The following is a 57179-nucleotide window of genomic DNA, read 5'->3' on the forward strand; positions in this document are numbered from 1 at the left end:
ACTCAATCGGCATCCAAAAAGGCCAAATCTAACCCCAGCGACACGCCGAGCCAGACACACATTTTGACCCTTAACCCCATGGTCGACCGACTTTTTCGGCTTATCGACGCCCCCTCAAAAACCACCGAAGGCTAGGCCCACACCGGGGCCCAGCCTCCTTTTGAGCTGGAGACGAGACTTGAACTCGCAACCTACGCATTACAAGTGCGTTGCGCTACCAATTGCGCCACTCCAGCACCACGGGAGAAATCCCGCTCGTTGCATAGTACCCGAGCACCAGCGCCGAAGGGAAAGCCGGTCCCCCATCTATGCATTGGCAGGGTGCAGGGGCTAAAGTTCAGGGAGAATCTTTCCCACATTTCCAGCGCTTTTTCGAGGGTTATTTCCGTGTCATTTTTGTCCGCTATGCGGGAGCGCCTGCGCGCTTCTTCGGGCCAGGTAGCCATCATCGACGCGGCTAAAGCCGCACCACCTCCATCACCACTCGCCCCGGTCGATCTCACTGACGCCGCCCAGGTCACCGGCGTTATGGAGATCGCCGCTCGCATTGGTGAAATCCTCATCGGAGCCGGCACCGCCAACTCGGATGCGCGCGCCCAGGTGCACCTGGCAGCGTCTTCGTATGGTTTGCACTACTGCCACGTGGACATCTTGATGAATACCATCACCATCCACACCGCCATCGGCACCGGTGAGCAGCGCAAAAACCTGCACGTCTTCCGCGTGGTGCCGAGCATTGGCGTGGATTTTTCCAAGCTCGCGGCCGTCGATAAGCTCATTCGCTCTATCCACTCCGGCCAGATGCCGCCGGCCATGGCGGAACAGCGCCTAGACGAGATCGACCGCATGCCAGCGCCCTATAAGCCGTCCACGGTCATGCTCGGCTGGGGCGCGATGGGTGGCCTGATTTCCATGATGCTTGGCGGCGACCTGCTCGTCGGCGTGGTGGCGTTTGTGGTCTCCGCGTTCATCATGGGCTTGAACGCCTGGTTGGCTAATTACCGCCTGCCGCCCTTTTACCAGAATGTGGTCGGCGGCTTTTTCGCCGTCTTCCCGGCCGCCATTTTGTACAATGTCGCGGCCTCTTTCGGCATTAATTTCTCGCCCGCGCAGATCATTGCCTCCGGGATCATCGTGCTGGTGGCGGGGCTGACGTTGGTGCAGTCGCTTGTCGACGGCATCACGCGCGCCCCCGTCACCTCCTCCGCCCGTTTCTTTGAGGCGCTGCTATCTACCGGAGCCATCATCGCCGGCGTCGGTGTGGGCATCCAGCTGGCCGATTCCCTGGGCTTTAATCTGCCGCCGCTAGCCACGCTGGCCCCGCCGGTCTACCACGAAATTCCACTGCTAGTGCTGCTTGGGGGCACGGGTTCTGCTGCCTTTGCACTGGCCTGCGGCGCGGCCTGGATTGAGGTCACCATGTCTGGCCTTACGGCCGCGGCCGGCATGATTTTCTATTACTTCGTGGTGGTGCCCTTCGGCGTCGGCCCTGTGATTGCCTCTGGTCTTTCCGCGGTGGTCGTTGGCCTGGCCGGCGGTTTGATGTCGCGCCGCTGGGGAATTCCGCCGCTTATCACCATGATCGTGGGCTATACGCCGATGCTGCCCGGCCTCATGCTCTACCGCGGCATGTACGCCTCGCTCAATGAGCAGATGATTACCGGCTTTACCAATATGGCCATGGCGCTGGCCATCTCCGGCGCCCTGGCCGCCGGCGTAGTACTGGGCGAGCGCGTGGCTCGCCGCCTGCGCCGCCCGCAGTACTTCCGCCCGTACACCGCCTTCAAGCGCATCGGCCGCTTCTCCTTCCATAAGGCCACGCACTTGGCCCGCAAGGCCCCGCGCATCCCGCGCGTGCCGATGTCCCCGTTTGCCCCGCGCGTCAATCGCCCGGAGTTACCACCCAAGCTCGGGCCGAAGCCGCCGCAGCAGCACCCGCGCCACGAGGCCCAAAACCATGCGCCGCATACCCGCTCGGCCGCGGACCTGTGGCCGGAGGATTCCCAGTGGCCGGCGCAGCCGCAGCAGCGCGAGAAGACCACCTATACCGTGCCGGGCACCGAAACGTTTCGTGCCCAGAAACCGGAGCAGTCGGGCACCGAATCCGGACCCGAGCGGCCCTAAACGCCGCCGGTAGCGTACAATATTTGCTCTGATAGCTTTTCTTGCAAGCGCTTAAGTAGTTTCCACAACGTTCAGGAGGACACGTCGTGCCACCCAAGGTCCAAGACACCCACCCACAGGCTGACCAGAATCACGCCCTTGAGGAGGAGACCTCCCGCGCAGCCCGCCGCATCGTGGCCACCTATGCGCAGGACTTCCTCGACGGAGTGACCCTGATGTCCATGCTGGGCGTGGAGCCAAAGGGCCTGGTGCACAAGAAGGTGCTGGCGGAGCAGGCCGATGCCGCTCCGAAGAAGTCGACCAAGAAATCCAGCAAAAAGTCCACGAAGAAGTCGACTAAGAAGTCCACCAAGAAATCGACGAAGAAGTCGACCAAGAAGGCTACAAAGAAGGCCACCAAAAAGGCAACGAAGAAGGCCTCCAAGAAGGCAACGAAAAAGTCCACTAAGAAGTCTTAAGTTATTCTTGCACCATGAGTGAGCGTGGCAATGACTTCGTGGTGGTGGCCAACCGCCTGCCGGTAGATCTGGAGACTCGGCCTGATGGCAGCCATACCTGGACGCCCTCGCCGGGCGGTCTGGTCACCGCATTGTCTCCAGTCCTCGAATCACAACAGGGTTGCTGGGTGGGCTGGCCCGGTGTAGCCGATGCCGCACCAGAGCCCTTCCGCACCGATGCCGGCGTGCTGCTGCACCCGGTCAGACTCACCGAGTCCGATTTCGAGGGCTTTTATGAGGGTTTTTCTAATGCCACCCTGTGGCCGCTCTACCACGATCTCATCGTCACCCCCACCTATGACCGCGATTGGTGGCACGCCTATCGCGAGGTCAACCTGCGCTTTGCAGATGAAGTAGCCGCGGTCGCCGCCGAGGGCGCCACCGTGTGGGTACAGGACTACCAGCTGCAGCTTTTACCCGGCATCCTGCGCCAGAAGCGCCCCGATCTCACCATCGGATTCTTCCTGCACATCCCCTTCCCTTCTGCCGATCTCTTCCGCCAGCTGCCCTGGCGCGAGGAGCTCGTGCGCGGGCTACTTGGCGCGGACCTCATTGGCTTCCACTTGGAGGCCAATGCCCGCAACTTCTTGGAGCTTGCCCGCTGCCAGGGCCTCAACGTGGAAGGCGAGGCCAGCACCCGCGAGGTCACCGCGCATATTCGCCTGCCGCAGGGGCGCACCATCGACGTAGGCGCCTTCCCCATTTCTATCGCTGCAAAGGACTTTGCCGCGTTCACCGCGGAGGATGAAAGGGACGTCGCCAAGCTGCGCGAAGAACTGGGCTCACCCAAGCGAATCATCTTGGGCGTGGATCGCCTCGATTACACCAAAGGCATCCTGCAGCGGCTGACCGCCTTTGAGGAGTTACTGGATACCGGCGTGCTCGACCCGGAAGAGGTAGCGCTGGTGCAGCTAGCCACGCCGTCGCGCGAGCGCCTCGACCATTACAAGGCCACCCGCTCCGAGGTGGAAGAAGCCGTTGGCCGCATCAACGGGCGCTTTGCCCGTGTGGGCCACCCGGTGGTCCACTACCAGCACCGGGGCGTGGCCAAGAGCCTCCTGCGCTGCTACTACCGCATGGCCGATGTCATGCTGGTGACCCCCTTCAAGGACGGTATGAACCTGGTGGCCAAGGAATACGTGGCCTGCCACGACGATGGCTCGGGCGCGCTGGTGCTCTCCGAGTTCGCCGGCGCGGCCGATGAGCTCAGCCAGGCCTACCTGTGCAATCCCTTCGATATCGAGTCCGTCAAGGCCGCCTTGCTCAATGCGCTCAAGGCGCTTGACGACGCCCCCTCCGCCATGACCCAGCGCATGCTCACCATGCACCAGCAAGTCACCGAACACGACGTGCAGCTATGGTCCCAGTCCTTCCTGGGCTGCCTGCGCCAAGCTGAAGAACAGGGGGAGGGCGCATGATGTCTCGCTTTCCCCGCCTAGCCGCAGCGCCCATTGCCGCAACCTGTGCCGCCGCACTACTGGCCGGCTGTGGCTCCAGCGACGAGGAACCGAAAGCCCCTGGCGATGAGCAGATCCTGGACAAACAGTGGCAGGTAGTCTCCATCAGCACCACCCCGGATGCCGCCTCCACCATCCCGGAGTCCATTCCGCAGGCCCCCACGTTGAGTTTTGGTGAATCCACGATGGTGGGCACCACCGGGTGCGCCCAAATGGTGGGCAAGGTGATCTATTCCGCCGATGATGAACGCCAAAACATCCGGGAGGGCAACCGCCTCCACTTTGATGAGGTGGAGTTTGACGAGACCGCCGAAGATTGCCACGGCGCGTCCGTGTGGGCCGATAACCTGCTGCGCAACCTGATTTCCGCGGACCACGATTTCCACTACACCGTCAATTCCAATAACCAACTGGTCTTGGAACTGGTCACCGATGAGGTGGACTCGCCCTCTATCAAGCTGGTTTCCCTCGGCGGTTAGTTGCGTAGGCTGGAAGCCATGACGCTTTCAACCACCATCAAGGCCCTTGCCGCCGCCGAGCACCTCGCGGTGGTCTCGGACTTCGACGGCACGCTCTCCCCCTTCGCCACGGCTATCTATGAGGTCGAAATGAACCAGGAATCACTGAGCGCCCTGGATAAACTGGCCCACCTGCCGAATACCACCGCGGCCGTTCTCTCCGGCCGCCACCTCGAAGGTCTCCAGCGCGTGTGCCCGCTGCGCGAGCCCGTTGTCTTCGGCGGCTCCCACGGCGCCGAATCCTCGTGGGAGGAGACAGATCTGACCCCCGCGATGCGCGAGCACCTCGCCACCAAGGAAGCCGAGATTCGCGAGATCATGGAGCTCTTCCCCGGCGCGGATATCGAGGTCAAGCCCTTCCAGCGCGTGTTGCACCTGCGCGCGCTCGAGGATTCCGATCCAGAGGCTGCCGCCCAGGCTTATGAGGCCGGCCTCGCGCTCGATCCGGGCGGCTTCCCGCGCACGGCCGGCAAGTCCGTGGTGGAGTTCTCCGCCACCCAGGCCACCAAGGGCACGTGGATTGAGAACTTGCGCGAGCGCACCGGAGCCACCACCGTGGTCTTCTTGGGCGATGACGTCACCGATGAGGACGGTTTCCGCGCCCTGCACCAGCCGCCAGACGTCGGCGTCAAGGTCGGCGAGGGCGAGACCGCGGCCGTAGTGCAGCTTGCCGACGTCGACGCCGTCGCCCACTTCCTCACCGAACTCGCCGCCGCCCGCGCGGCCCATGTCAGCCGCCCCAACAACGGCGGCGCTGCCTAGCGCGGCGGCGCCACCGTCCGCCCGGCCGCGAAGCTGGTCTGCAGCACGCGCCGTAGCACCGCAGTTTCGCCTGCGCCCGATTCCTCTGTGCCCGCGATGAGCTTGGCGAGCATGTGGCCGGCGGCCGCGCCCTTGGCCTTATTGGGTTGGACGATCGTCGTCAAGCCAAGGCGCTGCGCCGCATCAATGCCGTCGAAGCCGGTAACGGATAACTCACCGGGGACGTCGATGCCCCGCTCGCGCGCATAGGTCATCACGCCCAACGCCATCGAGTCGGTGGTGCACAGGACGGCGGTGAGGTCGGGGTGGGCGTCGAGAAGCAACTGCGCAGCCGCTCGCGTGGTGTGCGCATCGTTGATGTGTTGAGTAACCACGGGCACGGTCTCGGGCGCGATGCCCGCCTGCGCAAAGACGTCCATGGCACCCATGACCCGGGCGCGCTGCACGTGCATATCGGCGCCCTGCAGCTCACCCCACGAAATGGGGCCATCGTGGCGCTCGCGTTTGAGACGAATCGCCAGCACTCCAATCTTGCGGTGGCCGGCCTCCACCAGCGCGCGGGCGGCCGGGGCAATCGCCGCGCGGTCATCGATGCCCACGAACGGCAGGCCCGAATCCGTCGGCTGATCGCAGACCACCACCGGCAGCCCGCGGCCGCGCGCCGCCTCGAGGTAGGCATCCCCGGCCGCCACGGAGTAGACCACAAAGCCATCCACCGCGGCCGCGCCCACCAAGCTGGCGGCCTCCGCCTCGCCCTCCGGGCCGGCCGGGATGAGGGTGAGCGTAGTCTGCGCGCCGGCCGAGGCTTCTGCCATGCCGGCCAGGAAATCCACCGAGGCCATGTCCTCGAAGGCATAGGACAGGTGCTCGGTCAGCAGCACGCCCACCGAGCCCGCGCGGCGAGTGCGCAGGCTGCGGGCCGTAGGGTCCGGCCCGGGATACCCCCGCGCCTTCGCCGCCGCCAGGATGCGCTCGCGCGTTGCGGCCGAAAGCTGGTCCGGCCGACTATAAGCATTGGATACCGTCGTGCGCGAAACACCCAGTTCGGCGGCCAGCGAGGCCAGCGTCTTGCGGGTGGGGCTGCGTTTCACCATGGCCGCAAGCATACCCCGCGGCCGTGTTTTCAATACATATTCAATTGACAATGGTTCCCATCAAACGCACACTGGAAACTATGCATACCTCACTTCGCGCATCCGCAGCCCTCCTCGCGGCCGGTGGCCTCCTGCTGACCGCCACCGCCTGCTCCTCCGACACCGAGGACTCGGCCGCCGAGCCGGGCGCCCAGAAGAAGATTTCCATCGTCGCGTCCACCTCCATCTGGGCCGACGTCGCCCAAGCCGTGGCCGATACCGCCTCCGGCGTGGACATCGAGGTCAAGCCCATCGTCGAGGGCAACGGCGTTGACCCGCACCACTTCGAGCCTTCCGCGGCCGATATCGCCAAGGCCGAGGACGCGGACCTGCTCGTGGTCAACGGCGGCGGCTACGATTCCTGGATTTACCAAGCCGTCTCCGACCAGGACAACATCATCTCCGCCCTGCCGCTCACCGATCACGGCAAACTGGCCGATGAACCCAATGTCATGACCATCGACGCCGCCAAGGCCACCGCCAAGAAGGATCCGAAGAAGGTCACCAATATCGAGGGCAACGAGCACATCTGGTACGACCCGGCCGCGCTTGACGAGGTCGCAGGAAATATCGCTGACCAGATCAACGAGCTCAATACCGATGCCAACGCCAGCACCGAACGCGTGGATTCCCACGTTGACCGCTTGCGCGACAAGCTCAAGGAACTGCCGGGCGATCTCTCCTACGCGCAGACCGAGCCGATTGCGGACTACATCATGAAGTACACCTCCGGCAAGGATGTCACCCCAGAGGGCTACCGCAAGGCCACCATTTCTGAGGGCGAGCCCACCGCGGCCGACCTCGCTGCCTTCACCAAGGCGATCAAGGAGGACAAGGTAGACCTGCTCATCTTTAACCCACAGACCGAAACCGATACCGCCGGCCGCATCAAGTCCGCCGCGGAGGATGCGGACGTCTCTATCGTCGAAATCGGCGAGACCCCACCGGATGGCAAAGAATTCTGGACCTACTATGACGAGGTCACCGATTCCCTGGGGCAGCTCTAGTGCTCATCCAGTTTCATGACGCAGCGGTTGCCCCGCTGTGGTCCAGCCTTAACCTCGCCGTTGACCGCGGCGAGTTTATCGCCGTTTTGGGCCCCAATGGCGTGGGCAAATCCACCCTGCTCGGCACCATCTTGGGAACCCGCAAGCTCACGGCCGGCACCGTCGACGTTAACTGCCGCGTCGGCTTCATCCCGCAGCAACGCATGTTCCCGGCCGACCTGCCGCTGCGCGCCCGCGATTTAGTCTCGCTCTCGCTCGCCCACGGCGCTTTCCGACGCCGCCGCCCACCCCGCCATCGCGTCGACGAGCTCCTCGCCGAGGTCGGTGCCACCGGCCTGCGCGACCGCCGCGTCGGCCAGCTTTCCGGCGGCCAGCAGCAGCTCATCCGCCAAGCCCAAGCGCTGGCCAACGACCCCGAGCTCATCCTCGCCGACGAGCCGCTGCTCTCGCTCGACCCGGCACGCCAGCAAGCCACCGTGGACAAGCTGGATGCGCTGCGCCGCGAGCGCGGTACCTCCATCATGTTCGTCACCCACGGAATCAACCCGGTGCTCGGCGTGACCGATAAGGTGCTCTACCTCGCCCCCGGCGGCCATACCTTCGGCACCGTAGATGAGGTCATGCGCTCCGATGTCCTTTCCGAGCTCTACGGTTCCAAGGTCAACGTCTTAAACGTCGATGGGAGGCTTATCGTTGTCTAGCTTTGTAGAAGACACCCAGTACCTGCTCAGCGTGGACTTTGTGCAGTCCTCGCTCATCGCCTCCGCACTGCTGGGCATTCTCTCCGGCGTGATGACCTCGCTCATCGTGCTGCGCCAAATGTCCTTTTCCGTCCACGCCACCTCCGAGCTTGCGCTCATGGGTGCCTCGGCTGCGCTGCTTTTCGGCCTCAACCTGGGATTCGGCGCGGTGGCCGGCGCCATCGTCGCCGCCATCATCCTCGCCGTGCTGGGCTTCAAAGGCCAGCAAGATAGCGCCATTGGCGTGGTCATGAGCTTTGGCCTCGGCCTCTCGGTGCTGTTTTTACACCTCTACCCCGGCAATGCAAATACCGCGATGACGTTGCTGACCGGCCAGATCGTCGGTGTGTCTTCGGCCTCGGTATGGCTCTTGGCCGCGACCACCGTGGTCATCCTCGCCGCCGTAGCCATCCTGTGGCGGCCCATGCTCTTCGCCTCTGCCGACCCGGTCATGGCCCAGGCAGCCGGCGTACCCACCCGCTTCATTTCCGTCGCCTTCGCCGTACTCGTAGGCTTGGCGGCCGCGCAGTCGGTACAAATCGTCGGCTCGCTGCTCGTCATGGCGCTGCTCATCACCCCGGGTGCTGCGGCCGTGCAGATTACCTCCTCGCCCCTGCGCGCGGTCATGTGGGCCACCATTTTCGCCGAGGTCTCAGCCGTGGGCGGCTTTGTCTTGTCGCTCGCGCCCGGCCTTCCAGTCTCGGTTTTTGTTACCACCATTTCTTTTGTCATTTACTTGATATGCCGCCTCATTGGCTGGCAGCGCAATAAAAAGGCGGTGCGTGACGAGGTCGCCGCTAGGCGCTTCCACGCCGACTGCCACAGCACCGCCGAAGAGCATCACGCCGACTAGACTGGGCGGCTATGCACGTACACCGCCGCACCGCGGATGTGGATGGCCGCACCCGCCGCTTCCTCGTCATCGCGCCGGATAACCCCGGCCCGCGCCCGGACCTCTTGCTCTTCTTCCACGGCTCGCTGCAGTCCGGCAGCGTGATGCGCCGCTTTACCAACGGCACCTTCGACGAGCTTGCCGACGCCACCAACACCGTCCTCGTCTACCCCGACGGCATCGACCGCCATTTCAACGATTGCCGCAGCATCCTGCCGGTTACCGCCCGCGCGGAGAACGTGGACGACGTTGCCTTTACTGCCTTCCTCGTCGAAGAGATGCGGCGCGAATTCGGCACCGACCGCACCTTTGCCTGCGGCTACTCCAACGGCGGGCAGATGGTGCTCCGCCTGCTTTTCGACGCCCCCTTTAGCCTCACCCGCGCCTGCATTTTCGCCTCCACCCTGGGCGAGGGCGACAACCACGCGCCCAGCAACCCGGCCGGTTACAGGCCCACGCCACTGCTGTTTTTCCACGGCACCGCCGACCCGTACGCGCCTTATGAGGGCGGGGTCGCCGGGCTGGATGCCGAGCGCACCCGCGGCCGTGTGCTTTCCGCGCCGGCCACCGCCGAGTACTTCGCGCTGGCCAATGGCTGCCAGCCGCCCCGCGACTACCACCCCACCACGGATGTCACCGCCACCGCATACGACGGCGATTTCCCCGTCGAGCTGTGGACCATGGAGGGCCTCGGCCACGTGATTCCCTCTAGCATGAAAACCGACCCACGCATAGGCCCAAATACGGATTCCTTCCGCGCTGTGGATAAGGTCCGCGAGTTCTTCGGCCTCGACGACGCCCAGGCTTAGTTATCCACAGCTGCGCGCCACGCACCGCGCGCCTGCGTGCACCCGCACTTAACGTGTGGAGCCGTGAACGCGCTACAAACATTCTTGACAGGCCTGGCCGCCGGCATGGACATCATCGCCGACTGCCATGGCCTTACTAAGCGCGCGCTTATCGACGCCGGCTGCCCCGACACCACCGCCGCCCGCCTCCTTGCCCTCGCCGATACCTACTTCGGCCCCACCGCCTTTAGCCGCCTCCAGCGCGAAACCGCCGCCGCAGCCCGCGCCAACGAGCACAGCCTCACCGCGCTGCTGGCCATCGAGCGCCACGCCACCAAGCTGAAAAATAAGCGCCAGGCCTGGGCGCTGCGGCGGGAGCTATGTGGGATAAAGGGGGATGCGTCGGACGTCGATAAGCAGGGGCGCAAGCGCGTGCGTGAGATTAAAGGCCCGCCGCAGCGCACACCCGGTGTCAAGCTCTATCGTCGCACCAATGGCCCCTGGACCATGACAATTACCGGCAAGTCTGCGGACATCGCGGATATGCACGCCGCGCTTGATAAGGACGCCCCGCTCGATTCGGTGCGCAAGATTTTCCAAGGCACCGCCGCAACTTCCCCGGCGGTCGTGACCACCAATGTGGTGCTGCGCCTAGACGAACTCGACCGTGTCGTCGACACCGCGGGCGATGACATCACCCTGCAGCTCACCAATGGTGCCCGAATGACCGGCGCGGACTTGGTGCACCGCGCATTTACCGCGCACGGCTACGTCACCTTGATCCACCCCGTGAAGGGCCCGGTAAACCTGTACCGCAGCGAGCGGCTCGCCTCGCCGAAGCAGCGCACGATGGCCGCCGCGGAAAACCCCACCTGCCCGTGGCCGCAGTGCAATTACCCCGCCGATGAGTGCCAGGTCCACCACCTCACCGCGTGGCGCCACGGCGGCGAAACGAACCCCGAAAATCTCACCATCGCCTGCCCGTATCACAATGGCGTCAACGACGATGACCCCAACGCCCCACCGCTACGCGGCCGCCTCGCCCGGGTAAATGGCACCATTAAGTGGCTGCCGCCCTGGGCGGAAAACGGCTAGAGATTACTGGGCCGCGCGGCGCTGGCGTGCGAATTCGGAGAGCACGGAGCCGGCCGCGACGGAAGCATTGAGGGACTCGACCCAGTCCGTCATCGGGATGGACATGATGACGTCACAATTCTCGCGCACGAGGCGGGAGATGCCCTTGCCTTCGGAACCAATGACGATCACCACGGGATCCGTCGCGCCGTTATAAGTATCCAGCGTGTGCTCGCCGCCGGCATCCAGGCCGACGACCTGGTAGCCGCTCTTTTGGAATTGCTGCACGGTGCGGGTGATATTCGTCGCGCGGGCAACCGGCAGGCGCGCCGCCGTGCCGGCCGAGGTACGCCACGCCACGGCGGTTACGGAGGCGGAACGGCGCTCAGGAATGATGACGCCATCGCCACCGAAGGCCGCCACGGAGCGGATGACCGCGCCGAGGTTGCGCGGGTCGGTGATGTTATCCAAGATGACGAACATGCCTGGGCGTGCGTTCTCGGCCGCACGGGCGATGAGCTCATCGACGTCGGCGTACTTATACGGCGGGATCTGCAACCCGATGCCTTGGTGCATGCCGTTACCGGTCATGCGGTCCATCTCGTGGCGCTGCACCTCGATGATGGGGATATTGCGGGTATTGCACATGGCCACGGCCTCGGACAGCCGCTTGTCGTTGCGGGTACCGGCCACGATGTAGAGCGTGGTAGCCGGCACCTTTGCGTGCAGACACTCGATGACCGGGTTGCGGCCCACGACCATCTCGGCGGTCTCCTTCTGGTGGCGGCCGGAATTGCGGCGCTCGCGTTCCAACTTGGCCTTGTGCTTGGCGTGGTAGATGCGGTCCTCTGCCTTGGGCGTCGGGCCCTTACCGGCCAAGCCCTTGCGGCGCTGGCCGCCGGAGCCCTTGGTTGCGCCCTTCTTATTGGTCTTGCGGATTCCCGCGCCACCGCGGCCGTGGGTACGTGCCATAATTTATGTCCTTTCGGAGTGCTTAACGCTGCACCAGCGACCAGGTCGGGCCGTCTGGGGTATCGGTGATGGTGATGCCGGCGGCCGCGAGGCGGTCACGGACGGCGTCGGCAGTAGCGAAGTCCTTGTCCGCGCGCGCCTGGGTGCGCCGCTCCAGCTCAGCTTGTACCAGCGCATCCAGCGCGGCATCCGCCCCGCTAGCTTGCGCTCCATCTTCCCACTCCAGCGGGTCAAAGCCAAGTACGTGCGCCATCGCGCGGACCTGGCCAGCCAGCGTGCGCGCCTCGGCCTCATCGCCGGCCGCGAGCGCCTTATTGCCAGCGCGGACGGTGGTGTGGATTTCCGCCAGAGCCTTGGGCACCGCGATGTCATCATTCATCGCGTCTGCAAAGCCCTGCGTCCACTCGCCCAGCTCCAGATCATCAAAGTGGCCGAGGAAGTCCTCGATGCGGCGGTAGCCAGCGGCAGCCTCGGTCAGCGCGGCCTCGGAATACTCCAGCACGGAGCGGTAATGTGCCGAGCCCAGGTAGTAGCGCAGCTCCACCGGGCGCACCAGCTCCAACATATTCGGAATCGAGAGCACGTTGCCCAACGACTTCGACATCTTCTCGCCTGACATCGTCACCCAGTGGTTGTGCATCCAGTAGTTGGCGAACTTATCGCCGGCCGCATGCGACTGCGCGATTTCGTTCTCGTGGTGTGGGAACTGCAGGTCTAGGCCGCCGCAGTGGATATCGAAATTAGAGCCCAGGTAATAGGTGGACATGGCCGAGCACTCTAGGTGCCAGCCAGGGCGGCCGTCGCCCCACGGGGTAGGCCAGCTGGGCTCGCCTGGCTTCGCGGCCTTCCACAGGGCAAAGTCCTGTGCGCCGCGCTTGGCGGAATCCTCGCCTTCGCCCTGCTCCATTTCCTCTACCTTGTTGCCGGACAGCGAACCGTAATCAGATCCTTCGGCCTTGGTCCAGGCGGCGACATCGAAGTAGACGGAGCCGTCGGCGGGGTAGGCAAAGCCGGCGTCGATAAGCCGCTGCATATAGTCGACCATTTGGGTGACAAAGCCGGTCGCACGCGGCTCAACCGAAGGCGGGATGACGCCCAGGGTGTTATAGGCCTTAGTGAACTCGCGCTCATAGGTGGACACCCACTCCCACCAGGGGCGATTATTCTCGGCCGCCTTGGTGAGGATCTTGTCATCGATATCAGTGACGTTGCGCACCAGGGCTACGTCATAGCCTTGGGCGAGCAGCCAGCGGCGCAGGATGTCGAAGGCGACGCCGGAGCGCAAGTGCCCGATGTGCGGCTGGGCCTGCGGGGTGGCGCCGCACAGATAGATGGAGGCGTGGCCGGGGCGAATCGGCTCGAAATCGCGTTGGCTGCGGGTGGCTGTGTCATAAATGCGCAAAGTACTCACGCCACCCAGTCTAATTGACGCGTGCGCGGGGTTAGTGTGGTGGGCTAGGCGCGCCAGACGACGGCCGTGGCAACCGCCGCACGCCCTTCCTTACGGCCGGTGAACCCCATATGGTCCGTCGTCGTGGCAGAGACGGACACGGGGGCACCGAGGATTTCGCCCAACACAGCCTCGGCCTCTGCGCGGCGCGGGCCCATTTTGGGGGTTTGGCCGATAAGCTGCGCGGCGGCATTGCCGATGATGAACCCTTCGGATTCGAGCAGTTCGCGGCATTCGCGCAGCAGTTTCGCTCCGGATACGCCGTCGTATTCGGGGCGGCCAACGCCCACGAAAGAGCCGAGGTCGCCGAGGTGGGAGGCGGATAAGAGGGCGTCGACAAGCGCGTGCGCTACCACGTCCCCATCGGAGTGGCCCTCGCAGCCATCCACATCCTCGAAGAGTAGGCCGGCGATCCAGCAGTCCTTGCCGGCCTCGATCTGGTGGGCGTCGGTGGCGATGCCAACGCGCGGGATAATCGGGTTAGTCATGGGTCTCCTCGGTCAAAGCGTGGGCCAGGGTGAGATCGATGGGAGTGGTGATTTTGAACGCCAGGGTATCGCCCGGCACGGTTGCCACGCGCTCGCCGTGCCATTCCATCAGGCTGGCGTCGTCCGTGGCGGTAAATTCGGGCTGCTGGGCCCAGTAATCCAGGTTGGCTTGGCGCAGCGCGGACAGGAGGAAGGCCTGCGGGGTTTGCACGGCGCGCAGGCGGGAGCGGTCGGGCGTGCTCAGCACGGCGTCGGCCGCGACTTCCTTGATGGTATCGGCCACGGGAACCACGGGCACGGCCGCGGGGGCGCCTTCGAGCACGCGCTTGGCGACGTCCCGCACCATCGCCGGCGGGGTCAGCGCCCGGGCCGCATCGTGGATGAGTACCACGGCGTCGTCGTCGGGGATTGCCTGGAGTCCGGCCCACACGGAATCGGCGCGCTCGCTGCCGCCGTGCACGAGGCGGATGGGCGCGGCGTTTGTAGCGCTTTTAGCGCCTGCGGCGTCGATGCGGCCGATAATGCGGGCGGCCTCGGGCTCCATATCTGGGCTGACCAGCACAATGACCTCATCGACCACGCCGGAGGCCAGCAGCGTGCGCACGGAGCGCTCCAGGAGGGTGCGCCCACGCAGCTCGACATAAGCCTTGGGCACCTCAGCACCGAGGCGGGTGCCCTGGCCGGCGGCCGCGATGAGCGCGATGACGCGTGGTTTAGTCTTCGTCGTCGAAGGAGAGGTCATCGAGATCGATGTCGTTGTCGATATCGGTGGTGATGGACTTATCGTCTACCAATCCGGCCGCGCGGTGGCGCTCGATGGTGGCATCGATCTCTTCCATCATGGTGTCGGCCTTCTTCTCATCAACCGGCTTGGCCAGCGCGAGCTCGCCCACCAGGATGGTGCGGGCCTTGCCCAGCATGCGCTTCTCGCCGGCCGAGAGGCCACGGTCCTGGTCGCGACGCCACAGGTCGCGAACGACCTCGGCGACCTTATTGATATCGCCGGAGGCCAAGCGCTCCTGGTTAGCCTTATAACGGCGGGACCAGTTGCCAGCCTCTTCAACGTCCTCGTCACGCAGCACAGAAAAGACCTTTTCCAGGCCCTCCTTGCCCACGACGTCGCGCACGCCGACGTTATCGGCGTTCTTGATGGGCACGCGGACGACTAGGTCGGACTGGTTGATGTGCAGCACCAGGTATTCCAGCGTCTCGCCACCCATCTCGCGGGTCTCGATATCCTCGATGACGGCCGCACCGTGGTGCGGGTAGACGACGACCTCGCCGACCTTATACTCCATTGCCACTCCTTGTTTCCCGTTTTATCCCGGTTGACTAAGGCCGTCATTTTATCACGAGCGGCCGCCCCGCCTGCGGATACCCCCGTATACCCCCACGGTCTACCCGCCCGGTTTGGGACAAACTGTGTACTTTAATGCGAAAGGGACTAGGCTAAAGCGTTGATAAGCCCTGTGATCGCAATTGATGGAGGATGCTCAACGTGCAGTCCCTGAAGTCCGCCGCCCGCCGCGGTGCCATTATTTCCGTTACCGCCGTTTCCGCTCTGGCGCTGGCTTCTTGCTCGGCGGGTCAGGTCACCCAGACCGCCGATAAGGTGGCGGCGGTCGATGGCGCTTCTGCAAGCACGGATGATAACAAGGTTGCAGTTCGCGATGTCACCATCTTGGTGGAGCCGGATGGCAGCGCAGCGTTGAAGTTTAGCGCGGTCAACCAGGGCTACGACACCGATGTCATCTCCCTGGAGTCCGTAAAGGTCGACGGCCAGCGCGTAGAGATGGACAAGGCTCAGCCGCTGCACCGCGACCAGTCCATCATCGCGGATTCCCAGAAGAACCTGGACGCCACCACCCAGCAGGATTCCGAGAGCGTCCAGTACATCGCCACCAAGCTGAAAAACGATGACTTTGGCTACGCCGGCGACCGCCCAGTTACCTTCGAGTTCTCCAATGGTTCCGTCGACGTGGACGCCACCATTGCCGCCACCCAGATGCAGTCCGGCGAATTCGACCGCGACGTCGAGTCCGCTGAGGGCTACTCCTCCGAGGCCCCGAAGAACTAAGCCGCAGCGCTTCCGCCCCCAGCCTCCCTTTCCGGGCTGGGGGCGTTTATGTGTTTTAGGCTAGAAGCTATGGCCAAGAAATCTCGCCCCATCCATGCCTGCTCCGAATGCGGCTACGTCTCGCCGAAGTGGCTGGGTCGCTGCCCCGACTGCGGGTCCTGGGGCACATTGGAGGAAAGGGCGCCGGTGGTGGCGGGGCCGGGGGCTGCGGGGGCGTCGGCAAGCAAGGGCGTAGCGCCGTCGAGCCCGGCGCAGCCGATTACCAAGATTGGGGCGCAGGCGACAAAGACGGTGCGCACCGGCATCGGCGAGCTCGACCGCGTGCTAGGAACCGGCATCGTGCCCGGCTCAGTGGTGCTCATGGCCGGCGAGCCGGGCGTGGGCAAATCCACGTTGCTGCTGGAAGTAGCCTCGCGGTGGGCCCAGCTCGGCCGTACCGTGCTCTATGCGACGGCCGAGGAATCCGCCGGCCAGGTCCGCTCCCGCGCCGAACGCACCGGTGCCCTCCAAGAATCGCTGTACTTGGCGGCCGAGTCCAATTTGGATGCGGTCTTTGGGCACGTGGATAAGCTCAAGCCGAGCCTGATCATCGTCGATTCGGTGCAGACCATGCACGCCGTGGGCGTAGAGGGCGTATCCGGTGGCGTGGCGCAGTCGCGCGCGGTGACGGCCGCGCTGACCTCGCTGGCAAAGTCCACCGGCATTCCGGTGCTGCTGGTAGGTCACGTGACCAAGGATGGCAACGTGGCCGGCCCGCGCGTGCTAGAGCATCTTGTCGACGTCGTCTTAAACTTCGAGGGTGACCGCCAATCCAGCCTGCGTATGCTGCGCGGTATTAAGAATCGCTTTGGCGCCACCGACGAGGTGGGTTGCTTCGAGCAGACGGCCGGCGGCATTCGGGAAGTCGCGGACCCTTCCGGGCTGTTTCTCTCGCATCGCGGAACGACGCCGGATGGCTCGGCCGTGACGGTCGCGATGGACGGCGTGCGGCCGATCCTGGCGGAGGTGCAGGCGCTGACGGTGGACCCAGTGGCGAAGAACCCGCGGCGCGTGGTGACCGGGCTAGATTCCAACCGCGTGCCGATGGTGCTCGCGGTGTTGCAGGCGCGCGCGGGCCAACGCACCAACGATAAGGATGCTTATGTCGCCACGGTGGGTGGCATGCGGATTACGGAAACCGCCACGGATCTGGCGGTGGCGCTGGCAACGTGGTCCTCACTGCACGAGCAGCCGCTGCCGGCCAAGACGGTGGTCATCGGCGAGGTGGGCCTGGCCGGAGAGTTGCGGCCGGTGCCCAATGTGGAGCGGCGCTTGATGGAGGCCGCGCGGCTGGGCTATAAGAACGCGATTGTCCCACGCGGGGATATCGAACCGGTAGAGGGCATGCATGTACACCAGGTCGGGACGCTGGGGCAGGCCATCGCCGCGGTGTCGGGATAGCGCCTAGCGCAGCGTGAAGTCCTGCGGCGGCGAAGAGTTATCGCCGATGACGGTGTGGGCGAAGTAGGCCCCAGGTTCGGCCACGGGGCGGTCGGTGCACTCGCCCGGCTTGGAAGCCTGGCGGGACCACTCGGCCTCGAATTTCACGTCCTTGCCGGCCGGGAAGGTCTGCGAGCCGGTCTGCACAGAGGCATAGCAATCCGTATCGGACCACACGCGCTGGTTATCGGCCATCTTGTAGACCTCGAAGCGCAGCAGGTTCTTGTCCAGATCGATCTTGCAGTCCGCGGCCGTGGGGTTGGTGACGGTCATGAAGAACTTCGGCAGCTCGCCTTCCGGCACGGAGTAGTTCAGCATGGAGGTGCGCACCTGGAGGTCCGCGAGATCGCAGGTCTTCTTGGCTGCTTCGGAGCTTGCAGGCGCAGCGCTCGACGGCTCACTTTCGGCCGCCTTGCTTTCCGATGCCCCCTCGGACGCGGCCTCTGCAGCTGTCTCCGAGGCAGCCTCGGAGGTCTCCGGGGCGGCAGAAGACGAGGTCTGCTCCGGCGTGGGCGCAGGGGCGGCGGTATCGGCCGACTCATCGCTGCTACCCCCGAAGGCGGCCACGGCCGCCCAGATCAGCACCACGGCCAGCACGAGCACGATGATGAGCGCCGCCACGCGGCGGCGCTTGTAGATCTCTTCAGGTAGGGGCTTTTTCTGCGTCACGCTGTCAATTTTAAGCGGTGGGTGCGGGCCGGTGCGCTAAGCCGGCGCCGCGTGTCAGGCTGGGTTATTCCACCCCGAAGGTCTGCAGGGTTTCCACGCTGGAGTCCTCCAGCAGGTAGCGCGCGCCGACAACGCCCAAGGCGCCCTCGTCCAATAGGCGGCGCACGTTGGGCACGCTGGCCACCAGCTGGGCGACGGTCTGGCGGGTGTGCTCCCGCTCGACGTCGTCAGTCGTGGCCTTAGGACCTGCCACCAGCGCGGAGGCAGCGACCTTCTCGATAATGGGTCGCTGCAGGCCGGTGGGTAGATCGCCGCCGGCCACGAAACCGGTAGCCGCACCCACCGCGCCACAAGATTGATGGCCGAGGACCACCAGCAGGTTGGGTTTGAGGGCGGCGAGGGCGTAGTCGAGGGAGGCCAGGACGGCGTCGTCAAGAATGTGGCCCGCGGTGCGGATGACAAAGGCATCGCCGAAGCCGATATTGAAAACGTGCTCGATAGGGGCGCGGGAATCGGAACAGGAAATGACCACCACGCGGGGATCCTGACCATGGGTTAGACCCTCGCGGTTATAAATCTCGCGCACGTCGACGGTCTCGCCGTCCAGCACGCGCTGATTTCCCGCCTTAAGGGCCTCCCATACGGCCTGCGGTTCGTGGGCAACATTACGTAAAGGCATAGGCCACATTCTAATGCCCTAGACTATCTCCCACGATGGATTCGCAAGCTCTTCTTTCCTGGTTCGATGCCAATGAACGCGACCTGCCGTGGCGCCGGCCTGGCACAAGCGCGTGGGGTGTGCTGCTCAGCGAGGTCATGAGCCAGCAAACCCCGGTCGCGCGCGTGGCTCCGGTGTGGGAGGAATGGATGCGGCGCTGGCCCACCCCGGCGGACTTTGCCCAGGCCACCCGGGCGGAGGTACTGCGTGCCTGGGGCAAGCTGGGCTATCCGCGGCGTGCGCTGCGCCTGTGGGAGTGCGCGGCGGCCATTGGCGAGGGTGAAGTGCCGGCGGACGTCGATAAGCTGCTGCGCCTGCCGGGCATCGGTGACTACACCGCGCGCGCCGTGGCGTGCTTCCACTTTGGGATAAACGTGCCGGTGGTCGATACCAATGTGCGCCGGGTGTATGCGCGCGCGGAGGACGGTAGGTTCTTGGCGCCGCAACCGTCGAAGCGGGAATTAGCGGCCGTGGCGGAGCTGTTGCCGGCCGAGAATGGGCCGCGTTTTTCGGCCGCGCTCATGGAATTGGGAGCGCTGGTGTGCACGGCGAAGAATCCTTCCTGCGAGCAGTGCCCGCTGCGCGCAAGCTGTGCGTGGCAGCTCGCTGGCCGGCCGCAGCCCAGTGCAGAGGAGCAGGCACGGGCGAAAAAGCGCGTGCAAAAATTCGTCGGCACGGACCGGCAGGTGCGCGGCAAGATTCTGGACGTGCTGCGCGCGGCGGAGCGGCCGGTACCCCAGTCCGAGATTGACGTGGTCTGGCCCGATGCGGCACAGCGCTCCCGGGCGTTGGCTTCGCTGCTTGCCGACGGCCTCGCCGAACAAAACGACGCCGGCCTGTTCCACCTACCCATTTAGAGGGTTAATAATGGCCGGCTATAATCGCAGGTCGCAATCCAGAGCGTGTGATCTGATTAACGCCAGCGGCCGCGGAAATTGAATCCGCCCGGCAGGTTCACCCACATGCCGCCGCGGGAATTAAAGGTGACCGGCCCCACCTTGGTAGACATCGACGCACCGGATCCGGAGACGTTGATCCAGCTATTTTTGCCGGTCTTTTTTCTCGAACGATACTGAAGTCCCATAAGCATTTATTTTAGCAATTCCACTTCCACCGTTCCTACTGCGCAGTAGGTTTTGGGCATGGAAAAGATTTGTATGAGACTCCTCACAATTTGTTCACTAATCCTCGGCTCCCTCCTGCTGCCGCCGGCCGCAAATGCGGAGGTAACCTCCGCCCGGCCCGCGCCGCACCTGGAGGAATCGGTCGCCCGCGCACAAGTATTTACCTACGACACCACCACGGATGCCGGAAAACCGGTTCAGGCCTCGGCTACCTTGTACGAGCCTACCGCGCCGTGGCGCGGCAAGGGCACGCGGCCCACTATCGTCTTTGGGCCGAGCACCCGTGGCCAAGGCGATCAGTGTGCGCCCTCGCGCGCGGGCATGCAGGTCGGTTCCGTCGGCCTGAGCAAGGTCGGCTCTCCCACTATTAACGTGAGCTACGAATACTCCTTTTACATGATGGCGCTGCGGCGCGGGGCACGCGTTATCGTCGCCGATCTTATTGGGTTGGGTATGCCTGGACACCACACGTATGTAAACCACATTGAAGAAGCGCACGCGCTTCTCGACGCCGCTCGCTCCGGCCTTTCCCTCGCCCATGCGCCCGCAGATGCACCGCTCGGCTTTGCAGGTTATTCGCAGGGTGGCGGCGCCTCGCTCTCGGCAGCGGAATATGCCGAAAGCTACGCACCTGAGTTAAACGTGGTGGGTACTTATGCTGGCGCTCCACCTACTGACCTTCCGGAGACCATGCGCAGCATTGATGGATCGGCCATTTCTCATGTGCTGGGCTATGCCATTAATGGCTTTGCTGAGCGCAGCCCCGAATTCCGTGATGCGGTACTAGAGGAGTTCAACCCGCGGGGAATCGACTTCCTGCGTTCGGCTGCCACGAGCTGCGTGGGTGACTCGGTACTGACATGGGGCTTTACCGATACTCGGCGCCTTACCCGAACGGGTGAGTCCTTGTCCGAAATTGTCGAGCGCAAGCCCGTCATCAAGGAAACCCTAATGCGACAGAATTTGGGCAAACAGGTACCAAATGCACCGGTAATGATGGCCAGCTCACCGGACGATGACTTGATCTCCCATGACCAAGTGCGCCGGACAGCCGGAGCGTACTGCTCCATGGGAGGGACCATCGACTTCATCGCCGCACCCGGTACGTCTACGATTCCGCGCACCGGCGTAGACCACGCCGTGCCCCTGTATCTGGAGATGCCGGTCGGGCTACGATATCTCTTGGACCGCTTCAACGGCAAGCCTGCACCCAGTAACTGCGCTGCCTAAGCACCGAGCCTGTTGATGCCAAGGGCTCCTGAAATAGGACAGCCGCCCAAGCTCTCGCCAGATAGCGAGTACTTGGGCGGCTTTAACCGTTGGACCGAATTACATCGGCTGGCCGGCGCCTGCTGGCGGCGGGTTGTGGCCGTCATCATCGGAGTCGGAACCGGAGCCGGACTCTAGGTCGGTTCCGGCGGCGGTGGAGTCGCCATCGCCCGGAACATCCGGTGTCATGGTGTCGGGCTCGCCGGCATCGGTGGAGTCGGCGTCGTTTTCGCGCACCTCGGCGTCGTCAAGCTGCGGCTCCTCGGTGTCCTCCGGCAGAGGCTTCGGGCGCGGGCTGAAGGTGAACTTCGCGCCCGTGTTGTCCTTGGACTCGCCGTCCCAGCCCTCGACGTCGACGGTGATGATCTCGCCGGCGCCGATTTCGCCGAAGAGGATCTTCTCGGAGAGCTGATCCTCAATCTCGCGCTGGATGGTGCGGCGCAGCGGACGAGCACCCAATACTGGGTCAAAGCCGCGCTTAGCCAGCAGGTCTTTGGCCTTCTGCGTGAGCTCGATGCCCATATCGCGCTCATCCAGCTGCTTGGCCACGCGGCCGATGAGCAGCTCGACCATCTCCACAATCTGCTCCTGGGTGAGCTGGTGGAAGACGACGATGTCATCGATACGGTTCAAGAACTCTGGGCGGAAGTGCTTCTTCAGCTCGTCGTTGACCTTCTGCTTCATCCGGTCGTACTGGGCATCCGCATCGTTTTCGGAGGAACCAGTAAAGCCCAAGCCCACCGGCTTCGAGATGTCCTGCGTGCCCAGGTTCGAGGTGAAGATAAGTACGGTGTTCTTGAAGTCGACGACACGCCCCTGGCCGTCGGTAAGCCGGCCATCTTCCAGCACCTGCAGGAGGGTGTTGTAAATCTCCTTGTGGGCCTTCTCGATCTCATCGAAAAGCACGACGGAGAACGGCTTGCGGCGAACCTTCTCGGTCAGCTGGCCACCCTCTTCGTAGCCAACGTATCCCGGAGGGGCACCGAAGAGGCGGGACGCGGTGAAGCGATCGTGGAACTCACCCATGTCGATCTGGATGAGGTCATCATCCGAACCGAAGAGGAAGTTAGCCAGGGACTTCGACAGCTCGGTCTTACCCACACCGGACGGGCCGGCGAAGATGAAGGAACCGGATGGACGGCGCGGATCCTTGAGGCCTGCACGGGTGCGGCGGATGGCGCGGGAGACGGACTTGACCGCCTCGTCCTGGCCAATGATGCGCTTGTGCAGCTCCTCTTCCATGTTGAGCAGACGGTTGGATTCCTTCTCCGTCAGCTTCAGCACCGGGATGCCGGTCCAGTGCGCCAGAACCTCGGCGATCTGGTCCTCGCCCACCTCGGCAATTTCCTCAAGGTCGCCGGAGCGCCATTGCTTTTCCTTTTCCGCGCGCTCCTCGCCCAGCTTGCGCTCCTTATCGCGCAGGCCGGCTGCCTTCTCAAAGTCCTGGGCATCGATGGCCGCTTCCTTTTCCTTGCGGACCTCAGCGATGCGGTCATCGACCTCACGCAGGCCCTTCGGCGCGGTCATGCGCTTGATGCGCATACGAGCGCCAGCCTCATCAAGGAGGTCAACGGCCTTATCCGGCAAGAAACGGTCATTGATGTAGCGATCCGAGAGGGAAGCTGCAGCATGCAGCGCCTCATCGGTGTAGGACACGCGGTGGTGCGCCTCGTACTTATCGCGCAGGCCCTTCAGGATCAAGAAGGTGTCATCCAGGGAAGGCTCTTCCACCTTGACTGGCTGGAAGCGGCGCTCCAGGGCGGCATCCTTTTCGATGTGCTTGCGGTATTCCTCAAGGGTCGTAGCACCGATGGTCTGCAGCTCGCCACGAGCCAGCTTCGGCTTGAGCAGCGAGGCGGCATCGATGGCGCCTTCGGCAGCACCAGCACCAACCAGGGTGTGGATCTCATCGATGAACAAGATGATGTCGCCGCGCTGGTTAATCTCCTTGAGCACCTTCTTCAGGCGTTCTTCAAAGTCACCGCGGTAACGGGAGCCAGCAACCAGGGAGCCCAAGTCGAGCGAGTAAAGCTGCTTGTCCTTAAGGGTCTCCGGAACCTTGCCATTGACGATGTCGAGCGCCAAGCCCTCGACGACGGCGGTCTTACCAACGCCCGGCTCACCGATGAGGACCGGGTTATTCTTCGTACGGCGAGACAGCACCTGCATGATGCGCTCTACCTCGGACTCACGGCCGACGACCGGATCGAGCTTGCCGTCCTTAGCAGCCTGGGTGAGGTTGCGGCCGAACTGGTCGAGCACCAGGGAATTGGAACGCTCGCCGGAACCGCCGGAGCCACCACGGCCGCCCGCGCCGGCACCAGCACCCGCGCCGACCGGACCGGCTCCCTGGCCGTTGGAGGAACCACCCTCCCGCTGGCCGCCCTCATAACCGGACAGCAGCTGGATAACCTGCTGGCGCACGCGCGGCAGATCGGCGCCGAGCTTGGTCAGCACCTGGGCGGCAACGCCGTCGCCCTCGCGAATGAGACCCAATAGCAAGAACTCAGTACCGATGTACTTGTGTCCCATCTGCAAGCCTTCGCGCAGGGAAAGCTCCAAGACCTTCTTGGCGCGTGGGGTAAAGGGGATGTGACCGGTGTGTGGCTGGCTGCCCTGGCCGATGATTTCCTCGACCTCGCGGCGGACATCCTCCAGGGAGATACCCATGGATTCCAGCGCCTTGGCGGCTACGCCTTCGCCCTCATGGATAAGGCCGAGCAGGATGTGCTCGGTGCCGATGTAATTGTGGTTAAGCATGCGTGCTTCTTCCTGCGCCAAAACGATGACGCGGCGAGCACGATCGGTAAACCTCTCGAACATGATTCCCCTATACTTTCGCTTCTAATGTGATACCCACTCTAACGCGGCAGTCCGCCGATAATTTCCGGTTTTGTTCCCAGATGCCCGCAATACCGCCAGAATCCACCATATGCGCAGCTCACACGGGTGTACGCCGGTAGCGAACAGGGGCATGGGCATGTAATCTAGAATCGTTTTATCGTTCCCTGCCCCTCCCCACTATTAAAGGACGTCGCGACCGTGCCCCAGCTTCCTGAGTTCTTTGCCACCCAGCACAACCTGCACGAATTGGCCGTGTTGGATGAGGCTCCATCGTCTATCCTCTTTGCGGTCGAAGATGGAACCACGCACCAGCAGCTAAGCGTGGAAATCTTCGCGCCGGAAATTACCGGTGTGGTGGACAAGTCCACGGCACTGCATGGGTTGCGCCACCCAGCCATCGCGCCGCTGGTGGGCACGGGCACCACCGCGGACGGGCAGGAATTCATCGTGCGCGAAGGGGCTTCCGGAACCCAGCTTTCTGAGCTGCCCAGTAATCTCAGCCGCGAGGAGGCTGCCGACGTCTTTGGTCCGCTGGCGAGTGCGGTGGACTTCTTAGTGTCGCGTAATCGGGCTGATTTTGCGGTGCATGGGCTAAGGGAGGCCCGGGTGGGCGTCGATAAGCAACGCCAGGTTTCGGTGCTGGCTGCGGCCGGTCCGTCCGGCGAAGAGCACGGCGATGCAGTGGTGGCGTTTGAAGAGCTCATTGCCCGCAAATGCCCAGAATACAAGCCTACTGGCACGGCGGAGAGCGCCAAGGATGTGATGGCTCAACTGCGCCCGCAGCGCGAATTCGATACCGCGCAGATTCCGCGCGTGCAGGAGCCAGAGCCGCGCCCTCAACAGCAGTTCGCCCCGCCGCAACAACCGCAGCCGCAACCGATGGCCCAACCCATGGCACCCGCCCCGAAGAAGAAGGGCAAGGGCGGGCTTATTGCGCTCATCACGGTGCTGGCGGTGGCCGCGATTGCTGCTGCGGCCGCGCTGTGGTTCTTCCTGTCCCACCCCAGCTGGAATGATAAGGAGCAAAACCTCGCGGATGCGTATCCGGACTTGGTGGGCTCCCGCAGCGGCCAGGACGGCTTCGATGGGGCTAAGTGCTCCTCGCGCGAGCCGGAGCCTGGCCAGGAGGCCAAAATTTCCTGCGTGGGCGATGGGTTCAACTACATCGTGACCTACTACCCCAGCGTGGAGGAGCGCGATGCCATGCTTCCCGACGCCGAACCGGTCGAGCTTTCCAATGATCAGTGCACTATCCAAAGCTTTGAGACCACCGCGGATGTTCCGACCTACGTGATGGCCGTGGAAGGCACCCAGTCCGCATTCCTGGTGTGGGGCGATAAGGCTGAAGAGGAGCGGCTGAACCTGCCGCTGTGCGCCTCTTAACTCGCGCCCGAAAGTTAAAGGCCCGCTGGTGCGGGCCTTTATTTTGTCCTTGTGCCTATTCCGCGGAGGGCACGCGCTTGAGGAACGGAGCGAGCACAACGACCACCAGCGAAAGCACGCCGGCAAAAAGGAAGGCCCAGTGCGCCCCGTGAGCCGTCGCGGCTGCCTCGTTCATACCTTGGGCCGCACCGGACTTGGTGCCACGGGTCAGGAACGTCATCAGGAAGGCAGTGCCGGCCGCGCCCGCCAGCTGCTGCAGGGTATTGAGGATGGCGGAGCCGTGCGAGTAGAGCTCGTCTGGCAGGGAGGCCAGGGACGTCGTCATCAGCGGCGTCATCATAAGCGCGATGCCCAGCGCAAAGAGGATGTGCATGCCAATGACCATCCATACCGCACTGTCCTCGTTGAGCAAGGTCATCAGCCACGTGCCCGCGGCGAGGAGGAGGGCGCCTGGGATCATGAGCGGGCGGGGCCCGTGGACGTCATAGAGGCGGCCAACCATCGGCGAGATGCCGCCTTGGAGCAAGCCGCCAGGCATGACGACGAGCCCGGTTACCAGCGAGCTTACCGCCAGGGAGGTCTGCAGGTAGATGGGCAAGATATTGACCACGCCGAGCAATAGCCCAAACATGAGCAGCATGCCCAGTACCGCTACGGTGAAGTTGGGAACCGTAAACGGGCGCATGTCCAAAAGAGCGCGATTGTCTTTTGCCAGGCGCAGCTGGCGGCGGGTGAAAAGCGCCAAAGCCACGAGACCAACGATGAGAACGACGATGTCTACCAGGCCTTCGCCCTCCAGCATGTTTTCCAGGGACGATACGGCGTAGACCAACCCGCCAAAGGCGATGACGGACAGGACGACGGACGGGAAATCCAGCGGGGTATCGCGCTTATCTCCCACGTTGACTAGGCGGAAATAGCCGGCGGCGCAGATGAGGCCGAGCAGCGGCACCATGGTCCAGAAGATGACGTGCCAGCTAGACATGCTCAACACGAAGCCACCTACAGTGGGCCCGAGCGCCGGAGCCACGGAGATCACCACGGAGATAATGCCCATCACGCTGCCGCGGCGCTGCGGAGGGACGAGGGTCATCGCCACCGTCATCAGTGTAGGGATCATCAAGGCGGTGCCAGCCGCCTGGAATACGCGCCCCACCAACAGCACGCCGAAGGCCGGGGCAAGCCCCGCCAGCACCGTACCGGCAAGAAATACGCCCGACGATGCCAAGAAGATCTGCCGGGTGGTGAACTTATCCATGAGAAAGCCGGTGGTCGGGATGACCACGCCCATGGTGAGGAGGAAACCGGTAAGCAGCCACTGGGCAGAGGTCGCGGGGATGCCGAAGTCCGCCATGATGGTGGGCAGCGCCACCGACAGGGCGGTCTCGTTCAGGATCATCACCATCGCGCCGAGGACGAGGATGGTGAGGTTGATTTTTACCTCTGCGGAAATGTGGGGATCTGGTTTCTGAGACACCCAGACAGGATACTGAGGCCGCGGGTGCGGGGAAAGTCGAGGAGTATAGTTTTAGTGTCTTCATCCGCGCGGTGAGACCGCGCCACCCGAGCCTAAAGCGAGGTACACCCCAGTGCGTTTTCTCAACGATTCCCACCCGCCGTACGAATTGACCTACTCCGACGTATTTATGGTCCCGAGCCACTCCGAGGTGGGCTCGCGCCAGTCGGTAGACCTCACCACTGAGGACGGCACCGGGAATACCATTCCGCTCATCGTGGCCAATATGACCGCCGTGGCCGGGCGCCGCATGGCCGAGACCATCGCCCGGCGCGGCGGGCTGACCATCCTGCCACAGGACCTCTCCTTAGAAGCGGCCGCAGAAACCATCGCCTCTGTGAAGGCGGCGGACTTGGTCTATGACACCCCAATTACCGTCAAGCCGCACCACACCGTGGGCTATACCAGCAACCTTTTGCACAAGCGCGCCCATGGTGCCGCCATCGTGGTCGAGGGAGACATGCCCATCGGCATCATCACCCCGAAGGACCTGCGTGGGCAGGATAACTTCACCGCTGTCGGTCAATTGATGACCACCGACTTGGTCACGCTGCCGGTGGGCATTGACCCACAGGAGGCTTTTACCAAGCTGCGCAAAACCTCCCGCAAGCTGGCGCCAGTGGTCAACCCGGATGGCACCTTGGCCGGAATCCTCACGAGGAAGGGCGCGGTGAGGGCGAAGATGTACAGGCCGGGCGTCGACAAGCAAGGCCGCTTACACATCGGTGCTGCGGTGGGCATCAACGGTGATGTGGAAGGCCGCGCCCGCGCCCTGGCGGAGGCCGGTGCTGACGTCCTCGTCATCGATACCGCCCACGGCCACCAGGAAAGCATGCTTACCGCGCTGCGCAAGGTCAACGCGCTGGAACTGGGGCTTCCCATCGCTGCCGGCAATATCGTCACGGCCGAGGGCGTGCGCGAGCTGGCCGCGGCCGGCGCGGACATTATCAAGGTCGGTGTGGGCCCGGGCGCGATGTGCACCACCCGCATGCAGACAGGCGTGGGCCGCCCGCAGTTCTCGGCCGTCCTAGAGTGTGCTGCGGCCGCCCGCGAGGTAGGCGCCCACGTTTGGGCCGACGGCGGCGTGCGCGACCCGCGCGATGTCGCCCTCGCACTTGCCGCAGGTGCCTCCAATGTCATGATCGGCTCCTGGTTCGCCGGCACCTTTGAATCCCCAGGTGACCTGCACAAGGATGCCGACGGCGCCTTTTATAAAGAATCCTTCGGTATGGCGTCGCGCCGGGCGGTGCGCGGCCGCAATTCCGATACCGAGGCCTTTGAGCGCGCCCGCCGCGAGATGTTCGAAGAGGGCATTTCTACCTCTCGCATCTATCTCGACCCCGAGCACGGCGGCGTGGAGCACCTGGTGGACCGGATTGTCTCTGGCGTGCGTTCCTCGTGTACCTACGCCGGTGCCGATTCCCTAGCCGCCTTCCGCGAGCGCGCCACCGTGGGCGTGCAGTCCGCCGCCGGCTTTGCCGAGGGGCAGCCACGGGCCACGAACCGCTAAAACAATAACCCCAGTGATGTGCAGATGGCCTGCAGGGATCGCTCTGGGGCTTTCAAATGCGACACTACCATGGGAGCCATGACGCCTCAATCAGCTACCCAACGCCAGCTAATTGAATGGTTTTCAGCTCCCAGAATGAAAAGGTTTCTCGATCATCCTGACCCGGCGGCTCTTTATCTATGGAACACCCGCGTCTCGAAGGCATTCCTAGAAGATATTCAGCACGCTGAGGTACTTCTGAGGAACCACATAGACACAGCACTCTCGGCCAAGTACGGCCCCGAGTGGTTTGACTCCCCAAAAATTCCTTTCACTTCCCAATCCAAGAATGCAATAACAAAAGCCCAGAGACGCACCAATTTCAATAAGAATCGGAACACAGGAAAGGTAATCGCAGAATTAAATTTTGATTTCTGGCGATACCTGTTGACCACGACTTATCAGACGACGATATGGCCATGCCTTCACTCCACCTTTTCCTCACGGGTTTCCCGAAAGGATTTCGAGGCTCAAGTACAAATCATTTACACCTTTCGAAACAGGGCAGCCCACCATGAACCCATCATTAGGGACTGCCGCGGCATGGAAGAGAAGGAATTGGACAACATATCAACAGCACTTCACAAAGTTTGTTCCTGGATCTCCCCGGAAGCGGCCTCCTGGATACTCGAACAGTCAAGAGTTCGAGTGCTAAGAAGCCAGCGTCCCTAGAAGTCCTCCGCTCAGCACGTGCTACGTTGACAGATATGTTGACTCGCTATGACCAAGCGGCCTCCCGCGCGGCCGCGCAGGTTATGGGGCAGTACTCCACCAGCTTTTCCCTGGCCACGCGGCTTCTGCGCGGACGGGTGCGCGCCGATATCCGCCACCTGTATGCGGTGGTGCGCATTGCAGACGAGCTTGTCGACGGCGCCGCAGCACAAGCCCACACCGACCCCGCCGCCGCGCTGGACGCCTACGAACAGACCATCTTGGCCGCACCGCAACGGCGACTGCACACCGACCCGATAGTGCACGCTTATGCCATCACTGCTCGCCGCTGCGGCTTCCACCGCGAGTACCTTGCTGCCTTCTTTAACTCCATGCGTGCGGATCTGACCCAGCGCGAGTACTCCCCATCGGAACTGCAGGACTATATCTACGGCTCAGCGGAAGTCATTGGGTTATTGTGCCTGCAAATTTTCTTGGCCGAAGAGGACGTCTCCCCGGCCGACCGCGCCGCGATGGAGCGCGGCGCCCGCGCGCTGGGATCGGCTTTCCAAAAGATTAATTTCCTGCGTGACCTGGGTGAGGATAGCTCCACTTTGGGCCGAACCTATTTTCAGCAGGCCCCATCGGGACGGATTGATGAGGCCACCAAGTCCGCACTCATCGCAGAGATCCGCCAGGAGCTCGCCACCGCCGCGCTCACCATCGACGTGCTCCCGGCTTCTGCGCGGGTCGGTGTGAGCGCGGCGGCGGATATCTTTGCTGAGCTCACCAATCGCCTCGCCGCCACTCCGGCTACAGCACTTGCCACCACGCGAGTATCCGTGCCGAACCACACCAAGGCCTGGATCGCGGCCCGCGCGGTGCGCCGTCGCGGCCACAGCAACCTGACCCCGCCCCTAGCCGGAGATTAAGGAGAACAACATGCACGCCGTTGTTATTGGAGCCGGCATCGCCGGCCTCGCCACCGCCGCTTTGCTCGGCCGCGAGGGCTACGAGGTCACCGTCGTGGACTCGCTGGATGAGGTAGGCGGGCGCGCCGGCAGCTTTGCGGAGGCCGGCTTTCGCTGGGATACCGGCCCGTCGTGGTACCTCATGCCCGAGGCTTTCGATCACTTCTTTGCGCTGTGCGGCACCTCCACCGAGGCGGAGCTCGATCTAGTGGATCTCTCCCCCGCCTACCGCGTCTTTCATGGCGATGCGCCGGTGGACGTGCACTCCGGGATCGAGGAAGTCACCGCGCTTTTCGAGTCACTGGAGCCCGGCGCGGGGGAGAAAGTCCGCGCGTACTTGGCGCAGGCCAGCGATACCTATGAGATGGCGCTTAAGCACTTCCTTTACACCACCTTCTCCGCGCCGCTGAACCTGGTGCACCGCGATATCCGCACCCGGATTTCGCGCCTCATGGCTCTGCTGACGGTAAACCTAAAGCAGTACGTGGGCCGAACGTTTTCTGATGCCCGCCTGCGCCAAATCTTAAGTTACCCGGCGGTCTTTTTGTCCTCCGAGCCGGCCGCCGCACCGGCACTGTATTCCTTAATGAGCCACACCGACCTGGTGGAGGGCGTGCGCTACCCGCAGGGTGGCTTCGCGGCCGTGGTCCAGGCCATCTACCGGCAGGCACGGAAGTTTGGCGCCACCTTCCGCTTGGGCGAGGGGGTTACTTCCATCAAGATCGCCAACCGGCAGGTCACGGGTGTGCGCACGAATAAGGGCGCTATCCACGCCGATATTGTGGTGTCGGCGGCGGACTTGCACCACACCGAGACCCAGCTTTTGCCGCCCCAGCTGCGCACCTACCCAGAGCGCTACTGGGGTCGGCGCAATCCGGGCCTGGGCACCGTGCTCGTTTTGGCCGGGGTGAAGGGCGAGCTGCCAGAACTAGCACACCATACGCTGCTTTTTAGCCAGGATTGGGATCCGGATTTCCGCGCCGTCTATTCCGGTCCGGAGCCTTCCCGGCCGTTGGGTGCCTCGGAGTCCATCTACGTGTCCAAGACCTCAGCCACCGACCCGAACGTAGCGCCCGCGGGCCACGAAAACCTCTTCATTCTGGTGCCGGTGCCGGCCGCGGAGGCGCCTGGGTTCGGCAATGCCTACCACGCAGAGGAATCCGAGCGCGTTGCCGCGATTGCCGACGCCGCCCTTAACCACATTGCAGCCACGACTGGAGTGCCGGATTTGGTAGACAGGGTCGTCGTCAAGCGCACGCTCGGCCCTGCCGATTTTGCTGAGCGCTACCATGCTTGGTCGGCCGGTTCTATTGGGCCCGCGCACACGCTGCGGCAATCGGCGTTTTTGCGCGGGCGCAATGCCTCGCGCAAGGTCGATGGACTCTTCTACGCCGGTGCGACCACCGTGCCGGGCGTGGGCGTGCCGATGTGTCTGATTTCGGCCGAGAACATTATTAAGCGCCTTCGTGGCGATACTTCCGCCGGGCCGCTTTCGCACTAGCCCAGGCACGGCAAAAGCCGCCAGCCACGTGAGCTGACGGCTAAAGATGGGCCGCTACGCGCTACTTCTGTTCCGGCTTAACCAGCGGGAAAAGCACGGTTTCGCGGATGCCCAAGCCGGTCAGGGCCATCAACAGGCGGTCCATGCCCATGCCGGTGCCAGCTGTAGGAGGCATGCCCTGCTCCATTGCGGCAAGGAAGTCTTCATCCAGCACCATGGCCTCGTCATCGCCACCGGCGGCTAGGCGGGCCTGATCCTCAAAACGCTCGCGCTGGATAACCGGGTCCACCAGCTCGGAGTAGCCGGTTGCCAGCTCGAAGCCGCGGACGTAGAGATCCCACTTCTCGGTCACGCCCGGCTTGGAACGGTGCTGACGGGTCAGCGGGGAGGTCTCAACCGGGAAGTTCTTGACAAAGATGGGACCTTCCAGCTGGTCCTCACACAGGACCTCCCAGATTTCCTCCACCAACTTGCCGTGGCCCCAGCCGCCGTCCTTGGGGACGTCAAGGCCGATGACGTCGGCAATGCCCTTGAGCGTTTCGACGTCGGTATCGATGGTGACCTCCGGCTGGCCTGGGAACTTGCGCTGTAGGGCCTCATTGAGGGAGGGGTACATCTCGATTTCGGGCCACTCTTCGCCGCCGAAATCGAACTCGGTGCCATCTGCCAAGGTGACGGTGGTCGATCCAAAGACGTCGCGCGCTACGGCCTGGATGGACTCGCGCGTCATGCGGGCACAATCGTCGTAGTCGCCCCATGCAGCGTAGGTCTCGAGCATGGCGAACTCCGGCGAGTGGGAGCGGTCCACGCCCTCATTGCGGAAGTTACGGTTGATTTCGAAGACGCGGTCAATGCCGCCGACGACGGCACGCTTCAAGTACAGCTCCGGCGCAATGCGCAGGTAGAGGTCAATATCCAGCGCATTGGAGTGGGTGATAAACGGGCGAGCGGCCGCGCCACCGTGCAGGGTCTGCAGCATCGGGGTCTCGATTTCAACGAAGTCCTGGCTTTCCAGGTAGTTTCGCAGCGCGCGCATGACCTTCACGCGGATCATGGCGTTCTTGCGGGCCTCTTCGCGGATAATGAGGTCGTTATAGCGCTGGCGCACACGGGTATCTTCTGCCATATCGGCAAAGGACACCGGCAGCGGGCGCAGGGACTTAGCGGCCATGGTCCACTCTGAGACCATGATGGACAGCTCGCCGCGGCGGGAGGAAATTACGCGGCCGCGCACGGAGATGAAATCGCCCAAGTCAACATCGGACTTCCAAGCGTCGAGGCGCTCCTTGCCCACCTCCGCTAGGGAAAGCATGGCCTGCACCTGGGTGCCATCGCCATCCTGCAGGGTGGCAAAGCACAGCTTGCCGGTATTGCGCATAAAGATAAGGCGGCCGGCAATGGCGTGGGTTACCTCGGTTTCGTCGCCTGGGGCCAGATAGGTCACGCCTTCTTCCGTGCCCGGCTCTTCGCCCTCGGCCACTACGCGGAAATCGTGGCGCAAATCCTTCAAAGAGATGGTGCGCTCAACGGTGACCGGGTAGGCCTCTACGCCGGATTCCAGCAGGCGATCGCGCTTCTCGCGGCGGATGCGCAGCTGCTCAGGGACATCGTTTACTTCATTATTCTTCTGCTCGCTCACGTTAGCCTAGGGTAGTCGATCCCCACCGCAGCACGCGATTTAGCCCACGCCACCCTCACCCCGGAAAAGATTTACGCATAATTCACTTCACCGTCACCTTAGCGCCAACGCACAGTTACTGAGATCCCCTTATATAAATGGCTGTCCCCGTGTCTAAACAATATTTTCAACCCTTTTTGGAGCAGTAATAATGGCGCTTAAAGGCCGCAACCTTCTCTCTAGTCTCTTTGCCTCCTCTCGTTCCAGCCTGACCTGCACCTACAAGTGCGGTAATGCTTGCTTTGGCGAGTGCGAGAACAAGTCCGATAACCCGTACTTTGCTGACCAGTTCTCCCGCCGTACCGCGCTGCGTGCGGGCAGCCTGTCCGTCGTCACCGTTGGTGGCGGCGCTGCTTTGGCGGCCTGCTCCAACCCGGATGATGCATCCAACGAGGCTTCTTCCTCCGAGGGCAAGGGCGGCAAGACCTCTGAGGCGAACGTTGAGCTCACCTCCGCAGAGGGCATGAAGTTCGACCCAGTACAGCCAAACGAGAAGGACGAAGTGGTCATCCCGGATGGCTACGAGCAGTCCGTCCTCATTGCCTGGGGCGACCCGCTGTTTGAGGACGCGCCGGAATTCGATGACAAGAACCAGACCGCCGAGGCAGCTGAGAAGCAGTTCGGCTTCAACAATGACTTTGCGGGCCTTATTGAGCACCCGGACGATGACAACCGCCTTATCTACGTCTGCTCCCACGAGTACACCACCGAGCCGCAGATGTTCCCCAACTACGATGCGGATAACCCCACCGAGGAGCAGGCCAAGATCGGCTGGGCTGGCCACGGCCACTCCATCGTGGAGGTATCTAAGGTTGGCAAGACCGGCGAGCTCAAGCGCGAGTTCGGCCCGCTAAACCGCCGCATCACCGCCACCACCGAATTCACCCTGGTGGGCCCTGCTGCCGGCTCCGATTACGTCAAGACCTCCGCCGATAAGACCGGCAAGAAGGTCAAGGGCACCCTGAATAACTGCTCCGGCGGCATCACTCCGTGGAATACCATGCTTTCTGGCGAAGAGAACTTTGACCAGTACTTCGCCCACGCCAAGCTGGATGACAAGAAGGCGCAGGAGTCCCTGGAGCGCTTCGGCATGGAAGACGGCGAGTCCCAGCGCAAGTGGGAGCGCTTTGATAAGCGCTTCGACGTCTCCAAGGAGCCGAACGAGCCGAACCGCTTTGGCTGGATCGTAGAAATCAACCCGCTGGACCCGAAGTCCACCCCGGTCAAGCACACCGCGCTGGGTCGCTTCAAGCACGAGGCCGGCAACATCCACATCGCCTCCGATGGCACCGTCGTGTGCTACTGCGGCGATGACTCCCGCTTCGAGTACATCTACAAGTTCATCTCCACCAAGAAATACAAAGAGGGCGACATCGAGCACAACCTCACCATCTTGGACCACGGCACCCTGTACGTGGCCAAGGTAGAGGGCAACTCCCCAGAGGACGAGATTGACGGCTCCGGCGTGCTGCCAGAGGATGGCGCCTTTGATGGTAAGGGAGAATGGATCAAGCTGCTGACCTCCGATACGGAGAACAACAAGTTTGAGTCCCACGTTGATGGCATGTCTGCCGAAGAGGTTGCCGTCTACACTCGTGAGGCCGCCGATAAGGTGGGCGCCACCAAGATGGACCGCCCTGAGGATATGGAGGTCCACCCGGACTCCGAGAAGGTCTACGTGGCCCTGACCAACAATAAGTACCGCGGCGCTACCGGCGAGAATGCCAAGAAGAACAAGGAAGAGCCGATGGAGTGGGCTCCCATCAAGGAGAACAAGAACGGCCTGGTCATGGAAATTGAAGATGACCACGCTGGTGAGAAGTTCACTTGGAACCTCTTCCTGGTCTGTGGCGATCCGAAGGAGGCCAATACCTACTTCGGCGGCTTTGACAAGGAGAAGGTATCCCCAATTTCCTGCCCGGATAACCTGGCCTTTGATAGCCACGGCAATATGTGGATCTCCACCGACGGCAACGCGCTCGAGTCCAACGATGGCCTATACGCCGTAACCACCGAGGGCGATACCCGCGGTGAGCTCAAGTGCTTCCTGACGGTCCCGGCAGGCGCCGAGACCTGCGGCCCCATCGTCACCGATGAGCGCGTGATGGTCAACGTTCAGCACCCAGGCGAGACCGATGACGCCACCTTTGAAAAGCAGACCTCCCACTGGCCAGAGGGTGGCAAGTCCACCCCTCGCCCGGCAGTGGTTGTGGTGTGGAAGAAGGACGGCAACATCGGCGTCGATAAGAAGTAAGCACCACCTGGTTTAAGCACCCACCGCGCGGCCCTCGTTCCTCCACTGGAACTGGGGCCGCGCTGTTGTTTTCCCTGCCGGCTGCATGGAGCACTGCGCCCCAAACGCCTTTCAAATATAAATCCACCCGCCGATCTCCCCCACGGGCTAATACCTATGTGAGTTGTGGCATACTATCCGCACGTGTGAGACACGCCACCTAACCGCCCATGAGGAGACGCACACCATGAACTCTCTTGTCCTCGCCATCATCGGCATCGCGATGATGGGCGCCGGCTATCTGCTCTATTCCAAGTTTCTAGGAAAGAGCATTTTCCGGCTATCCCCGAACTACTCCACCCCGGCCCACACCATGGAAGACGGCGTGGACTTTGTGCCCACCAATAAATACGTTCTGTGGGGCCACCACTTCACTTCCGTGGCGGGCGCCGCGCCCATCATCGGTCCGGCCGTAGCCGTCATCTGGGGCTGGGGTCCGGCGTTTCTCTGGGTCACCCTCGGCACCGTCTTCTTTGCCGGCATGCACGATTTAGGTGCGCTGTGGGCGTCGCAGCGCCACAAGGGCCAGTCCATCGGCACGTTGTCTGGACGCTACATTGGCAAGCGCGGGCGCAACCTCTTCCTCATCGTCATCTTCCTGCTGCTGTTGATGGTGAATGCGGCCTTCGCCGTGGTCATTTCGAACCTGCTGGTCTCCACCCCTACGGCCGTAATCCCCACGTGGGGCGCCATCGTCGTCGCGCTGCTTATCGGCCAGGCCATCTACCGCCTGAATTGGAACCTGCCGCTGGTCTCCATCGTGGGCGTTGTCGCGCTCTACGCGTTGATGATCATCGGTGACCGCGTGCCTGTGGTCCTACCAGATACAGTCCTGGGAATCCCCGCCAACGGCGTATGGATCATCTTGTTATTCATCTACGCCTTCATCGCTTCGATGCTGCCGGTATGGGTGTTGCTGCAGCCGCGCGACTACATCAACGGCCTCCAGCTCTTTGTGGGCCTAGCCATCTTATACGGCTCCTTTCTCATTACCCGCCCTTCGCTGGCCGCACCGGCGCTGCGCGACAACGTGCCAGACGGCACACCGGGCATCTTCCCACTGCTCTTTGTCACCATCGCCTGCGGCGCTATTTCCGGCTTCCACGGCGTGGTGGCCTCCGGCACCTCGTCCAAGCAGGTGGATAAGGAAACCGACGTTCGCTTTGTGGGGTACTTCGGCGCCGTGGGCGAGGGCCTACTCGCGCTAGGCACCATCATCGCCACCACCGCAGGCTTTAAGTCCCTGCAGCAGTGGGAAGAGATCTACTCCGAGTGGAATGCCGGCGGCGTGGAGGCCTTCGTGCAAGGCGGCGGCGCACTCATGAATGAGGGCATGGGGATTCCCACCTCCCTCTCCGGCACCATCTTGGCCACCATGGCCGTCCTCTTCGCCGCCACCACCATGGACTCGGGCGTGCGCCTGCAGCGCCTAGTGGTGCAAGAAATTGGCGAGATCATGGGTGTGCGCATCAAAGCCTTGGCCGCCACCGTCATCGCGGTAGGCTTGGCCTTCGGCCTGACCTTCTCCGCCGGCGCGGATGGATCCGGCGGTATGACCATCTGGCCGCTATTCGGCACCACCAACCAGCTCATGGCGGGCCTTTCCTTGGCCATCGTGGTGGTCATCCTGACCCATCTGCGCCGGCCGACGTGGCCGGTGGTTTTCCCGCTCATCTTCGTTACCGCCATGTCACTGTGGGCCGCACTGCTCCAGCTGAAGTCCCTCTTTACCAGCCAGAACTGGCTGCTATTCTGCATGGACGTCATCATCGTGGTCGCCGCCATCTGGGTCATCGTGGAAGCCGTCGGCGCCATTTCCCGTGCCCGCAAGGAGACCCCGCTGGAGTGGTCCGATGATGACCTTGACGCCCCGCTGCCCGAGCATGCTCGACAAGCTTAAGGCACTTGCGGCGGGGCTCAATGAGTACTACCAGGCCCCGTATCGCGCCAGCTTTGCCAAGGCCCAGCAGCAAGAAGATGATCTCTTCATGATGCTGGTCGCCTCGGAGGCGCTCGGCATCCCCAACCCGGCCAGCTACTACACCCTGGAGCTTTTGCCGTTGATCTATGAGGATTTCCACGCCTGGCATACGCGCATGGGAATGGATAGATCCCCGCTGGAGAATATTCAATGTTGTTAGAGACCGCACCCATCATGTTCTTTGGCGGCAAGGGCGGGGTGGGCAAAACCACCCTGGCCACCGCTACCGCGCTACGCTTGTCCCGCAATCACCGCGTCTGCCTGGTGTCCACGGACCCGGCGCATAACCTGGGGCATATTTTTGGTGCCTCGCTTGGCGACGCCCCCGTAGACCTCACCCCTACCCTGTCCGCCATCGAGATCAACCCTGCGCGCGCGACCGAGCAGCACCTGGCGCACGTAGAGAACTCGATGCGCCGCTTTATGCCCGAACACCTCCATGGTGAAGTTAAGAAGCACCTCGACCTAGCCCGGCAATCGCCCGGCACACAGGAGGCGGCGCTATTGGAGCGCATAGCGGCGCTGGTAGTGGAGGAGTCGAATTTCGACTACCTCATCTTCGATACCGCCCCCTCTGGGCACACTTCGCGGCTAATGGCCTTGCCGGAGATCATGGCCGCCTATACCGATGGGCTGCTCTCCCGACGCGAGAAATCCGATAAATTCGGCTCGCTGGTGCGCGGGATGTCTAGCGGCAGCGGCGCAGATAATGACCCGGTGGACCGGCGCAATCAGGAAATTCGCGCCACGCTTTTCCAGCGCCGCGAGCGCTTTGCCCAGCTGCGCACCGCGCTTACCTCCCCGCGCACCGTGTTTCACATCGTGCTCACCGCCGAGCGCCTGCCCGTGCTGGAGTCAGCCGAGTTCCATGTAGACCTCACGAGCAACGGTGTGCGGGTGGGATCCATGCTGGTTAACCGGCGCACCCCGACCGACCAAGGCGAGTTCTTGGCCGCCCGGCGCGCCGCCGAGGATGAGGCGCTCGCACTGCTGCGTGCCCAGCTGCCTGATACCCCGGTGCGCGAGGTTCCGTGGTTGCCGGAGGAAGTGGGGACTCCGGGGGCCGTCGACAAGCTGGCGGCCTACCTCTAGCTCCACCCGCCCGCGCCGCTGTGGGCTTGGGTCTGCTAAAACCGAAACTATGACTTTGCTCACCAACGAATACCTATCTCACTTGCGCGAGGAGGCCGCGGCCGATTCCCGGCTGCGCATCGCGCGCAACGCCATCACCAACGTCGGGGCGGCCAAGGCGGCCCTAGACCGCGACCGCATTACCTCCCTCTACCCCACCACCGAGGTCAAGCTGGATAGCTTGGGCGTATCGGACCAAAAGCGCTCGGGCCGTTGCTGGATGTTTGCGGCGCTGAACGTCTTCCGTCACCGCGCGGCCAAGGAGCTCAATGTAGATGACTTCGAGTTCTCCTTCACCTACCTGCAGTACTTTGACAAGCTGGAGCGCGCCAACCTGGTGCTCAACCAGCTGCTGGATAAGAAGGACGCCGGCTGGGACGAGCGCACCGTCGCCGCGGTGCTCGACCACGCGGGGGCCGATGGCGGCTGGTGGTGCTTCTTTAGCAACCTCGTAGCCAAGTACGGCGCCGTTCCTGCCGAGGTCATGCCGGAGGTACGCTCGTCTGGAAATACCGCGGAGATGAATCGCGATCTTGCCACCGTGGTACGCCGCGCCGCCGCACAGGACGGACCGCGCGAGGACATCATCGCCCAGGCACGCACCGATTTCCACCGTATCCTGGCCATCCACCTGGGCACCCCGCCGGAGGAATTTACCTGGGCGTATCGCACCAAGGACGAGCAATTCGTGCGCCTGCACTCCACCCCGCGCGAGTTTGCCGATAAGTACCTGCCGAACTTGGACGAGTACGTGGTGCTGGCCGATGACCCCCGCTCCACCAACCCCAAGCATCGCGTGTTCAGCAGCGCCGAGGAGACCAATGTGTTGGGCGGCGCACCGCAGGAGTACCTCAACGTCAGCGCGGCCGAGCTGAAGGACACTGCCAAGCGCAGCCTGGCGGCCGGCGAGCCGGTGTGGTTTAGCTGCGATGTCAACCGCCAGTTCTCATTCCTCAACGGCGTATGGGACGAGGGATTGGTAGATACCGATGGCCTCTACGGCATCGATTCCTCCATGAGCAAGGAGGAGCGTTTTACCTCCGGCGAGACCGCGCCCACCCACGCGATGGTGCTCACCGGCGTCGATGGTGACCGCGCCTGGCGCGTGGAAAATTCCTGGGGTTCTAAGCCGCCGCGCAAGGACGACGGCGAGGATGTGCCCGGCAAGGGCTTTGCCACGATGGCCGATGCCTGGTTTGACCAGAACGTCTTCCACATCGCCGTCCGCAAGGAGCACCTGAGCGACGAGCTGGCCCAGGCTCTTGCCACCGAACCGATTGAGCTTCCCCTCTGGGACCGGATGAACTAAGGAGAATCGAGAAATGACAGAGATTAAGCCGAACGAGGTTCATGCCGTCAATGCCGAGCTCACCAGCGATGCCACGCTGCGCCTGGTGCGCAATGGGGTGGCCCAGGAGGGCGTGGACAAGCTCAGCCTCGACCACGAACAACTGCGCCATCTCACACCGGTAACCAGCCATAAGCTAGATTCTTGGGGCGTGGCCGACCAGAAGGCATCGGGCCGCTGCTGGATTTTTGCCGGCCTCAATTCCCTGCGCGGCGGCCTGATGGACAAGGCCAACCTCAAGGACTTTGAACTTTCCCAGACCTATATTTACTTCTTTGACAAGCTGGAAAAAGCCAATTGGTTCCTTACCGCCATGGCTGAGCTCAAGGACCGCGAGATTACGGACCGCACGGTGACCAAACTCATGGACGATCCCATCGATGACGGCGGCCAGTGGTCCATGTTCGTCGCCCTGGTGGAAAAGTACGGCGTGGTGCCGCAGTACGCCATGCCGGAGACCGCCTCTTCTGAGGCCACGGCGATGCTTAACCGCAATCTGCAGACCGTGCTGCGTCGCGCCGCCCACCGCATCCGCAGCGGCGAAGAGGGCGCGCATAAGCAGGCGCTTGCCGACGTCTACCGTATCCTCACCGCCAACCTTGGCCTACCACCCGAGGACTTTGTGTGGCAGTATCGCGATAAGGACAATGAATTCCACCGCGCTGGCACCTATACCCCACAGGAGTTTGCCCGGGAATACCTGCCGGCGGACCTAGGCGAGTACGTGTGCGTGGTCAACGACCCACGCAACGCCTATGGCGAGCTCTTCACCGTCGAGTATCTGGGCAACGTGGCGGGAAAGCGCGTGACCTATTTGAACGCGCCTGCGGAGGTGCTGCGCGATGCCGCGCGTGCCTCCATCGAAGACGGCCAGCCGGTCTGGTTCGGCTGCGATACCGACCAGCAATCTGATGATGAGCACGGCGTGTGGGCCAAGCACCTGCACGATTATGAGGCCTTCTACGGCGTGGAGATGGATCTGGACAAGGCGCAGCGTTTGCGCCTGCACGAGTCCCTCATGACCCATGCGATGGTCTTTACCGGCGCCGATATCGCAGACGACGGCACCGTCAATCGCTGGCGCGTGGAAAATTCCTGGGGCCCGAAGAAGGCCGATAAGGGCTTTTGGACCATGGCCGATGACTGGTTCGACGAGTTCGTCTTCGAAATCGCCGTGCACCCCTCCCGCCTGCCGGAACAATACCAAGCGGCGCTGCAGTCCGAGTCTGTCACTACCCTGCCGGCCTGGGATCCGATGGGAGCGTTGGCGCGTTAAGCCTGCGGCGTGCCAAGGCGGCGCACATAGAGCATGCACACTAAGTCGCGGTCCTCGTTGACCGCGATGGTGCGCTCGCCTTCCTGAGTGAAACCGCGGCTGTCATAGAACTGATAAGTGCAGCCGTCATCGGTAAACAAGTAGACATTCTTTCCCTCGTGACGGGCTTCGAAGGCCTCGAGCAGCGCCGTGCCCACGCCGCTCACGCCGGAATTGGGATCCGCGACGAGGAAGCCGATTTCGCCATCAATGGGGTGCTTACCCAAGTACTTGAGCAGCATGTCCTGATTGGCGGCATCGTAATCATCGCGGTGGCCGCCCGGGCGCAGGTTATTAAAGATTTCCACCGCGTGAACAAATGCCTTGCGCCACCACGGATATGGCAGCGCGGGCTTGCCCTTCATGGAGGCTAAAAGCACGCCGAGGAAGCGGTCGCCATCGTAGGCGGCCAAGATATCGGTGGCTTTGGCGCGCTCTAAATCCCAAAAGTAGCGGCCGTAGGCGCGCTCAAAGCGCGGGTTCTTCACAAACCAGTGCAGGTGCATGCCCTCGATGGCAAAAGAAATGGCTTTGGGCTCATCGCGCGGGTCAAGGTCGCGGATCTGGATATCGGTCATTAGTCCTCCGATGGCTGCTGGGAAGCGGTACCCTGCGCGCGCTGTTGCTCGCGCTCGAGCTCGGCCTTGGCTTCGTGTTCTTCAATATTATTAAAGCCGATGCCCAGCGGCAGGCCCACATTATCGATGAGGCGGACGCCGCCGATGGTCGCAGCGACGAGCAAGCGGGCATCGCCCTCCTCGGGAGGCATGCCGAGGTCGCGGCCGCGCACCTCAAGGTAGTCCGGCTCAACGCCTGCTGCGCGTAGGACTTCCGCGGCAACCTCGCGGACCTTCTCCGCACCGGCTTCGGCGGCATGCGCGCCGGCGGTCAGCGCGGCGGATAGGGCCGCGGCTTGGTCACGGGATCCGGCCGAGACGTTGGTATTGCGCAGGCTCATCACCACACCATCGGGCATGCGTACAGCGGGCACACCCTGCACGCGGACACCCAGGTGGAAGTCTTGAACCGCGTGGTGGATGGCGAGGAGGAGCTCGTAGTCCTTTTCGCCGAGGAGGACGTCGGTAGGCGAAAGCGTCAGGATGAGCGCAAGGTACAGCGAGAGATCCTCGCTGAGGTCCGGTTCAAGGGCGGTCGCGGCGTCGGCCGGAGCTACGGCGATGCGGCGGCCATGCGGCCATAAGGTCTCTGGCGAGTAATCCCACACGATGTCCACGCCCTCGGCGCGCAGGAGCTCAAGATCCTCCTCGTGCGGGGACTGCAGGGCCACGACGGTAACCGCGCCGCGAATGTGCTTGGCCGCGCGCACCAGCGCGATATGGCCGGCGTGCACGCCGTTGGTCAGCGGCACGAAGGCCACCGGACGGCCAGTCTTATGAAAGGCGCTGCCAACCATGCGGATGCGCTCAATCTCACTGATGACGGTGGCATTTCCCAGCTCTAGGCTCATCGGCTCTCCTCTTGTAGGGCCCACATTTCCAGCTCCTCGCGGCCGTCTACCTCGCCTAGGCGGCGGGCAACCTCCACGTAGCTGCGGCGCAGGCCGGGGTCGGTGGCGCCGCGATAGGCGGCGATGATTTCTTCGGTGTCCATGTCCTCACCCACCATGGGCTTTTCCTCTGCAGAGGGGAAGAAACGAGCATCGACCGCCGCAGAGATGTGCAAGCGCCGCAGCATCTCGGCGTAGTAGGCGCGGGCGGCAAAGGAAGGACGTTCGGCATCGGAAAGCGCGACGGCTTCGCCGCGGAACTCGGTGATATTGAGCTCCACTACAGTCTCGCCCAGCTCGTCCAGGGTGGTCACGGCCCAGCGCATGAGTGCAAATGGGGCGAGTGCCGCAACGACACACCCGCGCGTTTCTAGCGGATCTAGCACTTGGACACCGCGCGAGAGGCAAGTGTGGAACACGATAAGCCCGTGGTGGACGTGGGGTTCAAGAAGTTCCACGGTGGCTTCTAAGCGGGCATCGCCCACGGCGATGATGAGGGCCTCAAAAGAGGCAAGTTCGGCCGGGTCCGAGAGCATCTGCACCTCATGGCCGGCGCGTTCCATGGCATTGGCCAAGGTAAAGCCGGCCAGGCTCCGGCCGAAGAGGGCTACCCGCATGCGTGGCGGGCGCATTTATTTATCCTTCTTCTTCGCCTGGGCCAGCAGCTCGGCCACGGAGACCGCGCCCTCGCGCTTATCGTCGCTGCGGCGGCGGCCGCGTGTCTGCTCCTCTGGCTGAGGTTCAGCCGCACGGTGATGCGGGCGGGCTGCCTTCTGGCGTACTGGTTCGGCCGATTCCGGAGCCACATGTTGACCCGACCCCGGGTACTCCGCGCGCTCATCGCGCTGCGGCGTCGGCTGCTGCGGAATGTCCTGGGTCTCATCATTGGCCTTGGTGGCAGCCTCTGGCTTGCGGTGGCTGCCATGGTGCTCGCTGGAGGCGGAAGCGTGGGTGGTCTTCAGGGAATCATCGCCGCCGGTATCCCAGCGCACGGCCTGGAAGCCACCAGTATTGAAGGTGGAGGCACCAGAAGTCTTACCGGAGGTGCGCTGCGCACGGGTCTTTTCGCTGATGATGTCATTGAGCGGGTTGGCCTCGGTGTGCGCCGCGGACGGCTGATTGCCCAATCGGCCGGCGATGGCATCGGCGGACGGGGCGCCGGAGGAGGACTGGGTGAAGTCCACATTGCCTTCCTCAGAGCCAGGGCGAGCAGCGGCCGCGGTCTGGGCCTCGAGCTGCATGATGCGGCGCGCCTCGGCGTGCAGGGCGGCCGGTTCATAGGTGAAGTCCTGGCCGGAAAGATCCTCAATCTGCTTGCGGATGGCAGCCAGCTCGGTGCGGATCTCATCCAGCAGCTCCTGGTCTGGCAGCGGCTGGCCATCGGCTGCGCGGACCTGCTTAAGCTCGGCGCGGTGAGCGCGCTCCTGCAGCTCCAGCTTGGTCACGGATTCCTCGGCCTGGCGGCGGTAGCGCATGACCAGGAAGAAGCCAAGCACGGCGGCCCACAGTGCTGCAATGAGGGCGATCTTGAGCGCGGCGGCAGAGCCGGAAATCAGCATGACGATGCTGGCCACCACGGCCAGCACCACGAGGACGATAAGGCCGATCTGGCCCAAGTCCGGCTTGGTCGTCTTGGCGGAAGTATTGCTAGAAGAAGAGCGCGGCTCAGTCATGCTCACTAATGTACCGTTTGAACCCCATCTGGTGGGGGCGGGGTCTCGCAGTGTCGCTCTAGCCGCAGGCCAGCGGCGGCCATCGCGAGGCCACCAAGCGCGGAGGCGATGACGCCCACGAGGTCATCTGAGGCCGCTGTGAGCGTACCGGCGTTGGGGATGACGTAGACGGCAATGCCGGCATAAATGCCACCCACGATGGAACCCGTCCATGCCGAGGCCTTTCCTACCAGCATGAACTGCGTGATGGTCATGGGGTTGAGCTGCGAATTATCCAGGCCAATGCCATGCTCGTCCTCGGTGGCTTGGTCCACCTTCCAGGTCAGCGCCACACAGACAACGGCCATAAGCCACAGCGTGGCCGAGACCGTTACTGGGATTTGCAGCATGGAGCCATAAAAGCGCGTGGTGAGGATGGCCGCCGCGGCGGCGAAAAAGACCCCGGTGCCGATGAGGGCACCCAGCGAGGTCCGTGTCATAGCTCCTCCATCATGCCCAGCCGGCGAATCTCGGCGCGCTCTTTCGGGTCGAGTGCTGCTACCCGCTTGGCGACGCCCTCCCCACTCAACCTAGCACCAGCATCGGCCGCCAACCACGGAATCAGCACGAAGGCACGCTCGTGGGCATAAGGATGCGGGACGATAAGCTCTGGGTCATCGGAAGTAAAACCTTCAATATCGACGATATCCACGTCCAGCGTGCGCGGTCCCCAGTGGCGCACGCGGACGCGCTCGGCGGCCTCTTCAAGCTTCTGCCCGCGGCGCAGGAGTTCCTTCGGAGTCTCCTCGACGTCCACGATGAGCACCGCGTTGAGGAATTCGTCTTGATCCGTTACTCCCCACGGCGGGGTGGCATAGACGGGCGAAGCGGCAACGATCTCGCTGGCAAACTCGTCGAATACCGTGCGCAAAAGCTCCACGCGGTCATCCATATTGGAGCCGATGGACAATACCGCGCGCATTAGAGGGTCCTCGCGTGCTTGCGGGAGCGGCGGGCGACCACGGCGACGTCGGCAAAAGTGCGCGGAATCGGCGCCTGCGGCTTGTGCAGGGTGACCTCCACGGCATGCAGGCCTTCGAAGGTCTCCATGATGGTATCGGCCACCTCGCTGGCGACGGTCTCGATGAGGTCGCGGGCGGGGCCTTCGATGATTGTGGCGGCGACGTCGGCAAGCTCGGCGTAATTGATGGTCTTGGTCAGATCATCGGTGGCGGCGGCCCCTGCGAACTCAGACCAGCAGGTGATATCCACGATGAAGGGTTGGCCGGTGCGCTTTTCTTCTTCGAAAACGCCGTGGTAGCCAAAGCATTCTAGGCCGGTGAGCTCGATGCGGTCTGCCATGTTTTACTCCTCAGGGTTGCGCGGTAGGGCGGTGGATTTCATGGTGCCATTGCCATCGGCGCCATTGCTATAGCTGCCGGTCGCCCTGGCGCCGCCCGCGTAGCCGTTGCCGGCGTTCCACGCGGCCGCAACATCGACGGCATCGCGCGAGACGGCGACCTCGTGCACGCGCACGCCCCACGCGCCCATCTGGGCGGAAATGGCGGTTACGGCCGCAGTTGCGGGATCGGCCAGCAGCGGGCTGGATTCCACGCCACGGTCCTCCCGGATGGCGGCAAGGAAGCGCTTGCGCGAGGCTCCCACCAGCACCGGGAATTCAGCGTCGAGGAACTCCGGCAGGGCCTTGAGCAGCGCCCAATTATCCTGCGGAGTTTTGGCAAAGCCCAAGCCCGGATCGAACACGATATTATCGCGTCGCACGCCAGCCGTCAGCGCATTATTCGCCAGGCGCTCGAGGGTCTCATGCACATCGCGCACCACATCGCCGCCGTGGTCGGCGCTACCGGCTGCGGATCCAAAGGCGCCTTCCTGCAGCGTGCGCCAGTGCATCAAACAGACGGGCACGCCGGCCTCGGCCATCGCGCGATACATCTCCGGATCAGCCAGGCCACCGGAGACGTCATTAATCATGTCCACACCGGCCGCTGCCGCCGCGCGGGCCACCGAGGCCCGCATCGTATCCACGGAAGTGCGGATGCCCAGCTCGCTCAGCGCCTTAATGACGGGAACCACGCGGCGCTTTTCGACGTCCGCTTCTACCCGCACCGCACCCGGCCGGGTGGACTCACCACCGACGTCAATCATGTCCGCGCCCTGCGCCACGAGTTCGCGGGCGTGGTTAATGGCGGCATCGACGTCCAACCACTTACCGCCATCGGAGAAGGAATCCTCCGTGACGTTGACGATGCCCATCACCAGCGTGCGTTGGGCAATGGTCAGATCCGATACCGAAGTTGCCTGCTGCATGGCGTGCTCCTTCTCGCTTTCGTGGTAACCGGGGGACTTAGCTGCGAATCAGGCTGAGCACCTCGGCGCGGGAGGCGGCATTATTTTTGAAGCCGCCTCGCACCGCGGAGGTGGTCGTCGTCGCCCCCGGCTTGCGGATGCCGCGCATGGCCATGCACAAGTGCTCGCACTCAATGACCACGATGACGGACTGCGCGCCGAGCACCTCCACCAAGGCGTCCGCTACCTGCTGGGTGAGGCGCTCTTGGACTTGGGGGCGCTTAGCGTACATATCCGCCAGGCGGGCGAGCTTGCTCAAACCGGTGACGTGGCCGTCTTTGCCTGGGATGTAGCCGATATGCGCCACGCCGTAGAACGGCACCAAGTGGTGCTCGCAGGTGGAATAGATGGGGATATCGCGCACCAGAACTAATTCTTGGTGGTCCTCGGCGAAGGTTTTGTGCAGGACCTCGGTGGGATCCTCGTGCAGGCCGGCGAAGACCTCGCGGTAGGCGCGGGCCACGCGGGCCGGGGTTTCGCGCAAGCCCTCGCGGTCAGGGTCCTCCCCTACCGCAAGGAGCAGCTCACGCACCGCTGCCTCCGCTCGGTCTTGGTCGAAGGCGGCGCGAGCGGGAATGTGATTATCAGGCATTAGTTATCTTCTTGCTTGTCGTCCTCGCGCGCATAGGGGTTCTTGCGGCGATCCTTTTCGTCCCAGCCAGGGGTAAACCACTGGCTGGTATCAGCGTCCTGCTCTGCACCGGCATCCGGCTTGTGGTGCTTTCCACCACCGGTAGTGGGGCGTGCAGCCGGACGGGCGGTTGACTCGGAAGCCGGAGCAGACTGAGCATCGCGAGCCTGCTGGGCAGGCTGGCCCGGCGTGGAGTCCTCAGAATCCTTTGCGGGGCCGCTGCCCAACTCGCGGGCGGTGTCCGGGTCGACGTAATCGCCGGCGTGCTGGCCAAAGTTGAAGCCCACCTCACCCTTCGGCTCTTCGCCGGCGAGGCGGCGCTCGCGGGCGGCCCGGGAGGCATCGAGAAGCGTCATGCGCTTAGGCAGCTCCTCGCCGCGCTCTTTCGCCAGCTCGACCGGGGTCTTCACTGGGGCGTAGCCAATCTGACGCGGGAAGCGGTCATCCTCACCTGGGAAGACATCGAAGGCCTCGCGCGGCTCGATGCCATCGAAAATGCGCTCCAGGTCAGGGCGGCGCAGGGTTTCCTTCTCCAGCAGGGCCGCGGCCAGCTTGTCCAGGTAGTGACGGTTATTGCGCAAGATGTCATAGGCCTGCTCGTGCGCGCGCTCGAGCAGGTAGCGCATCTGCTCATCAATCTTGGAGGCAACCTCATCGGAGTAATCGATGGAGCCACCGCCACCCATCTGGCTGAAGGGATCGCCCTGCTCCTTGCCGTACTTCACGGTGCCCAGGTCCGGCGAGAAGCCGTACTCGGTGAGCATGGAACGAGCGATCTTGGTGGCGTTTTCGATATCGGAGGACGCACCGGTGGTCGGCGCACCGAAGACCAGCTCTTCGGCAGCGCGGCCGCCCATGGCAAAGACCAAGCGGGAGAAGAGCTCGTCGCGGGTGTACATGCCCTTGTCATCTTCCTGGGAGGTCATGGCGTGGCCGCCGGTGCGGCCACGGGCCAGGATGGTGACCTTGTACACGCGCTCAATATCCTTGAGTGCCCACGCAGAAAGCGTGTGTCCGCCCTCGTGGTAAGCGGTGACCTTCTTCTCGTGCTCGGAGATGATCTTGCCTTGGCGGCGCGGGCCGCCCACGACACGGTCGGTGGCCTCTTCCAAGGCGTCATAGGTAATGACGTTGCCGCCGATGCGGGCGGTAAGCAAAGCGGCCTCGTTGAGTACATTGGCCAGGTCCGCGCCGGACATGCCGGCGGTGCGCTTGGCCAGCTGCGCTACGTCAACCTCTTCTGCCAGTGGCTTATTCTTTGCATGCACGCGCAGGATCTCCTCGCGGCCGGCAAGATCCGGGTTGGTGACCGGAATCTGGCGGTCGAAGCGGCCCGGGCGCAGCAGCGCCGGATCGAGGATATCCGGGCGGTTGGTGGCGGCAATGAGGATTACGCCTTCGCGGTCACCAAAGCCATCCATTTCTACCAGGAGCTGGTTGAGGGTCTGCTCGCGCTCATCGTGGCCTCCGCCGGTACCGGAACCGCGCTGGCGGCCCACGGCGTCAATCTCGTCCACGAAGATAATGCAGGGGCTATTTTCCTTCGCCTGCTTGAATAGGTCGCGCACGCGGGAGGCACCCACGCCGACGAACATTTCCACAAAGTCAGAACCGGAGATGGAATAGAACGGCACGCCGGCCTCGCCGGCCACAGCGCGGGCAAGCAAGGTTTTACCAGTACCCGGAGGGCCGTAAAGCAGCACGCCGCGCGGGATCTTGGCACCTAGTTCGTGGTAGCGGGTGGGGTCTTCCAGGAAGTCCTTGATTTCCTGCAGCTCATCCACGGCTTCGTCCGCGCCGGCCACATCCGCAAAGGTATTGGTCGGCATATCCTTGGTCAGTTCCTTGGCCTTGGAACCGCCGATGCCAAACATTCCGCCAGCACCCTGCTGCATGCGAGACATGAGCCAGAAGAGCACGCCGAAGAGGATGATCATCGGCAGCAGCATGCTCAGCATGGAGCCCAAGAAGGATTCCTGCGTGACATTGGTCTGGTACTTCTCGGCGCCGGAATCCTTGACGGCGTTAAAGACCTGCTCAGAGGCGCGGGCCGGGTACTTGGCCACGATTTCCTGCACACCGTCACGCTCGTCTACCGTGATTTCATCCTTGAGCTTGATGCGCAGGCGCTGCTCGCGGTCATCAATTTCCACCTCATCGACGTTTTTGTCTTTGAGCTGGGTCAGCGCAACCGAGGTATCCGCTTGCACGTAGCCGCGGGCATCGTTGCTAAAGAAGGTAAAGGCGTACAGCGCGATAAGGATGAGGGCCGCAATCCCGCCGTAGCGAAGAATCTTGTTGTTTTTCATTACTGCGCGATTTTAGTTGGTGGTATAGACATCGGGGTGGAGGGTGCCCACGTAGGGGAGATCGCGGTAGCGTTCCGCATAGTCCAAGCCATAGCCGATGACGAATTCATTCGGGATATCAAAGCCCACATCCAGCAGATCAATATCAGCCTTGACTACTTCGGGCTTGCGCAGCAGGGTGACCACATTCAGCGAAGCAGGGCTGCGGCCTTCCAGGTTGCGGATGAGCCACGACAGGGTGAGGCCGGAATCGATGATGTCTTCCACGATGAGCACGTTGCGCCCGGCAATATCGCGGTCCAAATCCTTCAAAATGCGCACCACGCCGGAAGAGGAGGTGGAGGCACCGTAGGAGGATACGGCCATAAACTCCAGCTCGGAGGGGATGGATAGCTTGCGCGCAAAGTCTGTGAGGAAGAATGCGGCGCCCTTGAGCACGCAGACCAACAGCAGGTCGTGCTCAGAGTCGGCATACTTTTCCGAAACCATATCCGCGAGTTCTTGGACGCGGTTTTGCAGTTCCTCTTCTCCAATGAGGATTGCTTCTACATCGTCACCGTAGCGGTTTGCGGGAACGGCGAAGTCTTTCTTGTCGTGCACGTGTGCGCTCCTTTAATGACCAGACAATAGTGCCAGTTTGCCACCTATACGGGCTACTTCCAACCTCTGCCCCACCTGCCGGGCTGATCGCACGGCCACCGGCCCTTGCCCGTGCCAGTGGGTACATAGCTTGCCGACGTCTCCCACTGCCCTCCTTGTCACTTCTACCCCCTCGCTGACCAGCCACGCCGCGATTGCCCGCCGGCGCCGCGGTTCTGCCATCGCCGCCAAGTCGGCACAGTCCGTGGTGGGTGGGGTGCGCAGGGCGGCGTCGTCAAGCGCCGCATCGCCTGCTGCTTGAGCCAGCGCTGGCACCGCATCCCCGCCGATGATACGGCTCAACTGCGGAATGACCTCGCGGCGCAGCGCCACGCGGCGGAAATGGGTGTCCGCGTTCTGCGGGTCCTGCCACGCCGATAGGCCCAGCTCCGCGCAGGCGCCCTCGGTATCGGCGCGGCGCACGTTCAGCAGCGGCCGCACCACGCGGGCGCCTTCCACCTCGCTGCGCTCACTCATGCCCGCCACTCGTCCGCGCAGCGCGCCGAGCAGCAGCGTTTCCGCCTGGTCATCGGCCGTATGCGCAACGGCAACCTCTAATCCTTCGTCCGCGCACGCGGCGGCCAGTGCTCGATACCGCGCTACCCGCGCGGCCGCCTCCATCGACTTCTGGCCCGTTGCGCCGGCCTCAACGTTCAGCACTCGCGCTCGCGCGCCTAGCTTTCGCGCCTGTTCGGCCGCGCGCTCGGCCTGCGCCCGCGAGCCGTCCTGCAACCCGTGGTCCACACACAGCGCGAGCACATCGTGACCCTCCGCCACGAGCGCGGCCATAAGCGCCAGCGAGTCCGCGCCTCCGGATAGCCCAACGGCCACCGCGTGGTCGAGGGCGGCGGCGCGCACGCCGCGCCGACACGTTAGAAAGTGCGGCGAAACCCGCGGCCAAAAGGGCTTTTTAGAACTCATGCAGTGCAGAAGCCAACGCGTCTTGAGCCTTGCGGGCGGCCAAGATATCGCCGTCATTCACAAGGAAGGCAAAGGCATACACGCGCCCGGAATTACCCTGCGCGGTGCCGGCCAGGGCGGAGACCCCAGTCAGCGTGCCCGTCTTGGCGCGCACATAGCCCTTGGCCGCGGAATCCCCGTAGCGCTCGTACAAGGTGCCATCACCGCCGGCTACTGGGAGGTAAGACACCAGCGGGCGCAGGCGCGGATCATTGACCGCGCCATTAATGAGCTGCGTCAACAGCCCGGCGGTGAGCCGATTGTCCACCGATAGCCCGGAATTATCCTTAATATCCACGCCGTCGACGTCGAAGCCCTCTTCCCGCAGGACATCCAGCGTGGCCTGCGTATCGCCTTCAAAGCTGGCCTCCTTGCCCCGGGAAACCGCCAGCTCACGCGCAATGGCCTCGGCCATGACGTTATCCGAGTGGCGCACCATCTCCCGGGCGCGGTCCGCTAGCGGCGGCGAATCCACGCTCGCCACCTCCTGCGCATTCTCCGCGACGGAGCCCATGCCTACCTTGCCCGCGCCGAGGCGATCGCCTAGCTGCTTAGCGACGTCCAAAGCAGGCTCATGACTCCTCGGCACATCCCCCGTCGTCGCGCCCAGGCGACCGCCGTAGAGCATGGCCGGTTCCATCGGCGCGACGAAGCCGCCGTCCACGTTTTCCGGATCCCACCCCGGGGCCTGTGCCTCGCCGGACCACGCGGAGGTATCGATGTAGACACCATCGACCTGCTCGACGTTCTTCGAAATCTGCTCGGCCAAATCATCGAGTTGTTCGTGCGTCATCCACACATCACCCGCGGCCTTGATGACCACGTTCTTTTCGTTCGACCCGCGGTAGACCTTGGTGGTGATTTTCTCATTCTCATCCAGCGCTAACGTCGCCGCCGCAGTGGTGAGGACCTTCGTGGACGAGGCCGGGGTAAGCCGCTTATCTGCGTCGCGCTGCCACACTACGTCACCGGTTTCGGTATCGATCACCTCGCCGCCGAACGTGGCAAGGTCCTTATTCTTAGCGAGCTCATCCAGCTTCGCGCTCAGCGCATCCATGTCCGCCTCGCCCGGCTGTGCTGCGCTCAACGGCTCCTCAGGAGTCTCGACCGCCTGCGCCTCCCCGTGCGAGAGATCGCCGTATTCGCGCTGGAGGGTAACGCCCAGCGCAGCCGTACCTCCGACCGCTGCCGCTACCACGAGCGCGGTCGCTGACCACCAAACATGCTTTGCTTTCATTGCCTTTAACCCTAGCGCGAATCCGCAACGCGCTAGACTATGGGCAGTAATTGATACCCAATCCCCCATGGAGGACATCGCTGTGAGCGTTGAAGTAACCATTGAAATCCCGAAGGGCTCCCGCAACAAGTACGAGGTTGACCACGAGTCCGGCAAGGTCTACCTCGACCGTTACCTGTTCACCCCGATGGCTTACCCGGCTGACTACGGCTTCATCGACCACACCCTGGGCGAGGACGGCGACCCGCTCGACGCCCTGGTCATCCTGCCGGAGCCGGTCTTCCCGGGCGTTGTTGTTGAGGCCCGCATCGTCGGCGTGTTCAAGATGACCGACGAGGCCGGCGGCGACGACAAGCTGCTCGCCGTCATCGATGACCCGCGCTGGGAGCGCTACCAGGACATCAACGATGTGGAGCAGCACATCAAGGACGAAATCGAGCACTTCTTCGTCCACTACAAGGACCTGGAGCCGAACAAGGAAGTCACTGGCTCCGGCTGGGGCGACAAGGCCGAGGCAGAGAAGATCCTCGACGAGGCTAAGGCTCGCTTCAAGTAAGACTTCCTGCTCCGGGCTGCCCTTAGGGCGTTTCGATCAAATAGCACCGCGAAAGCGGCGGTTTCAAAGTCCGTATTTGATCGAAACGCCCCTTTTTGTCCCTTTTCGCCCTTCTTCGCATCCGCAAGGCCCTCCCCGCGACACCTTCCCGTCCCCGCAGTACAATTCGATCACATAGCAGGCCGAAACCACCGGCCTCGGGGGACCTAATTGATCGAAATGAACGCCTAGGGGTGGGCGCATGAGAATCTTCACCACGCGCAGGGCCGCGCACCGCGCAATCAACAACCAAGCCGTGAAAATCTGCCACGGCCTCTATACCGAAGGAAAGCCCTCGCCGCGCGAACTCGCGGAAATCGTCTCCCATCGCTGGCCCGATTCAGCGCTCGACGGCTACTCGTGTGCCCACCACTACCTCGGCCACCCTTTAAGTTTCCCACTCCACTTCCTGCGCGCGGGAATGATGGCCTCCAGCCCGTACTTCCGCAGCCGCCGCGCCCGTCCCAAGGCGCTTGGTCAGCTCAATGGAATTAACGTGTGCAATCCGCTGCAGGCCACAGAAATCATGGCGGAAGAAGACGCCGTCGCCTTCCTCGAGGCCTGCTTTGCCGGCCAGTACGGCGCCTCCCAGATGGAGGGCCACATGCTTGATTTTCAGCGCTTCCCGCAGCACACCCGGCGCGTGCTGGAAAACACCATCCTCGGCGCTGATAGCGTCCCCGAGCGCAACCTCACCCGCGCGCTTCGGCCCCATGTCACCGTGCACAACAACAGATACATTGGCCCTTACCGCTGGGACTTACTCTTGGAGGAACACAAGCTAGCCATCGAAGTCGACGGCTACGCCTACCATCAGGGCGAGAACCGGCAGCGGTTCGAAATTGACCGCCAAAAGCTGAACGACGCCGTCCAAAGAGGCTACAAACCCCTCCACTTCACCGCCGCCACAATCGAGCACCACCTCGACATAGCTGTTGGCCAAGTCCTCGCAATAGTCCACGGTAAAGACAACATTGTGCAGCCACCGTGGCAGTGGCACCACTACTGGCGGTTCCAGCGCTAGCACTGCGGCACGCGGAGCAGCACAAGGTCCTATGCGTGACTAGGGTATGAGGCATGAAAAACGTTCAACCAACTGAAGTACCAGAAGGCGCACAGCTCATTGATGTCCGCGAGAATGACGAGTGGGCGGTGGAGCACGCGAAGGGCGCGACCCATATCCCAATGAGCGAGATTACGGGTCGCATCCAGGAAATCGATCCGGACAAGGATATCTACGTCATTTGCCACGCGGGCGGCCGCAGCATGCAGGTCTGCCAGTATCTGGAGCATGCGCTGGGCTGGGACACCATCAATGTGGAGGGCGGCACGGATAATTGGAAGGCTTCCGGGCTTCCCATCGAAACGGATTAATTGGCCTTAACCAATCTTTTGGGATTATGATGATGGTATGGCTTCCACGAATAATTCTGTAATCCCAACTGCCCTACTCGAATCCCCGTCGTTCCAGCTCGAGCGCCTCCGCCGTCGCACCCGCGACGGCGTCGAGGCCGCTTTGCAGACCAAGCAGACGACGCTGCGTGAGTACTGGGTCCTGACCTGCCTGGTAGACGCGGATGCCGCGTCGCAGTCCTACCTCTCCGAGACCCTGGCCATTGATGCTTCTGACATGGTGCGTCTTATCGACGCCCTCGAGGACCGCGGCTGGGCCAAACGCGAGCGCGACCCGAAGGATCGCCGCCGCCAGATCGTCGCGTCTACCAAGAAGGGCGCAAAGGTCCACAAGGACTTGGCGGAGCTTGTTTCCGCCGCCGAGGACGAGGCTTTGGATGAGTCCACCAATAAGCAGCTCAAGCACCTGCGTAAGTTGGCCAAGTCCATCATTGCCGCGGACGAAGAAGAGGCATAAATGGCAGGACCCGAATCACGTGTCCCGCAGCAGTACCTTCTAGGTAGCGCGGCGCCGCGGCCGCGCACGCTGTGGGACATCATCACGGCCACCGCGGAAATGCATCCAGACGCCGCCGCGCTTGACGACGGCGAGATCATCACCTACTCCGAACTCATCCACGAGGTCGAACTGTGGGCCACCGAGCTGCACGCCAATGGTGTGCGCCGGGGCGATCGCATCGGCATTCGGATGACCTCCGGCAAGCGCGAGCTCTACCTCGCCATTTTGGCGACCCTGGCGGCGGGCGCGGCCTACGTGCCTGTCGACGCCGATGACCCAGACGAGCGCGCCGAGATGGTCTTCGGCGAGGCCGATATCGATGGCGTTTTTACTGATGAAGGCTTCCGCTTCCTGCGCGATTCCGCGCGCCCGGACGCCCCAGCCGAGGAGTCCAATGCCCCGCTCCCAGAAGACACCGCGTGGATCATCTTCACCTCCGGTTCTACCGGCAAACCGAAGGGCGTGGCCGTGAGCCACCGTTCCGCGGCGGCTTTCGTGGATGCCGAGGCCAGCCTCTTTTTGGTCAACCACCCACACGGGCCGCTCGGCCCGGAGGATCGCGTGCTCGCTGGCCTGTCTGTCGCCTTCGATGCCTCCTGCGAGGAAATGTGGCTGGCCTGGGGCCACGGTGGCTGCTTGGTCCCGGCGCCGCGATCCCTGGTGCGCTCCGGCATGGATTTGGGCCCGTGGCTCATCCGCCGCGATATCACCGTCGTGTCCACCGTGCCTACCCTGGCGGGCCTGTGGCCGGCCGAGGCGCTGGATAATATCCGCCTGCTTATCGTCGGCGGCGAGGCCTGCTCGCAGGAACTGGTAGACCGCCTGGCCACCGAGGACCGCGAGATGTGGAATACCTACGGTCCCACCGAGGCCACCGTCGTCGCCTGTGCGCAGCAAATGCTGCCCGGACGGCCGGTGTCCATTGGCTTGCCGTTGAATGGGTGGGACCTGGTGGTCGTCGATAAGCAGGGCATGCCTGTGGAAATGGGCGGCGTCGGTGAGCTGGTGATTGGCGGCGTGGGACTGGCGTCCTACCTGGATCCGGCGAAGGACGCGGAGAAGTACGCCCCGTTGGAGTCGATGGGCTGGCAGCGTGCGTATCGCACCGGTGACCACGTGCGCCTAGAGGAAGACGGACTGTACTTCGTCGGCCGCGTAGATGACCAGGTGAAAATTGGCGGGCGCCGCATCGAGCTCGGCGAGGTCGAAGCCAATGTCGCGGCCCTGGATAACGTCTATAACTCGGCCGTGGCCGTACAGAAGACCCCGGGCGGCGAGTCCGTTCTGGTGGGCTATGTTTCCCTCGAGGATGAAGCCAAGGGCTTCGATCACGAGGCCGCGCACGCCCGCCTGGCCGATACCATGCCGGCCGCGCTCGTCCCGCGCATCTGTGTGATGGAAGAGCTGCCGGTGCGTACGTCCGGCAAGGTGGATAAGAAGGCCCTGCCATGGCCGCTGCCTGGAGTGGGTGTGGAATCGACCACGCTGACCGAGACCGAGAAGTGGCTCGCGGAACTATGGGTAGAAACACTCGGCGTATCCGTGGAGGACGAGAACGCCGATTTCTTCTCTCTCGGCGGCACCTCATTGGCGGCCGCGACCCTCGTGGGGCATATCAGGGAGCGCTACCCCAACGTGGCGGTGCGCGACCTCTACGACCACCCGCGCCTGGGTTCACTGGCCGAGCTCATCGCCGGTGCCGAACCGCGCCCCGCGGCTGCTGACGTCCCCATGCGCGAGGTCACCAAGGTCGCCCTTGGCACCCGCCTAGCCCAGACCCTGATTCAGATCCCCGTCATGACGCTGGCCGCATCCAGCTGGCTGGCCTGGCTCATGTTGGGCTCCACCGTGGCGGCATCGCTGGGCTTCGAGTGGGCCGCGGCCTATCCGTGGTGGCTGGTCATTGCCATGCTCATCGTCTTTGTCACCCCCGTCGGCCGCATCCCCATCGGCGGCTACGGCGCGCGTCTT

General features: G+C 63.2%; 55 protein-coding genes and 1 tRNA gene (1 of these 56 running past the window's edge). 30 read left to right on the forward strand and 26 right to left on the reverse strand.

What is annotated here, in order from left to right; translation table 11 throughout:
• Positions 1 to 163: 163 nt before the first annotated feature.
• A tRNA-Thr gene (locus QP971_RS08815) sits at positions 164 to 236 on the reverse strand.
• Between the two features lie 151 nt (positions 237 to 387).
• On the opposite strand from QP971_RS08815, the gene thrE reads away from it, so the two are divergent.
• From thrE to otsB, 5 genes are all read left to right on the forward strand, one after another.
• Positions 388 to 2124, forward strand: a complete 1737-nt coding sequence (gene thrE, locus QP971_RS08820; RefSeq protein ID WP_284811415.1) for a threonine/serine exporter ThrE — start codon at positions 388 to 390, stop codon at positions 2122 to 2124.
• An 86-nt stretch (positions 2125 to 2210) separates the two neighbouring features.
• On the forward strand, positions 2211 to 2582 hold the full coding sequence (locus QP971_RS08825) for a hypothetical protein (RefSeq protein ID WP_005325749.1): 372 nt from the start codon (positions 2211 to 2213) through the stop codon (positions 2580 to 2582).
• Positions 2583 to 2596: 14 nt separating this feature from the next.
• Complete coding sequence (locus tag QP971_RS08830) at positions 2597 to 4039, forward strand: alpha,alpha-trehalose-phosphate synthase (UDP-forming) (RefSeq protein WP_284811417.1); 1443 nt, start codon at positions 2597 to 2599, stop codon at positions 4037 to 4039.
• The gene (locus QP971_RS08835; RefSeq protein ID WP_049377358.1) at positions 4036 to 4557 is read left to right on the forward strand and encodes a hypothetical protein; all 522 of its coding nucleotides are present in this window, start codon (positions 4036 to 4038) and stop codon (positions 4555 to 4557) included. Before QP971_RS08830 ends, QP971_RS08835 begins: the two co-directional genes overlap by 4 nt.
• Positions 4558 to 4575: 18 nt before the next feature.
• The gene (gene otsB, locus QP971_RS08840) at positions 4576 to 5358 is read left to right on the forward strand and encodes a trehalose-phosphatase (RefSeq protein WP_284811419.1); all 783 of its coding nucleotides are present in this window, start codon (positions 4576 to 4578) and stop codon (positions 5356 to 5358) included.
• On the opposite strand, the gene QP971_RS08845 is transcribed toward otsB, so the two are convergent.
• Positions 5355 to 6452 (reverse strand): LacI family DNA-binding transcriptional regulator, encoded by a 1098-nt coding sequence (locus QP971_RS08845; protein WP_239278214.1) that lies wholly within the window; start codon positions 6450 to 6452, stop codon positions 5355 to 5357. The genes otsB and QP971_RS08845 overlap by 4 nt on opposite strands.
• 50 nt (positions 6453 to 6502) lie before the next feature.
• On the opposite strand from QP971_RS08845, the gene QP971_RS08850 reads away from it, so the two are divergent.
• The 5 genes from QP971_RS08850 to QP971_RS08870 all read left to right on the forward strand — a co-directional run bounded on the left by QP971_RS08850 (position 6503) and on the right by QP971_RS08870 (position 11013).
• Positions 6503 to 7498, forward strand: coding sequence for a metal ABC transporter solute-binding protein, Zn/Mn family (locus QP971_RS08850; protein WP_431831085.1), 996 nt, complete (start codon positions 6503 to 6505; stop codon positions 7496 to 7498).
• Positions 7498 to 8199, forward strand: a complete 702-nt coding sequence (locus QP971_RS08855) for a metal ABC transporter ATP-binding protein (RefSeq protein WP_284766994.1) — start codon at positions 7498 to 7500, stop codon at positions 8197 to 8199. The genes QP971_RS08850 and QP971_RS08855 overlap by 1 nt, the downstream gene beginning before the upstream one ends.
• Complete coding sequence (locus tag QP971_RS08860; protein WP_284811422.1) at positions 8177 to 9091, forward strand: metal ABC transporter permease; 915 nt, start codon at positions 8177 to 8179, stop codon at positions 9089 to 9091. The genes QP971_RS08855 and QP971_RS08860 overlap by 23 nt, the downstream gene beginning before the upstream one ends.
• 11 nt (positions 9092 to 9102) lie before the next feature.
• Complete coding sequence (locus QP971_RS08865) at positions 9103 to 9939, forward strand: CE1 family esterase (RefSeq protein WP_284811424.1); 837 nt, start codon at positions 9103 to 9105, stop codon at positions 9937 to 9939.
• Positions 9940 to 10002: 63 nt separating this feature from the next.
• Positions 10003 to 11013: an HNH endonuclease signature motif containing protein gene (locus tag QP971_RS08870; RefSeq protein ID WP_284811426.1), complete on the forward strand. Its 1011-nt coding sequence runs from the start codon at positions 10003 to 10005 to the stop codon at positions 11011 to 11013.
• Positions 11014 to 11016: 3 nt separating this feature from the next.
• On the opposite strand, the gene rlmB is transcribed toward QP971_RS08870, so the two are convergent.
• The 5 genes from rlmB to QP971_RS08895 are packed head-to-tail and all read right to left on the reverse strand — an operon-like array spanning position 11017 to position 15200.
• Complete coding sequence (gene rlmB / locus QP971_RS08875) at positions 11017 to 11964, reverse strand: 23S rRNA (guanosine(2251)-2'-O)-methyltransferase RlmB (protein ID WP_049377351.1); 948 nt, start codon at positions 11962 to 11964, stop codon at positions 11017 to 11019.
• Between the two features lie 22 nt (positions 11965 to 11986).
• The gene (gene cysS / locus QP971_RS08880; RefSeq protein ID WP_284811428.1) at positions 11987 to 13375 is read right to left on the reverse strand and encodes a cysteine--tRNA ligase; all 1389 of its coding nucleotides are present in this window, start codon (positions 13373 to 13375) and stop codon (positions 11987 to 11989) included.
• A 44-nt stretch (positions 13376 to 13419) separates the two neighbouring features.
• Positions 13420 to 13902, reverse strand: a complete 483-nt coding sequence (gene ispF, locus QP971_RS08885) for a 2-C-methyl-D-erythritol 2,4-cyclodiphosphate synthase (protein ID WP_269953870.1) — start codon at positions 13900 to 13902, stop codon at positions 13420 to 13422.
• Positions 13895 to 14644 (reverse strand): 2-C-methyl-D-erythritol 4-phosphate cytidylyltransferase, encoded by a 750-nt coding sequence (ispD, locus tag QP971_RS08890; RefSeq protein WP_284811430.1) that lies wholly within the window; start codon positions 14642 to 14644, stop codon positions 13895 to 13897. Before ispD ends, ispF begins: the two co-directional genes overlap by 8 nt.
• A complete protein-coding gene (locus QP971_RS08895) occupies positions 14616 to 15200 on the reverse strand; it encodes a CarD family transcriptional regulator (protein WP_005325718.1) in 585 nt (194 codons plus the stop codon). Before QP971_RS08895 ends, ispD begins: the two co-directional genes overlap by 29 nt.
• A 191-nt stretch (positions 15201 to 15391) precedes the next feature.
• Here QP971_RS08895 and QP971_RS08900 point away from each other — a divergent pair, with 191 nt between their 5' ends.
• Positions 15392 to 15979, forward strand: coding sequence for a hypothetical protein (locus QP971_RS08900; RefSeq protein ID WP_284811432.1), 588 nt, complete (start codon positions 15392 to 15394; stop codon positions 15977 to 15979).
• Between the two features lie 69 nt (positions 15980 to 16048).
• Positions 16049 to 17419: a DNA repair protein RadA gene (gene radA / locus QP971_RS08905; RefSeq protein ID WP_284811434.1), complete on the forward strand. Its 1371-nt coding sequence runs from the start codon at positions 16049 to 16051 to the stop codon at positions 17417 to 17419.
• Between the two features lie 3 nt (positions 17420 to 17422).
• Here radA and QP971_RS08910 read toward each other — a convergent pair whose 3' ends face one another.
• Both QP971_RS08910 and QP971_RS08915 read right to left on the reverse strand, forming a co-directional pair.
• Positions 17423 to 18127, reverse strand: coding sequence for a hypothetical protein (locus tag QP971_RS08910; RefSeq protein ID WP_284811436.1), 705 nt, complete (start codon positions 18125 to 18127; stop codon positions 17423 to 17425).
• A gap of 64 nt (positions 18128 to 18191) precedes the next feature.
• Positions 18192 to 18806, reverse strand: coding sequence for a carbonic anhydrase (locus tag QP971_RS08915; protein WP_049377887.1), 615 nt, complete (start codon positions 18804 to 18806; stop codon positions 18192 to 18194).
• Positions 18807 to 18841: 35 nt separating this feature from the next.
• On the opposite strand from QP971_RS08915, the gene QP971_RS08920 reads away from it, so the two are divergent.
• Positions 18842 to 19702, forward strand: coding sequence for an iron-sulfur binding domain-containing protein (locus QP971_RS08920; RefSeq protein ID WP_049377888.1), 861 nt, complete (start codon positions 18842 to 18844; stop codon positions 19700 to 19702).
• A 56-nt stretch (positions 19703 to 19758) separates the two neighbouring features.
• Here QP971_RS08920 and QP971_RS08925 read toward each other — a convergent pair whose 3' ends face one another.
• The gene (locus QP971_RS08925; RefSeq protein WP_080970400.1) at positions 19759 to 19929 is read right to left on the reverse strand and encodes a DUF4236 domain-containing protein; all 171 of its coding nucleotides are present in this window, start codon (positions 19927 to 19929) and stop codon (positions 19759 to 19761) included.
• 73 nt (positions 19930 to 20002) lie between these two features.
• Between QP971_RS08925 and QP971_RS08930 the strand changes: the two genes are divergently transcribed.
• A complete protein-coding gene (locus tag QP971_RS08930) occupies positions 20003 to 21199 on the forward strand; it encodes a lipase family protein (RefSeq protein ID WP_284791250.1) in 1197 nt (398 codons plus the stop codon).
• A gap of 99 nt (positions 21200 to 21298) precedes the next feature.
• Here QP971_RS08930 and QP971_RS08935 read toward each other — a convergent pair whose 3' ends face one another.
• Positions 21299 to 24061, reverse strand: a complete 2763-nt coding sequence (locus tag QP971_RS08935) for an ATP-dependent Clp protease ATP-binding subunit (protein ID WP_284811438.1) — start codon at positions 24059 to 24061, stop codon at positions 21299 to 21301.
• Between the two features lie 219 nt (positions 24062 to 24280).
• Between QP971_RS08935 and QP971_RS08940 the strand changes: the two genes are divergently transcribed.
• Positions 24281 to 25465 (forward strand): serine/threonine protein kinase, encoded by a 1185-nt coding sequence (locus QP971_RS08940; protein WP_284811440.1) that lies wholly within the window; start codon positions 24281 to 24283, stop codon positions 25463 to 25465.
• Positions 25466 to 25520: 55 nt separating this feature from the next.
• Here the strand turns inward: QP971_RS08940 and QP971_RS08945 are convergent, their stop codons facing one another.
• Positions 25521 to 26942: an MDR family MFS transporter gene (locus QP971_RS08945; protein ID WP_284811442.1), complete on the reverse strand. Its 1422-nt coding sequence runs from the start codon at positions 26940 to 26942 to the stop codon at positions 25521 to 25523.
• 112 nt (positions 26943 to 27054) lie between these two features.
• On the opposite strand from QP971_RS08945, the gene QP971_RS08950 reads away from it, so the two are divergent.
• The 4 genes from QP971_RS08950 (at position 27055) to crtI (ending at position 31653) form a co-directional block, all read left to right on the forward strand.
• Positions 27055 to 28491, forward strand: coding sequence for a GuaB1 family IMP dehydrogenase-related protein (locus QP971_RS08950; RefSeq protein WP_239273338.1), 1437 nt, complete (start codon positions 27055 to 27057; stop codon positions 28489 to 28491).
• A gap of 78 nt (positions 28492 to 28569) precedes the next feature.
• Positions 28570 to 29202: an Abi family protein gene (locus tag QP971_RS08955; protein ID WP_239273339.1), complete on the forward strand. Its 633-nt coding sequence runs from the start codon at positions 28570 to 28572 to the stop codon at positions 29200 to 29202.
• Positions 29203 to 29237: 35 nt separating this feature from the next.
• Complete coding sequence (locus QP971_RS08960) at positions 29238 to 30113, forward strand: phytoene/squalene synthase family protein (RefSeq protein ID WP_284787316.1); 876 nt, start codon at positions 29238 to 29240, stop codon at positions 30111 to 30113.
• A gap of 10 nt (positions 30114 to 30123) precedes the next feature.
• On the forward strand, positions 30124 to 31653 hold the full coding sequence (gene crtI, locus QP971_RS08965) for a phytoene desaturase family protein (RefSeq protein WP_284811444.1): 1530 nt from the start codon (positions 30124 to 30126) through the stop codon (positions 31651 to 31653).
• A 61-nt stretch (positions 31654 to 31714) separates the two neighbouring features.
• Here the strand turns inward: crtI and lysS are convergent, their stop codons facing one another.
• Positions 31715 to 33292 carry a lysine--tRNA ligase gene (lysS, locus tag QP971_RS08970; RefSeq protein WP_284811446.1) on the reverse strand — a complete coding sequence of 526 codons (1578 nt, stop codon included), beginning with the start codon at positions 33290 to 33292 and terminating at the stop codon, positions 31715 to 31717.
• Positions 33293 to 33482: 190 nt separating this feature from the next.
• On the opposite strand from lysS, the gene QP971_RS08975 reads away from it, so the two are divergent.
• The 6 genes from QP971_RS08975 to QP971_RS09000 all read left to right on the forward strand — a co-directional run bounded on the left by QP971_RS08975 (position 33483) and on the right by QP971_RS09000 (position 41360).
• Positions 33483 to 35585, forward strand: coding sequence for a PhoX family protein (locus QP971_RS08975; RefSeq protein ID WP_284811448.1), 2103 nt, complete (start codon positions 33483 to 33485; stop codon positions 35583 to 35585).
• 226 nt (positions 35586 to 35811) lie between these two features.
• Positions 35812 to 37524, forward strand: a complete 1713-nt coding sequence (locus QP971_RS08980; protein WP_284811450.1) for a carbon starvation CstA family protein — start codon at positions 35812 to 35814, stop codon at positions 37522 to 37524.
• On the forward strand, positions 37508 to 37765 hold the full coding sequence (locus QP971_RS08985) for a cory-CC-star protein (protein WP_284787309.1): 258 nt from the start codon (positions 37508 to 37510) through the stop codon (positions 37763 to 37765). Before QP971_RS08980 ends, QP971_RS08985 begins: the two co-directional genes overlap by 17 nt.
• Positions 37756 to 38697, forward strand: coding sequence for an ArsA family ATPase (locus QP971_RS08990; RefSeq protein WP_284811452.1), 942 nt, complete (start codon positions 37756 to 37758; stop codon positions 38695 to 38697). Before QP971_RS08985 ends, QP971_RS08990 begins: the two co-directional genes overlap by 10 nt.
• 49 nt (positions 38698 to 38746) lie before the next feature.
• On the forward strand, positions 38747 to 40045 hold the full coding sequence (locus QP971_RS08995; RefSeq protein WP_284811455.1) for a C1 family peptidase: 1299 nt from the start codon (positions 38747 to 38749) through the stop codon (positions 40043 to 40045).
• A 13-nt stretch (positions 40046 to 40058) separates the two neighbouring features.
• Positions 40059 to 41360 carry a C1 family peptidase gene (locus QP971_RS09000; RefSeq protein WP_284811457.1) on the forward strand — a complete coding sequence of 434 codons (1302 nt, stop codon included), beginning with the start codon at positions 40059 to 40061 and terminating at the stop codon, positions 41358 to 41360.
• On the opposite strand, the gene QP971_RS09005 is transcribed toward QP971_RS09000, so the two are convergent.
• From QP971_RS09005 to dacB, 13 genes are read right to left on the reverse strand one after another with little or no spacing between them, the layout of a single operon-like run.
• A complete protein-coding gene (locus QP971_RS09005; protein ID WP_284811459.1) occupies positions 41357 to 41977 on the reverse strand; it encodes a GNAT family N-acetyltransferase in 621 nt (206 codons plus the stop codon). The genes QP971_RS09000 and QP971_RS09005 overlap by 4 nt on opposite strands.
• Positions 41977 to 42867, reverse strand: coding sequence for a pantoate--beta-alanine ligase (locus QP971_RS09010; protein ID WP_284811460.1), 891 nt, complete (start codon positions 42865 to 42867; stop codon positions 41977 to 41979). The genes QP971_RS09005 and QP971_RS09010 overlap by 1 nt, the downstream gene beginning before the upstream one ends.
• Entirely contained in the window at positions 42864 to 43538 is a 675-nt protein-coding gene (locus QP971_RS09015; protein WP_239236061.1) for a 6PGD fold domain-containing protein, read from the reverse strand. Before QP971_RS09015 ends, QP971_RS09010 begins: the two co-directional genes overlap by 4 nt.
• A complete protein-coding gene (locus tag QP971_RS09020) occupies positions 43539 to 44579 on the reverse strand; it encodes a DUF6779 domain-containing protein (protein ID WP_284811464.1) in 1041 nt (346 codons plus the stop codon).
• 5 nt (positions 44580 to 44584) lie between these two features.
• Positions 44585 to 45058 (reverse strand): DUF3180 domain-containing protein, encoded by a 474-nt coding sequence (locus tag QP971_RS09025; RefSeq protein ID WP_284768831.1) that lies wholly within the window; start codon positions 45056 to 45058, stop codon positions 44585 to 44587.
• The gene (gene folK / locus QP971_RS09030) at positions 45055 to 45540 is read right to left on the reverse strand and encodes a 2-amino-4-hydroxy-6-hydroxymethyldihydropteridine diphosphokinase (RefSeq protein ID WP_284811466.1); all 486 of its coding nucleotides are present in this window, start codon (positions 45538 to 45540) and stop codon (positions 45055 to 45057) included. Before folK ends, QP971_RS09025 begins: the two co-directional genes overlap by 4 nt.
• Positions 45540 to 45920, reverse strand: a complete 381-nt coding sequence (gene folB, locus QP971_RS09035) for a dihydroneopterin aldolase (protein WP_284811468.1) — start codon at positions 45918 to 45920, stop codon at positions 45540 to 45542. Before folB ends, folK begins: the two co-directional genes overlap by 1 nt.
• 3 nt (positions 45921 to 45923) lie before the next feature.
• Positions 45924 to 46886 carry a dihydropteroate synthase gene (gene folP, locus QP971_RS09040; RefSeq protein ID WP_284811470.1) on the reverse strand — a complete coding sequence of 321 codons (963 nt, stop codon included), beginning with the start codon at positions 46884 to 46886 and terminating at the stop codon, positions 45924 to 45926.
• Positions 46887 to 46923: 37 nt separating this feature from the next.
• Positions 46924 to 47517 (reverse strand): GTP cyclohydrolase I FolE, encoded by a 594-nt coding sequence (gene folE / locus QP971_RS09045; protein ID WP_005325658.1) that lies wholly within the window; start codon positions 47515 to 47517, stop codon positions 46924 to 46926.
• Positions 47517 to 49865 carry an ATP-dependent zinc metalloprotease FtsH gene (ftsH, locus tag QP971_RS09050; protein WP_284811472.1) on the reverse strand — a complete coding sequence of 783 codons (2349 nt, stop codon included), beginning with the start codon at positions 49863 to 49865 and terminating at the stop codon, positions 47517 to 47519. Before ftsH ends, folE begins: the two co-directional genes overlap by 1 nt.
• 12 nt (positions 49866 to 49877) lie before the next feature.
• Positions 49878 to 50465, reverse strand: coding sequence for a hypoxanthine phosphoribosyltransferase (gene hpt, locus QP971_RS09055; protein ID WP_198492084.1), 588 nt, complete (start codon positions 50463 to 50465; stop codon positions 49878 to 49880).
• A 12-nt stretch (positions 50466 to 50477) separates the two neighbouring features.
• Positions 50478 to 51425 (reverse strand): tRNA lysidine(34) synthetase TilS, encoded by a 948-nt coding sequence (gene tilS / locus QP971_RS09060; RefSeq protein WP_284811474.1) that lies wholly within the window; start codon positions 51423 to 51425, stop codon positions 50478 to 50480.
• On the reverse strand, positions 51415 to 52701 hold the full coding sequence (gene dacB / locus QP971_RS09065) for a D-alanyl-D-alanine carboxypeptidase/D-alanyl-D-alanine endopeptidase (protein ID WP_284811476.1): 1287 nt from the start codon (positions 52699 to 52701) through the stop codon (positions 51415 to 51417). Before dacB ends, tilS begins: the two co-directional genes overlap by 11 nt.
• 82 nt (positions 52702 to 52783) lie before the next feature.
• Here dacB and QP971_RS09070 point away from each other — a divergent pair, with 82 nt between their 5' ends.
• The 5 genes from QP971_RS09070 to QP971_RS09090 form a co-directional block, all read left to right on the forward strand.
• Positions 52784 to 53257: an inorganic diphosphatase gene (locus QP971_RS09070; protein WP_005329894.1), complete on the forward strand. Its 474-nt coding sequence runs from the start codon at positions 52784 to 52786 to the stop codon at positions 53255 to 53257.
• Between the two features lie 241 nt (positions 53258 to 53498).
• Positions 53499 to 54320 carry an endonuclease domain-containing protein gene (locus QP971_RS09075; RefSeq protein WP_284811478.1) on the forward strand — a complete coding sequence of 274 codons (822 nt, stop codon included), beginning with the start codon at positions 53499 to 53501 and terminating at the stop codon, positions 54318 to 54320.
• Between the two features lie 53 nt (positions 54321 to 54373).
• Positions 54374 to 54670 (forward strand): rhodanese-like domain-containing protein, encoded by a 297-nt coding sequence (locus tag QP971_RS09080; RefSeq protein WP_284811481.1) that lies wholly within the window; start codon positions 54374 to 54376, stop codon positions 54668 to 54670.
• A 37-nt stretch (positions 54671 to 54707) separates the two neighbouring features.
• On the forward strand, positions 54708 to 55166 hold the full coding sequence (locus QP971_RS09085) for a MarR family winged helix-turn-helix transcriptional regulator (RefSeq protein WP_198492088.1): 459 nt from the start codon (positions 54708 to 54710) through the stop codon (positions 55164 to 55166).
• On the forward strand, positions 55167 to 57179 hold the 5' portion of the coding sequence (locus tag QP971_RS09090; RefSeq protein ID WP_284821768.1) for a Pls/PosA family non-ribosomal peptide synthetase. The gene runs 1890 nt beyond the window's last position; only the first 2013 of its 3903 coding nucleotides appear in the window; the start codon lies at positions 55167 to 55169; the stop codon falls past the right edge of the window.

The sequence above is a fragment of the Corynebacterium marquesiae genome (genome assembly GCF_030229635.1).
Classification (GTDB): domain Bacteria; phylum Actinomycetota; class Actinomycetes; order Mycobacteriales; family Mycobacteriaceae; genus Corynebacterium; species Corynebacterium marquesiae.

Coding starts and splice junctions, on each gene's coding strand:
- folB (WP_284811468.1), bottom strand. CDS start 45,920: ATGGCAGACCGCATCGAGCTCACCGGCCTAGAATGCTTTGGCTACCAC.
- QP971_RS08830 (WP_284811417.1), top strand. CDS start 2,597: ATGAGTGAGCGTGGCAATGACTTCGTGGTGGTGGCCAACCGCCTGCCG.
- QP971_RS08895 (WP_005325718.1), bottom strand. CDS start 15,200: ATGGAGTATAAGGTCGGCGAGGTCGTCGTCTACCCGCACCACGGTGCG.
- QP971_RS08980 (WP_284811450.1), top strand. CDS start 35,812: ATGAACTCTCTTGTCCTCGCCATCATCGGCATCGCGATGATGGGCGCC.
- ftsH (WP_284811472.1), bottom strand. CDS start 49,865: ATGAAAAACAACAAGATTCTTCGCTACGGCGGGATTGCGGCCCTCATC.
- QP971_RS09005 (WP_284811459.1), bottom strand. CDS start 41,977: ATGACCGATATCCAGATCCGCGACCTTGACCCGCGCGATGAGCCCAAA.
- QP971_RS08925 (WP_080970400.1), bottom strand. CDS start 19,929: ATGGGACTTCAGTATCGTTCGAGAAAAAAGACCGGCAAAAATAGCTGG.
- QP971_RS08850 (WP_431831085.1), top strand. CDS start 6,503: ATGGTTCCCATCAAACGCACACTGGAAACTATGCATACCTCACTTCGC.
- QP971_RS08985 (WP_284787309.1), top strand. CDS start 37,508: ATGCTCGACAAGCTTAAGGCACTTGCGGCGGGGCTCAATGAGTACTAC.
- QP971_RS09000 (WP_284811457.1), top strand. CDS start 40,059: ATGACAGAGATTAAGCCGAACGAGGTTCATGCCGTCAATGCCGAGCTC.
- QP971_RS09085 (WP_198492088.1), top strand. CDS start 54,708: ATGGCTTCCACGAATAATTCTGTAATCCCAACTGCCCTACTCGAATCC.
- QP971_RS08935 (WP_284811438.1), bottom strand. CDS start 24,061: ATGTTCGAGAGGTTTACCGATCGTGCTCGCCGCGTCATCGTTTTGGCG.
- QP971_RS09010 (WP_284811460.1), bottom strand. CDS start 42,867: ATGAGCCTAGAGCTGGGAAATGCCACCGTCATCAGTGAGATTGAGCGC.
- folE (WP_005325658.1), bottom strand. CDS start 47,517: ATGCCTGATAATCACATTCCCGCTCGCGCCGCCTTCGACCAAGACCGA.
- otsB (WP_284811419.1), top strand. CDS start 4,576: ATGACGCTTTCAACCACCATCAAGGCCCTTGCCGCCGCCGAGCACCTC.
- QP971_RS08955 (WP_239273339.1), top strand. CDS start 28,570: ATGACGCCTCAATCAGCTACCCAACGCCAGCTAATTGAATGGTTTTCA.
- rlmB (WP_049377351.1), bottom strand. CDS start 11,964: ATGGCACGTACCCACGGCCGCGGTGGCGCGGGAATCCGCAAGACCAAT.
- QP971_RS09080 (WP_284811481.1), top strand. CDS start 54,374: ATGAAAAACGTTCAACCAACTGAAGTACCAGAAGGCGCACAGCTCATT.
- QP971_RS08990 (WP_284811452.1), top strand. CDS start 37,756: ATGTTGTTAGAGACCGCACCCATCATGTTCTTTGGCGGCAAGGGCGGG.
- ispD (WP_284811430.1), bottom strand. CDS start 14,644: ATGACCTCTCCTTCGACGACGAAGACTAAACCACGCGTCATCGCGCTC.
- folK (WP_284811466.1), bottom strand. CDS start 45,540: ATGCGCGCGGTATTGTCCATCGGCTCCAATATGGATGACCGCGTGGAG.
- QP971_RS08835 (WP_049377358.1), top strand. CDS start 4,036: ATGATGTCTCGCTTTCCCCGCCTAGCCGCAGCGCCCATTGCCGCAACC.
- folP (WP_284811470.1), bottom strand. CDS start 46,886: ATGCAGCAGGCAACTTCGGTATCGGATCTGACCATTGCCCAACGCACG.
- QP971_RS09015 (WP_239236061.1), bottom strand. CDS start 43,538: ATGCGCCCGCCACGCATGCGGGTAGCCCTCTTCGGCCGGAGCCTGGCC.
- QP971_RS08960 (WP_284787316.1), top strand. CDS start 29,238: ATGTTGACTCGCTATGACCAAGCGGCCTCCCGCGCGGCCGCGCAGGTT.
- QP971_RS09020 (WP_284811464.1), bottom strand. CDS start 44,579: ATGACTGAGCCGCGCTCTTCTTCTAGCAATACTTCCGCCAAGACGACC.
- QP971_RS08865 (WP_284811424.1), top strand. CDS start 9,103: ATGCACGTACACCGCCGCACCGCGGATGTGGATGGCCGCACCCGCCGC.
- crtI (WP_284811444.1), top strand. CDS start 30,124: ATGCACGCCGTTGTTATTGGAGCCGGCATCGCCGGCCTCGCCACCGCC.
- QP971_RS08900 (WP_284811432.1), top strand. CDS start 15,392: ATGCTCAACGTGCAGTCCCTGAAGTCCGCCGCCCGCCGCGGTGCCATT.
- QP971_RS08995 (WP_284811455.1), top strand. CDS start 38,747: ATGACTTTGCTCACCAACGAATACCTATCTCACTTGCGCGAGGAGGCC.
- tilS (WP_284811474.1), bottom strand. CDS start 51,425: ATGAGTTCTAAAAAGCCCTTTTGGCCGCGGGTTTCGCCGCACTTTCTA.
- ispF (WP_269953870.1), bottom strand. CDS start 13,902: ATGACTAACCCGATTATCCCGCGCGTTGGCATCGCCACCGACGCCCAC.
- QP971_RS08930 (WP_284791250.1), top strand. CDS start 20,003: ATGAGACTCCTCACAATTTGTTCACTAATCCTCGGCTCCCTCCTGCTG.
- QP971_RS08920 (WP_049377888.1), top strand. CDS start 18,842: ATGGATTCGCAAGCTCTTCTTTCCTGGTTCGATGCCAATGAACGCGAC.
- QP971_RS09075 (WP_284811478.1), top strand. CDS start 53,499: ATGAGAATCTTCACCACGCGCAGGGCCGCGCACCGCGCAATCAACAAC.
- QP971_RS08860 (WP_284811422.1), top strand. CDS start 8,177: ATGGGAGGCTTATCGTTGTCTAGCTTTGTAGAAGACACCCAGTACCTG.
- QP971_RS08975 (WP_284811448.1), top strand. CDS start 33,483: ATGGCGCTTAAAGGCCGCAACCTTCTCTCTAGTCTCTTTGCCTCCTCT.
- QP971_RS08845 (WP_239278214.1), bottom strand. CDS start 6,452: ATGGTGAAACGCAGCCCCACCCGCAAGACGCTGGCCTCGCTGGCCGCC.
- dacB (WP_284811476.1), bottom strand. CDS start 52,701: ATGAAAGCAAAGCATGTTTGGTGGTCAGCGACCGCGCTCGTGGTAGCG.
- QP971_RS08915 (WP_049377887.1), bottom strand. CDS start 18,806: ATGCCTTTACGTAATGTTGCCCACGAACCGCAGGCCGTATGGGAGGCC.
- QP971_RS09025 (WP_284768831.1), bottom strand. CDS start 45,058: ATGACACGGACCTCGCTGGGTGCCCTCATCGGCACCGGGGTCTTTTTC.
- radA (WP_284811434.1), top strand. CDS start 16,049: ATGGCCAAGAAATCTCGCCCCATCCATGCCTGCTCCGAATGCGGCTAC.